General features: G+C 66.4%; 51 protein-coding genes (1 of these 51 cut by a window edge). 26 read left to right on the top strand and 25 right to left on the bottom strand.

The genetic code is table 11. The features are described 5' to 3' along the window. Nucleotides 1-698, bottom strand: the start of a protein-coding gene (locus tag ASG43_RS09140; protein ID WP_056503457.1) for an exopolysaccharide transport family protein. It extends 1,564 nt beyond the left edge of the window; 698 of the gene's 2,262 nt are visible here — the first part of the coding sequence; it begins with the start codon at nt 696-698; its stop codon lies beyond the left edge, outside the window. Nucleotides 699-1,401: 703 nt separating this feature from the next. Here ASG43_RS09140 and ASG43_RS09135 point away from each other — a divergent pair. Further along, nucleotides 1,402-2,628 (top strand): GNAT family N-acetyltransferase, encoded by a 1,227-nt coding sequence (locus ASG43_RS09135; RefSeq protein ID WP_056503455.1) that lies wholly within the window; start codon nt 1,402-1,404, stop codon nt 2,626-2,628. A 201-nt stretch (nt 2,629-2,829) separates the two neighbouring features. Here ASG43_RS09135 and ASG43_RS09130 read toward each other — a convergent pair whose 3' ends face one another. Beyond that, nucleotides 2,830-4,266, bottom strand: coding sequence for a mannose-1-phosphate guanylyltransferase/mannose-6-phosphate isomerase (locus tag ASG43_RS09130; RefSeq protein ID WP_056503452.1), 1,437 nt, complete (start codon nt 4,264-4,266; stop codon nt 2,830-2,832). A 66-nt stretch (nt 4,267-4,332) separates the two neighbouring features. Continuing rightward, complete coding sequence (locus ASG43_RS09125) at nt 4,333-5,763, bottom strand: polysaccharide biosynthesis/export family protein (protein WP_056503449.1); 1,431 nt, start codon at nt 5,761-5,763, stop codon at nt 4,333-4,335. A gap of 370 nt (nt 5,764-6,133) precedes the next feature. Between ASG43_RS09125 and ASG43_RS09120 the strand changes: the two genes are divergently transcribed. Further along, nucleotides 6,134-7,432 carry a GNAT family N-acetyltransferase gene (locus tag ASG43_RS09120; protein WP_056503446.1) on the top strand — a complete coding sequence of 433 codons (1,299 nt, stop codon included), beginning with the start codon at nt 6,134-6,136 and terminating at the stop codon, nt 7,430-7,432. A gap of 127 nt (nt 7,433-7,559) precedes the next feature. Here the strand turns inward: ASG43_RS09120 and ASG43_RS09115 are convergent, their stop codons facing one another. The 3 genes from ASG43_RS09115 to ASG43_RS09105 form a co-directional block, all read right to left on the bottom strand. After that, complete coding sequence (locus ASG43_RS09115) at nt 7,560-8,969, bottom strand: UDP-glucose/GDP-mannose dehydrogenase family protein (RefSeq protein ID WP_056503444.1); 1,410 nt, start codon at nt 8,967-8,969, stop codon at nt 7,560-7,562. Between the two features lie 64 nt (nt 8,970-9,033). After that, entirely contained in the window at nt 9,034-9,822 is a 789-nt protein-coding gene (locus ASG43_RS09110; RefSeq protein WP_244488043.1) for a sugar transferase, read from the bottom strand. Between the two features lie 130 nt (nt 9,823-9,952). Continuing rightward, nucleotides 9,953-10,963, bottom strand: a complete 1,011-nt coding sequence (locus ASG43_RS09105) for an NAD-dependent epimerase/dehydratase family protein (protein ID WP_056504399.1) — start codon at nt 10,961-10,963, stop codon at nt 9,953-9,955. 424 nt (nt 10,964-11,387) lie between these two features. On the opposite strand from ASG43_RS09105, the gene ASG43_RS09100 reads away from it, so the two are divergent. The 5 genes from ASG43_RS09100 (at nt 11,388) to ASG43_RS09080 (ending at nt 16,410) form a co-directional block, all read left to right on the top strand. After that, complete coding sequence (locus ASG43_RS09100; protein ID WP_056503438.1) at nt 11,388-12,365, top strand: UDP-glucuronic acid decarboxylase family protein; 978 nt, start codon at nt 11,388-11,390, stop codon at nt 12,363-12,365. 67 nt (nt 12,366-12,432) lie between these two features. Then, a complete protein-coding gene (locus ASG43_RS09095; RefSeq protein ID WP_244488042.1) occupies nt 12,433-13,236 on the top strand; it encodes a WecB/TagA/CpsF family glycosyltransferase in 804 nt (267 codons plus the stop codon). A 512-nt stretch (nt 13,237-13,748) separates the two neighbouring features. Further along, nucleotides 13,749-14,393 (top strand): helix-turn-helix transcriptional regulator, encoded by a 645-nt coding sequence (locus ASG43_RS23275; protein WP_244488041.1) that lies wholly within the window; start codon nt 13,749-13,751, stop codon nt 14,391-14,393. A gap of 309 nt (nt 14,394-14,702) precedes the next feature. Beyond that, nucleotides 14,703-14,960 carry a hypothetical protein gene (locus ASG43_RS23090; RefSeq protein WP_210168273.1) on the top strand — a complete coding sequence of 86 codons (258 nt, stop codon included), beginning with the start codon at nt 14,703-14,705 and terminating at the stop codon, nt 14,958-14,960. A 322-nt stretch (nt 14,961-15,282) separates the two neighbouring features. Continuing rightward, nucleotides 15,283-16,410 (top strand): GNAT family N-acetyltransferase, encoded by a 1,128-nt coding sequence (locus tag ASG43_RS09080; RefSeq protein ID WP_162244695.1) that lies wholly within the window; start codon nt 15,283-15,285, stop codon nt 16,408-16,410. Between the two features lie 91 nt (nt 16,411-16,501). Here the strand turns inward: ASG43_RS09080 and ASG43_RS09075 are convergent, their stop codons facing one another. Beyond that, the gene (locus ASG43_RS09075; RefSeq protein WP_200939498.1) at nt 16,502-18,394 is read right to left on the bottom strand and encodes a right-handed parallel beta-helix repeat-containing protein; all 1,893 of its coding nucleotides are present in this window, start codon (nt 18,392-18,394) and stop codon (nt 16,502-16,504) included. Nucleotides 18,395-18,919: 525 nt separating this feature from the next. Here ASG43_RS09075 and ASG43_RS23515 point away from each other — a divergent pair. The 4 genes from ASG43_RS23515 to ASG43_RS09060 are packed head-to-tail and all read left to right on the top strand — an operon-like array spanning nt 18,920 to nt 21,776. Then, on the top strand, nt 18,920-19,087 hold the full coding sequence (locus tag ASG43_RS23515; protein WP_244488040.1) for a hypothetical protein: 168 nt from the start codon (nt 18,920-18,922) through the stop codon (nt 19,085-19,087). Then, nucleotides 19,084-19,866: a zinc ABC transporter ATP-binding protein AztA gene (gene aztA, locus ASG43_RS09070; protein ID WP_056503423.1), complete on the top strand. Its 783-nt coding sequence runs from the start codon at nt 19,084-19,086 to the stop codon at nt 19,864-19,866. The genes ASG43_RS23515 and aztA overlap by 4 nt, the downstream gene beginning before the upstream one ends. Continuing rightward, nucleotides 19,863-20,747: a metal ABC transporter permease gene (locus ASG43_RS09065; RefSeq protein WP_056503421.1), complete on the top strand. Its 885-nt coding sequence runs from the start codon at nt 19,863-19,865 to the stop codon at nt 20,745-20,747. Before aztA ends, ASG43_RS09065 begins: the two co-directional genes overlap by 4 nt. Before the next feature lie 21 nt (nt 20,748-20,768). Continuing rightward, nucleotides 20,769-21,776 carry a metal ABC transporter substrate-binding protein gene (locus ASG43_RS09060; protein ID WP_056503418.1) on the top strand — a complete coding sequence of 336 codons (1,008 nt, stop codon included), beginning with the start codon at nt 20,769-20,771 and terminating at the stop codon, nt 21,774-21,776. Nucleotides 21,777-21,925: 149 nt separating this feature from the next. Here ASG43_RS09060 and ASG43_RS09055 read toward each other — a convergent pair whose 3' ends face one another. Together ASG43_RS09055 and ASG43_RS09050 are read right to left on the bottom strand one after the other, a co-directional pair. Continuing rightward, nucleotides 21,926-22,363 (bottom strand): YqaA family protein, encoded by a 438-nt coding sequence (locus ASG43_RS09055; RefSeq protein WP_200939497.1) that lies wholly within the window; start codon nt 22,361-22,363, stop codon nt 21,926-21,928. A 257-nt stretch (nt 22,364-22,620) separates the two neighbouring features. After that, nucleotides 22,621-23,535: a murein L,D-transpeptidase family protein gene (locus ASG43_RS09050; protein ID WP_244488039.1), complete on the bottom strand. Its 915-nt coding sequence runs from the start codon at nt 23,533-23,535 to the stop codon at nt 22,621-22,623. A 940-nt stretch (nt 23,536-24,475) separates the two neighbouring features. On the opposite strand from ASG43_RS09050, the gene ASG43_RS09045 reads away from it, so the two are divergent. Further along, the gene (locus tag ASG43_RS09045) at nt 24,476-25,126 is read left to right on the top strand and encodes a BON domain-containing protein (RefSeq protein ID WP_056503413.1); all 651 of its coding nucleotides are present in this window, start codon (nt 24,476-24,478) and stop codon (nt 25,124-25,126) included. A 372-nt stretch (nt 25,127-25,498) separates the two neighbouring features. Here ASG43_RS09045 and ASG43_RS09040 read toward each other — a convergent pair whose 3' ends face one another. After that, the gene (locus ASG43_RS09040) at nt 25,499-26,314 is read right to left on the bottom strand and encodes a universal stress protein (protein WP_056503411.1); all 816 of its coding nucleotides are present in this window, start codon (nt 26,312-26,314) and stop codon (nt 25,499-25,501) included. Between the two features lie 334 nt (nt 26,315-26,648). Further along, nucleotides 26,649-27,080, bottom strand: coding sequence for an ion channel (locus ASG43_RS09035; RefSeq protein ID WP_056503408.1), 432 nt, complete (start codon nt 27,078-27,080; stop codon nt 26,649-26,651). Between the two features lie 364 nt (nt 27,081-27,444). Here ASG43_RS09035 and ASG43_RS09030 point away from each other — a divergent pair, with 364 nt between their 5' ends. Continuing rightward, the gene (locus ASG43_RS09030) at nt 27,445-28,020 is read left to right on the top strand and encodes a hemerythrin domain-containing protein (protein ID WP_082490772.1); all 576 of its coding nucleotides are present in this window, start codon (nt 27,445-27,447) and stop codon (nt 28,018-28,020) included. 40 nt (nt 28,021-28,060) lie between these two features. On the opposite strand, the gene ASG43_RS09025 is transcribed toward ASG43_RS09030, so the two are convergent. Then, a complete protein-coding gene (locus ASG43_RS09025; protein ID WP_056503403.1) occupies nt 28,061-28,813 on the bottom strand; it encodes a Crp/Fnr family transcriptional regulator in 753 nt (250 codons plus the stop codon). A 568-nt stretch (nt 28,814-29,381) separates the two neighbouring features. Here ASG43_RS09025 and ASG43_RS09020 point away from each other — a divergent pair. Continuing rightward, nucleotides 29,382-29,672, top strand: a complete 291-nt coding sequence (locus ASG43_RS09020; protein WP_056503401.1) for a hypothetical protein — start codon at nt 29,382-29,384, stop codon at nt 29,670-29,672. A 223-nt stretch (nt 29,673-29,895) separates the two neighbouring features. On the opposite strand, the gene ASG43_RS09015 is transcribed toward ASG43_RS09020, so the two are convergent. The 3 genes from ASG43_RS09015 to ASG43_RS09005 form a co-directional block, all read right to left on the bottom strand. Next, nucleotides 29,896-32,181, bottom strand: a complete 2,286-nt coding sequence (locus ASG43_RS09015) for a bifunctional diguanylate cyclase/phosphodiesterase (RefSeq protein ID WP_244488038.1) — start codon at nt 32,179-32,181, stop codon at nt 29,896-29,898. 291 nt (nt 32,182-32,472) lie between these two features. Beyond that, nucleotides 32,473-33,189, bottom strand: coding sequence for a universal stress protein (locus ASG43_RS09010; protein ID WP_056503398.1), 717 nt, complete (start codon nt 33,187-33,189; stop codon nt 32,473-32,475). Nucleotides 33,190-33,195: 6 nt separating this feature from the next. Further along, complete coding sequence (locus ASG43_RS09005) at nt 33,196-33,387, bottom strand: hypothetical protein (RefSeq protein ID WP_156386611.1); 192 nt, start codon at nt 33,385-33,387, stop codon at nt 33,196-33,198. 239 nt (nt 33,388-33,626) lie between these two features. Between ASG43_RS09005 and ASG43_RS09000 the strand changes: the two genes are divergently transcribed. The 4 genes from ASG43_RS09000 to ASG43_RS08985 all read left to right on the top strand — a co-directional run bounded on the left by ASG43_RS09000 (nt 33,627) and on the right by ASG43_RS08985 (nt 40,076). Next, complete coding sequence (locus tag ASG43_RS09000; RefSeq protein ID WP_056503391.1) at nt 33,627-34,010, top strand: hypothetical protein; 384 nt, start codon at nt 33,627-33,629, stop codon at nt 34,008-34,010. Between the two features lie 116 nt (nt 34,011-34,126). Further along, complete coding sequence (locus tag ASG43_RS08995) at nt 34,127-36,514, top strand: phosphoketolase family protein (protein WP_056503388.1); 2,388 nt, start codon at nt 34,127-34,129, stop codon at nt 36,512-36,514. A 3-nt stretch (nt 36,515-36,517) separates the two neighbouring features. Further along, on the top strand, nt 36,518-37,723 hold the full coding sequence (locus tag ASG43_RS08990) for an acetate/propionate family kinase (protein WP_056503386.1): 1,206 nt from the start codon (nt 36,518-36,520) through the stop codon (nt 37,721-37,723). A 202-nt stretch (nt 37,724-37,925) separates the two neighbouring features. Next, nucleotides 37,926-40,076 carry a histidine kinase dimerization/phosphoacceptor domain -containing protein gene (locus ASG43_RS08985; protein WP_056503384.1) on the top strand — a complete coding sequence of 717 codons (2,151 nt, stop codon included), beginning with the start codon at nt 37,926-37,928 and terminating at the stop codon, nt 40,074-40,076. A gap of 166 nt (nt 40,077-40,242) precedes the next feature. On the opposite strand, the gene ASG43_RS08980 is transcribed toward ASG43_RS08985, so the two are convergent. The 10 genes from ASG43_RS08980 to ASG43_RS08935 form a co-directional block, all read right to left on the bottom strand. Beyond that, on the bottom strand, nt 40,243-41,547 hold the full coding sequence (locus ASG43_RS08980; protein ID WP_056503381.1) for an arsenic transporter: 1,305 nt from the start codon (nt 41,545-41,547) through the stop codon (nt 40,243-40,245). A 22-nt stretch (nt 41,548-41,569) separates the two neighbouring features. Continuing rightward, nucleotides 41,570-42,295: an arsenical resistance protein ArsH gene (gene arsH, locus ASG43_RS08975; protein ID WP_056503378.1), complete on the bottom strand. Its 726-nt coding sequence runs from the start codon at nt 42,293-42,295 to the stop codon at nt 41,570-41,572. Then, nucleotides 42,292-42,705, bottom strand: a complete 414-nt coding sequence (arsC, locus tag ASG43_RS08970; RefSeq protein ID WP_056503375.1) for an arsenate reductase (glutaredoxin) — start codon at nt 42,703-42,705, stop codon at nt 42,292-42,294. Before arsC ends, arsH begins: the two co-directional genes overlap by 4 nt. Nucleotides 42,706-42,714: 9 nt before the next feature. After that, nucleotides 42,715-43,242, bottom strand: a complete 528-nt coding sequence (locus ASG43_RS08965; RefSeq protein ID WP_056503371.1) for an arsenate reductase ArsC — start codon at nt 43,240-43,242, stop codon at nt 42,715-42,717. Next, entirely contained in the window at nt 43,239-43,586 is a 348-nt protein-coding gene (locus tag ASG43_RS08960; protein ID WP_056503370.1) for a metalloregulator ArsR/SmtB family transcription factor, read from the bottom strand. The genes ASG43_RS08965 and ASG43_RS08960 overlap by 4 nt, the downstream gene beginning before the upstream one ends. Before the next feature lie 237 nt (nt 43,587-43,823). After that, the gene (locus tag ASG43_RS08955; RefSeq protein ID WP_156386610.1) at nt 43,824-44,822 is read right to left on the bottom strand and encodes a metal-dependent hydrolase; all 999 of its coding nucleotides are present in this window, start codon (nt 44,820-44,822) and stop codon (nt 43,824-43,826) included. 127 nt (nt 44,823-44,949) lie between these two features. Then, on the bottom strand, nt 44,950-45,951 hold the full coding sequence (locus tag ASG43_RS08950; RefSeq protein ID WP_056503363.1) for a succinylglutamate desuccinylase/aspartoacylase family protein: 1,002 nt from the start codon (nt 45,949-45,951) through the stop codon (nt 44,950-44,952). 10 nt (nt 45,952-45,961) lie between these two features. Beyond that, nucleotides 45,962-46,933, bottom strand: coding sequence for a pyridoxal-phosphate dependent enzyme (locus ASG43_RS08945; RefSeq protein WP_244488037.1), 972 nt, complete (start codon nt 46,931-46,933; stop codon nt 45,962-45,964). A 26-nt stretch (nt 46,934-46,959) separates the two neighbouring features. Then, entirely contained in the window at nt 46,960-48,192 is a 1,233-nt protein-coding gene (locus ASG43_RS08940; RefSeq protein WP_200939496.1) for an MFS transporter, read from the bottom strand. A gap of 46 nt (nt 48,193-48,238) precedes the next feature. Further along, nucleotides 48,239-48,772 (bottom strand): XRE family transcriptional regulator, encoded by a 534-nt coding sequence (locus tag ASG43_RS08935; protein WP_244488036.1) that lies wholly within the window; start codon nt 48,770-48,772, stop codon nt 48,239-48,241. A 165-nt stretch (nt 48,773-48,937) separates the two neighbouring features. Between ASG43_RS08935 and ASG43_RS08930 the strand changes: the two genes are divergently transcribed. The 8 genes from ASG43_RS08930 to ASG43_RS08895 all read left to right on the top strand — a co-directional run bounded on the left by ASG43_RS08930 (nt 48,938) and on the right by ASG43_RS08895 (nt 56,691). Continuing rightward, complete coding sequence (locus tag ASG43_RS08930; protein WP_244488035.1) at nt 48,938-49,867, top strand: ornithine cyclodeaminase family protein; 930 nt, start codon at nt 48,938-48,940, stop codon at nt 49,865-49,867. Nucleotides 49,868-49,898: 31 nt separating this feature from the next. Further along, entirely contained in the window at nt 49,899-51,032 is a 1,134-nt protein-coding gene (locus ASG43_RS08925; protein WP_056503351.1) for an aminotransferase, read from the top strand. Between the two features lie 74 nt (nt 51,033-51,106). Further along, nucleotides 51,107-51,886, top strand: coding sequence for a transporter substrate-binding domain-containing protein (locus ASG43_RS08920; RefSeq protein WP_056503350.1), 780 nt, complete (start codon nt 51,107-51,109; stop codon nt 51,884-51,886). Between the two features lie 45 nt (nt 51,887-51,931). After that, nucleotides 51,932-53,317 (top strand): M20/M25/M40 family metallo-hydrolase, encoded by a 1,386-nt coding sequence (locus ASG43_RS08915; RefSeq protein WP_056503347.1) that lies wholly within the window; start codon nt 51,932-51,934, stop codon nt 53,315-53,317. Continuing rightward, nucleotides 53,314-53,985, top strand: a complete 672-nt coding sequence (locus ASG43_RS08910) for an ABC transporter permease subunit (protein WP_056503346.1) — start codon at nt 53,314-53,316, stop codon at nt 53,983-53,985. The genes ASG43_RS08915 and ASG43_RS08910 overlap by 4 nt, the downstream gene beginning before the upstream one ends. 4 nt (nt 53,986-53,989) lie before the next feature. Next, nucleotides 53,990-54,670: an ABC transporter permease subunit gene (locus ASG43_RS08905; protein WP_056503342.1), complete on the top strand. Its 681-nt coding sequence runs from the start codon at nt 53,990-53,992 to the stop codon at nt 54,668-54,670. Nucleotides 54,671-54,709: 39 nt separating this feature from the next. Further along, nucleotides 54,710-55,633, top strand: a complete 924-nt coding sequence (gene rocF, locus ASG43_RS08900) for an arginase (RefSeq protein WP_056503340.1) — start codon at nt 54,710-54,712, stop codon at nt 55,631-55,633. Continuing rightward, nucleotides 55,630-56,691: an ornithine cyclodeaminase gene (locus ASG43_RS08895; RefSeq protein WP_056503337.1), complete on the top strand. Its 1,062-nt coding sequence runs from the start codon at nt 55,630-55,632 to the stop codon at nt 56,689-56,691. Before rocF ends, ASG43_RS08895 begins: the two co-directional genes overlap by 4 nt. Nucleotides 56,692-57,127 lie beyond the last annotated feature (436 nt).

Raw genomic sequence — 57,127 nt, 5'->3', positions numbered from 1 at the left:
GCCGAGCCGACGCTCACCTCCACCCGGCTCTGCAGGTAGGTTTCGGCGAAGGCGTTGGCGATCGTGGCCGCGCGGGCGGGATCGTTCGACGTGAAGGCGATTCGGATGAGGTAGGACTTGCCCTCGTTGCGCACCGACAACCGGCTCTGCAGGTCGAGGACGCTGCGGTCGAAGGCCGGAATGGGAGCGGCGCTGACGCTGTGGCGAAGTCCGTTCGCCACGTCCCGGAAGAAGGCGAGGACCGGGTTCTTCGGCGCTTCCGCCCCGGTCGCGGCCCCGGTCGCGGCCGGGGTCGCCGGTGACGGCGCCTCGGTTCCGCTCCGGGCGAGCTCCCGCGCGGCGAGGTCGGAGGCGACGCGCCGCGCGATCGCTCTCGATCGGATGATCTCCGCTTCGCCTTCGACGATCGAGGTGGCGTCGACGCTGGTGCTGGCTGCGCCCGTGCCGGCCTGTCCCTCACCGGGCGCGCCGCCGCCGTCGAAGGTCAGCTGGATCAGCGCCTCTCCGACATAGCTCTTCGGCATCATCGAGGCCGCGCCGACCGCCCCCGCCATGACGAAGGCGAGGATCGTCGCGATCCAGACCTTGCGTCGCCAGAACAGCCGCAGGACGCTCGATATCGTCGCTTCGTACCGGGGCCGGAAGTCCTGGGCCGGCGGGGTCAGACGGGCGAATTCGCGGGGAGGTGCCGAGTTCATCTGAGGGTCCGTCTTTCGAAGCCAGCGAGTGTTTCGCGGAAGGTTTCCGGTGGGAAGACTGACGTTGCGCGGTTGTTTTCATTGCGGAATGTCGAGGTTGTTTGCCGATGCCGAGTAGAGGGTGTGCAACTGCGAATATGAAGTTTGATTCGTGGGTAATCCGAATGGCGCTCCTTCGCGGTCACCGGTACCCGGTCGGGTTCGCCGCAGCAGGGCGGGCAAAGCCTCTGCTTCCCCGCGACGACGGACGCCGATCTCCCCGTTCGCGAAGGAGAAACCGGGATGGCGCGAACCGGCTTCCGGCGGGACTCAGCCCTTCGGCCGGTCGATCGCGGCCTCGCACCCCGAAGGCGTCGTTCCGAGCTGCGCAACCATCGGCGGTAGACCGTTTGATGTCGTGGCGTTTGCAACGTCAGACGCTACCGTTCCCCGGCAGGTCGGACGTCGAGACGCTCTCGACGACAAAGGATGGGCCCGATGAACCCGCCGGGGTCGCGACGACCGCGACGGCGGCAGGCGACTTGGAAAGAAACCTCGCGCCTTCGTCGATGCGTCGTCCGTGATCATCGAGCGCGATCATCGGGCCGGATCCCCGGACGCGGAGCGTGGCGACGGCAGGTGTCCGCTGGCGTCCCGTTCGACCGCTTGCGCTGCATCGAGGGGCTGGCACCGCGTCCTGGGGCCGTAGGAACAAGGGCTGGTCATGCACGTCACGGACATCATCGAGGACGTCGCGTCCGAGCCGGATCCTTCGCCCCGGGCGCCGCCGAGCCTTTCCCCGATGCCGGCCAGGAGCGAAGCCGGGGCGCCGGGCGCGGTGGCTTCGACGCGCCGCTGCCTCGTCGAGATGAAGCCGTTCTGGTGCGAACTGGAGGGCAGGGCTTCGGGCGTTCCACTCTATCAAAGCCACGGATGGTGCAAGGCCTGGGTGGAGTCCTGCGCCGCGATCGGGAAGCCGGTCGACGTCAGGATCGTCACGGTCGTCGACGGCGACCGGATCGTGCTCCTATGGCCGCTCTGCGTGCGGCGCCTCGGGCCGATCGGAATCCTGCACGCCCTGGCCGAGCCGGCGACGCAATATTGCGGGCTCCTCGTCGAGTCGTCGCCGCTCGCCTCGCACTGGATCGCGCTTGCCTGGCAGCACATCCGGGCCGAGCCGGGTGTGGATTTCGTGCACCTTCACAACGTGCGCAGCGACAGCGATTTGGCCGATTTCGCCGCCCAGCATCTGGGATGGGCCATCCTCCATCAGGATGTCGCGCCGTTCCTCCGCTTCTCCAAAGCCGCCGCCGGTCCCGGTGTCGATCCACGGCCGAAACTGCGGAGCGGACGGAGCCTGAATGCCCTGAAGCGCCATTGGCGCAATCTCGAAAAGCGCGGCGAGGTCGCCTTCCAGATCGTTCCGCGCTGCCGCCACGTCGCCGCGATCGAGGAGGCGCTCTCCTTGAAGCGGGCCTGGCTGGTCGATCGTGGCGCGGTCAGCGCCGGCTACGATCATCCCGCCAACCACGCGGCGATCCTGGAAATGGCGCGGAACGGAAAGTTCGCGATCACCCGGCTCGCCGTCGACGGACAGACGGTCGCCATCGAGATCGGCCTTCTCGACCGCGGCCATTATTGTTCGCTGATCCAGAGCTACGATCTGGAATATGCCGCGCATGCACCGGGCCGGCTGCTTCTCTGGCGGCTCCTGACCGGCACGGACTTCGACATCGAAACCTTCGACTTCCTGCCGCCGGCGCATCCCCACAAGACGGAATGGACCTCGTGCGCCGTCGTCGTCACCGACTACGCCGTGCCGCTCAATCTGAAGGGCCGGATCGCAGCCTTCTATCTGCGTGAGGGAAAAGGGCTGCTGAAGCGCCTGTTCTCGCGTCTCCCGAGGAACGTCCGCATCCGCCTCGTCGGCTGGGCGCATCGGTTCTACTGACCCCTCCCGCCGATCGCGCCCAAACGGCGCGCGTTCCCCGGCGGGACATGCTGCGCAAGGGTCGAGAGCCCGCGGCCGGAACGTCAGACGACCCCGCAAGCGAGAGCTGGAGACCGTTCGCGGCCTGCAGCCTTCGCCTGCGAGGTCGTTGAAAGCAGGGCGGGGCCGCCCGCCGAGACGGTCGGCGGCCCCGCCCTGCGCTTACTCCGCCGCTTCCTGAACCGGAACGATCCGGTTGTAGATGTCCTCGATCCGGATGATGTCGTCTTCGCCGAGATAGCTGCCGTGCTGCACCTCGACGATTTCGAGAAGGCTGCTGCCGGTGTTCTCCAGCCGGTGCACCGCGCCGAGCGGGATCTCGGCATGCTCGTTCGGCCGAAGGATGCGGATCGTCTCGTCGATCGTCACGCGGGCCGTGCCGGTGACGACCACCCAATGCTCCGCGCGGTACCGATGCTTTTGGAGCGACAGCCGCCCGCCGGGATAGACGGCGATCCGCTTCACCTGGAAGTCGGCGCCGAGATCGCGCACCTCGTACCACCCCCAGGGGCGGTGAACCCGCGAATGGGCCGAGGCCTGGGGCACGGACCGCCGCTTCATGTCTTCGACGAGCATCTTGACCTCGCCGGAGCGATGGCGGTCGACCACCAGCACCGCATCCGGTTCCACGATCACGACGAGGTCGTTCGCTCCCACCACGGACGTCATCTGCCCCGTCGAGCGCACGAAGCACCCACGGCTGGCGAGCGTCTGGATGTCGCCGTGAAGGACGTTGTCGTCGCCATCCCGATCGGAGACGTCCCAGAGTGCGTCGAACGTTCCGACATCCGACCAGCCCCAGGCGGAGCGCACCACGGAGGCGAGCCCGGTCCGTTCCATGACGGCGTAGTCGATCGAAAGCTTCTCCGCCTGCCGATACGGCGTGCGGTCGATCAGGATCGCGCCGCGGTCCTGCGTCCGGTCGGACACGGCCTGGCGAACGGCTCCGGCATCGCCGGGTCTCATGCGCTGGTATTCCTCGACGAGGGTCGCGGCCATCGTCAGGAAGTTGCCGGAGTTCCAGAGATAGCCCTCCTCGATGTAGCGGGCAGCGGTCGCCGCATCGGGTTTCTCGACGAAACGGCGCACGGGAAGCGCGTCGCCGGCAGGTCCCGCCACCGCCTCGATATAGCCGTAGCCGGTTGCCGGATGCGTCGGAGCGATGCCGAAGGTGACGATGCGACCGGCCATCGCGGCCTCAAGTCCGCTCTGAAGGCTGCGGACGAAGGCGCCGCGATCCCGGATCGCGTGATCGGACGCGAGCACGGCGACACAGGCATCGGGTTCGTCCTCCGCCGCCAGAAGGCAGGCGGCGAGGATCGCGGGTCCGCTGTCGCGCGGTTCGGGTTCGAGCAGGAGCGTCGCATCCATCTCGATGGCCCGCAACTGCCGCTCCGCCTCGAACCGGTAGGCCTCGGAGGTGACGACGATCGGCCAGCCGAAGACGTCGCGGTCCGCGACGCGCAGCATGGTCTCCTGGAAGGACGAAAGCTCGCCCGTCAGCGGGATGAACTGCTTGGGCAGCGAATCGCGGGACATCGGCCAGAGACGCGTTCCCGCGCCGCCGCAGAGGATGAGAGGTCGGATCGTCGATGGCATGTCGTGGCTCCCGTATATCGGTTGAGAGAAAGGTCTGCGCGAGAGGAGAAAGCGGCGCCGTCGGCGTCACCGCCGGCTGAGGCGCTCGGGGCGGACGTCGCCGGGGAGGGACGGATCGGCGGAGCCGGTGGGTTCGGCGAGATCCGGGACCGGACGCGGTTCGGCGACGGGCGGGAGCCGAAGCGACGGCTCGTCGGGTGAAGGCCCGTCGCCCGCTTCACCGTCCGATCCGATCTGCAGCACGTCGCCCGGCCAGAGCGTCGTCGTCCGTTCGGCCTCGATCACGTCCATCCGCCCGCCGCGGTAGCGGGAGATGCGGATCGCAAGGGGGCCGGTCGGGGTCTGGGTCGCGAAGGGCATCTGGTCGAGCTTGATCTGTCGCGCTTCGAGAACCAGCGGCAGGCCGCCCTCCGCATCGGCGAGCTTCAGCTTGGTCTCCTGCAGGTCGGTCATCAGTCGGCTGCGATAGGTCGTGTCGAGTTCGGCGAGCTTCAGCTTCACCTCCGCCTGCGTCGACTTCGATCGGGCGAGATCGCCCAGGATGCGCGACAGGTCCGATCGGCTCTTGGACTTCTCGCGCTGGAGGTCGATGACCGACGACTTCTTGGTGAGGCCGTTCACGAGGAGGCTTTTGAAGTCTTTAATCTGCTCGTCGAGATAGGCGATCTGCTCCTTCTCGAGCGTGGCCTGTTCCTCGAAGGCGGCGACGTCGCCGGCAACCTGCCGGCTCTGCTCCTGCAGCAATTCCAGCTGGCGAGCCTGGGAGGTGGCCTGGAAGGTCAGGATCTCCTGCTCGCCTTCGATGAGGAGACGCATCGTCCCCGCGTCGAGCTTGCCGACGTCGGGAGTCTCGATGGTCCCGGTTCCCGCCAGCTGCGCCTCGATCCGGGCTTTGCGGGCGAGTTGTCCGAAATAACCGATCTTCAGCGACTTCAGCCGTTCGTCGGTCTGGAGAAAGTCCGCGCGTCGGGCGACGCTCTCGTTGGTCAGGCGCGCCGAACCGCCCGCCAGCGCCATTGCCGTCTCGACCGTCATCCCGTCCATATAGGCGTAGCGCCCCGGCGCGCGGACGCTGCCGACGACGGTGAGGGGCCGCAGCTCCAGCAGGCGGACGCTGATCACCGGATTCTGCAGGTATCCGTTTCCGAAGCGCCGGACGAGATCGGCTTGAAGGTTTTCGGGCGTGAAGCTGCGGACGTCGACCGGCCCGATCAAGGGCAGCGTGATCGTTCCCATCGGCTCGACGAGATAGCTTCCCGATATCTCCGCCTGATCGAAGACGGTGATCGCGACCCGGTCGCCGGGAGCGAGACGGAAGCGTTCGAGATCGGCCGCCTGCGCCGCCGGTTGGTCGGCGAGGATCGGACCGGCCGACGCCAGAAGGCAGACGACCGACAGGGCCGCGAACCAGGCGGCTCTCGGCTTCCCGGCCCGGCCTCGGGGCCGATGTCGTGTGGTGGCTGCGTTCGTCGATGTCTGGGATGTCAGGATCGCCATGGTACCGCCCCGCTCGGGTTGCTGGGCTGCGAGCCTAGAAGCATTCGGCGGTCGAACCCGACGGCGATTACGGCTAGACGCGATCCCGTAAGGATTACTTCGCGCCCGGCGTGCAGGCGCGGGTTCAACGAAATCTCGAGCATTTCCGGGGGTTGGCGCGGCGGGTTCGGGCTACTCCCGATGACGGGGGGCAAGCTGCCGCCGGCACCGGCTAGGCTGCCCGTGCCCGGCTGCCGGCAGGGACTTCGTCCGCAGCCGATCACCCAAATCGACATCGATCGCCGAGACGGTTCGCCGCGCCGACCAAGGCCGATCTCCACGCCCTGTCTGCGGACAGGTGACGGACCTGTCTCCAGAAGGATCGCCGCTCATGGACTTGCAGCGTGACGAGACGAGAGCGATCGGCCGGTTGCCGATGCGGGCGCTTCAGGTCCCGTCGTCGCGAAGCGCGGGCGATGCGTCGCGCTCGACGGACGAGGGGCTGCGTATGGAGACGCCAGCGATCCGGGTCCGCGTCGTCGGTCCCGATGAATTCGCCGGACATGACCGCGAATGGCGCGACCTGGCAGAGCGCGCGGCGGTCGCCAACGTGTTCATGGATCCAGCCGTCGCCACAGCCGTCGCATCCTCCTCCCGCGAGCCGCTCCGGATCCTTCTCGCCTGGCATGAAGCCGACGCCGATCACGCCGCTCCCTTCCTCGTCGGGGTCTGGCTTGCCGCCCTGCGGCCGACCCGCGCGACATGGCCGCTCCGCGGCTTCGTCAGCCCGATCACGCCGATGGCCTATCTCGGAACGCCGGTGGTCGATGCCGACCACGCCGAACTGGTGTTCCTCAAGTTCCTCGAGGCCCTGCGCTGGGATCGCGGACTGCCGCGATGGATCGAAATCGGCGACTTCAGCGCCGGGCTCCTGCCCGACCTGCGGGCGGCCGTGGCGCGCCTCGGCATGCACGAGGACGTCATCGGCGCCCGCCGCCGCGCGGAGCTGCTGCCCTGCGACGATCCGGTCCGGTTCTGGTCGGCGACCCGCTCCAAGGCGCATATCAAGCAAAGCGAGCGCCAGCGACGAAAGCTCGGCGAACTGGGGCGAGTCGAGAGAACGATCACCGGCGATGCTGAGCGGATCGCAGCGGAGATCGACGAGTTCCTGGCGCTCGAAAGCGCGGGTTGGAAGGGCGCGCGCGGCAGCGCCCTGGCCAGCCGGACCGAGACCGCCAGGATCGTGCGCTGGATGGTGTCCGGGCTCGCGGCGCGAGGGCAGGTGAAAATCCATGCGCTCCGCCTCGACGGGCGACCCGTCGCGATGAGCCTCCTTCTCACGGCGGGCCGCGAAGCCTTCACCTGGCGCATCGCCTACGACGAGGCGTTCCGGCGCTTCTCCCCCGGCATCCTGCTCCTCGAGGACGTGACACTGGATCTTCTCGGCGACCCCACGGTCCGGCGGACCGATTCCTGCAATCATCGGGATACGGGGTTCCAGGCCGAACGGTGGACCGATCGCCACGATCTCATCGACGTCCTCCTCGACGTCCGGAGCCGCAGTCCCGGCTTGCTGCGGTTGCTGGCGACGCGCGAACGCGCGCTGCGCCGGCTTCTCGACCGCCTGCGCGACGCCCGTCGGTTGGTGAAGGCGCACATTGCGGCGCGGCGGAAGGGCGCCGGTCGCTGACGCGAGCCAAACGCCCGCGCAACGGACGTCCGCACGCGGCCCTGCGGCATGGACATGGCGAGGCGCCGTCGCTCCCGCGTCGTTCGCGGGCGACGGCGCTCGTCGCTTGAACCGGACGTTTGCGGTCCTATTCCGCCGCGATGGCGGCCTTGCGCTCCGGTCGGCCGTCGAGTTCCATCTCCACCTCGACGAGGAGATCAGCCCGGCTGGCGGCATGACCGAGGCCGAGATACTCGTAGCCGAGTGCGGCGAGCGGAGCGGGATCGAGATGGTTGCGCAAATCGATGACGAGAGGTCTCGCCATGGCCGAAGAGAGCTCCGCGAAGGGTAGGGCCGCGAATTCGGGCCATTCCGTCACGATCACGACGGCGGCGGCATCCGCAAAGACGTCCTCGGCGGTCGCGGCGAGCTCGATGTCCGGAACGATCCGCCCGAAGGCCTGCATCGCGACGGGATCGAAGGCGACCACCCGCGCGCCCGCCTTGATGAGCTCGTCGATCAGCGTCACCGCCGGCGCTTCCCGCACGTCGTCCGTGCCCGCCTTGAAGCTGAGGCCGAGAACGCCGATCCGGAGATCGCGCACGTCGCCGCCGAGCCGCTCGACGACGCGGGCGACCATGGCCCGCTTCTGCCGTTCGTTGGAGGCAATCACCGCCTCCGCGATCGGCATCGCGCCGCCCGCCTCCTCGGCGATCCGCACGAGCGCGCGCAGATCCTTGGGAAAGCAGGACCCGCCGAAACCGGGTCCGGCCTTCAGGCCGGCCGGACCGATGCGCCGGTCGAGCCCGATTCCCTGGGCGAGATCCGTCACGTCGGCGCCGACCTTCTCGCACAGGAGCGCGAATTCGTTGACGAGCCCGATCTTCGTCGCGAGAAAGACGTTCGAGGCATATTTGATCATCTCGGACGTTTCGACCGTGTCGAAGGCCAGAAGGCGATAACCGCGCGTGGTGAGCGGCGCATAGACGCGGCGCATCAGCGCCAGTCCGTGCGGCGACGAGGACCCGAGGACGATCCGGTCCGGTGCCAGGAAATCTTCGATCGCGCAGCCCTCGCGGAGGAACTCGGGATTGGAGACGATCGCATAGCTCTCGCGCGGCAGCCAGCGCGCGACCTCGGCATCGAGGCGTGCGCAGGTGCCGACGGGAACGGTCGACTTGATCACGAAGACGATGAACCCGCCGTAGCCCCGTTCGGCGCGCGCGCGCGCGGCCTGGAGCACCGCGTTCCGCAGCGGGCCGACATCGGCATGGGGGCCGTCGGCGGCCGTCGGCGTGCCGATCGCGAAGAAGAGGACGAGGGTTTCCCACGCGAGAACCGACGTGATGTCGGTCGAGAAGGCGAGACGGCCCGCGGCGACGTTGTCGGCGACGATCGCGTCGAGCCCAGGTTCGTAGATCGGGATGTCGCCCTTCGACAGCCGGGCTATCTTCTCGGCATGGGTGTCGACGCAGAGCACGTCATGACCCATTTCGGCGAGGCAGGTGCCCGTGACGAGACCGACATAGCCCGTACCGACGACGCAGATCTTCAGCATGATGGTCTCCAGAGTTGAAAATGCCGGCGTCGGCACGGGCCGGCGCCAATCTCGTGGATCGGCATCATCGAGCGCCTCGCGCCGACAGGATCGCGGGCAACGTGCGCAGGAGGATCAGGAGATCCAGCCGGAAGCTGCGATGCCGGATGTAGCGGGTGTCGAGGTCTTCCTGATCGGAAAGGCTGCCGTCGCTGCGGGCCTGGATCTGCCAGAGGCCGGTCAGGCCCGGCATCACGCTGCAGCGCAGCTGCCGGAACTCATCGCTGAAGGCGGCGAGATGGTAGCTGGGAAAGGGGCGGGGGCCGACGAGGCTCATCTCGCCACACAGGACGTTCCAGAGTTGCGGAAGCTCGTCCAGGCTGCTGCGCCGGATGAGGTTGCCGATGAACGGCAGGATGCGCGGGTCGCGGGTGAGCTTGAAGCAGCGCCGCCATTCCTCGGCCGCCGCCTCGTCGCTTTCCAGGTGACGAGCGAGCCGGGCGTCGGCGTCGACATGCATGCTGCGCAGTTTCCAGACGCGGAACACGACGCCGTGGCGACCGACGCGCGGCTGCGCATAGAAGGGCGAATGGCCGTCCAGGCTCCAGATGAGCGCGGCCAGCAGCGTGATGATCGGCAGCGCGATCAACAGCAGAACGGCGGACGCGACGGCGTCGAAGGCGGCTTTCCCGGCGGCTGCGAGCCTGTCGACGGAAAGCCCGTCGAGGCCGTCCGTCGGCGACGGCGGACCGGCGAAGCCTGCCGACGCGCGGCCGGCGAGGGCGATGCCGGTTCCCGACGTCAGCCCCGACGTCAGCAATGGACGTCCGGAAGGACCGGTGACGATGTCCAGGTCGGAATTTGCCAGAGACATGACATGGCTCCACGTTGCGTCGATGCCGGGCGGCATGACGGTTCACGGTCGAGGGGAGGGAAGTGGAAGGAGAGCCGGGCGATGACCTCCGGAGCCGGAGGGGCGCGATGTCATCGCCCGGCTTGACCGATCAGCGCGGTGCCGCGACGGCCGCCAGAGGTGCGTGATGGGCGCCGGCGCCGCCCAGCTGCTTGTCGATCCAGCGATAGGTCGGCACGATGCCGGTGCGCAGGTCGATCTTCGGCTCCCAGCCCAGCACTTCGCGAAGGCGCGTGTTGTCGCTGTTGCGTCCGCGCACACCTTGGGGGCGCGACAGGTCGTGACGTTTCACGAGCCGCTTGCCCGCCGCCGCGGAGACGATGTCGACGAGCTCGTCGATCGTCACCAGCTCGTCGGTGCCCAGATTGAGCGGCAGCGCGTAATCCGACCGCATGAGCCGGACGAGGCCCTCGACGCAATCGTCGATATACATGAAGGACCGCGTCTGCAGACCGTCGCCCCAGATCTCGATCTCGTCGCCGTCGCGGGCCCTGGCGACCTTCCGGGCGATCGCGGCCGGCGCTTTCTCCCGGCCCCCGTCATAGGTGCCGAGCGGACCGTAGACGTTGTGGAAGCGGACCACGCGGGTCTCGAAGCCGTAGTCCTGCGTGAAGTATTCGCAGAGCTTCTCCGTGTAGAGCTTCTCCAGTCCGTAGCCCTCTTCCGGAGCGGCGGGAAAGGCGTCCTCCTCGCGAAGCGGCACGACGTCCGGCTCGTGCTGGAGATGGGACGGGTAGACGCAGGCGGAAGAGGAGTACAGGAAGCGCTGCACGCTGGCCCGGTGCGCCGCTTCGATCATCCCGACATCCATCCTCGTGTTGTTCAAGGTGATCTCGGCATGCGACTGGCTGATGTAGCCGATCCCGCCCATGTCGGCGGCGAGGTGATAGACTTCGTCCATCCCTTCCACCGCTGCCGCGCAATTCTCCCGATCGCGCAGGTCGATCTTCAGAAATTCGTCGGCGCTGCTCGGCGCGTATTCCGGCAGCTTGATATCCGCTCCTCGAACCCAGTGGCCCTCCTTCTTGAGGCGGCTGGTCAGGTGATGGGCGATGAAACCGCCCGCTCCCGTGACGAGGATCTTCTTGTCGCGACTGTGCATCGGCATTGCGATTCCCCTTACTGAACGATGCTTCGACGCTGCTTTGCGGAACCATCGAATGTAAGGGCGGCAAAGGGGATAGCCCGCTTTCTCTAGGGAAGGATGCCGTGGTTCTACGATGGTCGCCGAGGGACGTTCGCCCGCGTTCTCCGGCGAAAGGCGGTTCGTGGACGGTCGAACGCTAGCGTCGGCGATCTCGGCGCCGCAGGCGGGCTCGAGGCGCGTTCGCCCGAGCTCATCCCCGTTCGATGTGCTCCCTCTCACTGGGAGTGCTCACATTGCGCTGCACTCTACGCATTGACGCAACGTCGCCCACAAGAATGATGGAAGTCATTCCGGTGAACGTTGGCGGGCGGCTCCAGGTCGTCAGCCGCGGGGCCGGAACAACCTATCTCAGTGCGCGAAGATCTCGAAGGATTTTGGGATGAGCAAGATACTGGTCACGGGCGGATCCGGATTTCTCGGAACGCATCTTTGCGGATATTTGCTGCGTCGGGGGCACGAGGTGATCTGCCTCGACAACTTCTCGACGTCCTCCCGGGACAACGTCGCCGAACTTCAGCGTCATTCGCTGTTCCACCTCGTGGTCGGCGACGTGAGATCGGCGATCCGGTTGGAGGCCGATCAGATCTACCATCTGGCATGTCCCGCTTCGCCGCCGAAATACCAGGCCGATCCGGTCTTCACCATGGAGACCTCGGTTCTCGGCGCGATCAACGTCCTGGAGATGGCGCGTCGCACCGGGGCGCGGGTGCTGATGGCCTCGACCAGCGAGATCTACGGCGAGCCGACCGTCTCGCCCCAGGCCGAGACCTACCGTGGCAACGTCAATTGCTGGGGACCGCGTGCCTGCTACGACGAGGGCAAGCGAAGCGCCGAGGCGCTGTTCTTCGACTATCACCATCAATACGGCGTCGACGTCCGCGTCGCCCGCATCTTCAACACCTACGGACCTCACATGGCGCCCGGCGATGGTCGGGTGGTCTCCAATCTCATCGTGCAGGCGTTGAGGGGACAGCGAATGACGGTCTACGGCGACGGGCGTCAGACGCGCTCGCTCTGCTATGCCGACGATCTCGTTCTCGGCCTCGCCGCGCTGATGAACAGCCGGGAGGTGCCGGGGCCGATCAATCTTGGCAACGATCACGAGACGAGCGTCGGCGACGTCGCCAAGACGATCCGCCAGCTGGTCGGCGGACCCTCGCAGATCCACTTCATGCCGTTGCCGCAGGACGACCCGACGCATCGCCGGCCCGATCTGACGCTTGCGCGCCGGCATCTCGACTGGGAACCGCGAACGCCTCTCGTGGAAGGGCTGCTCAAGACGATCCGTCATTTCGAGGAGGCCCTGGACATCGCTCGCGGCGATGCGAGCGGCTTCATCGCCGAAGCCGCGGAATGACGGTTCGTTCGCAGGACCGCGACGCCGTCACCTGCCAAACCGTCCTGTCCGAGCGAGGTCAACTGCCGTGAGCGTCTTAGATCCCAGCATCAATTTCGCGCCGTCTTGGCGGCCGGCGACCTTCGACGTCCTCGACGTTCCGATCAGCGCGATCGATCCGGAACAGGCCGTGCGATCGATCGAGCAATGGGTGGAGGCGCGAGCCCGCACCTATGTCTGCATCACGGGTGTCCACGGCGTCATCGAGTGCGGTCGGGATGCGGCCCTGCGCAAGATCCACGAAGAGGCGGGGCTCGTCACGCCCGACGGCATGCCGCTCGTCTGGATGGCGCATGCCCGAGGCCTCTCCGCAGTCCGCCGCGTCTATGGCCCCGATCTCATGCGCCGGTTGAGCGCGCGCGCGCCGAGGACCGGTCATCGTCATTTCTACTACGGCGGCGCGGAGGGCGTCGCGGACGAACTCCGGCTGCGCCTCCAGGCGGAGAATCCGGGCCTCGACGTGGTCGGCGTGGTGTCGCCGCCCTTTCGCCCCATGACGGATGCCGAGGATGCGGATCTCGTCGAGACGATCAATCGGGCCAAGCCGGACATTCTCTGGGTCGGGCTCAGCACGCCCAAACAGGAGCGCTGGATGAACAGTCACCGGGGCCGGCTGGACGTTCCCGTCATGATCGGAGTCGGCGCGGCGTTCGACTTCCTCTCCGGCAGGAAACGCCAGGCACCGTATTGGATGCAACGTTGCGGACTGGAATGGTTCTTTCGCCTGATCAGCGAGCCTCGACGCCTTTATCGTCGCTACTTCACGATGATCCCACTGTTCTTGTTCAGGGTTTTGCGTGGGAACAACAAGCCGCGACGGCTCATAAAATAAAGCTTGTTTTGTTCACCTAACGGTAGGATTGTATGTCAGCAAGACTAATTAGACTTGCTCAGGGGTGTAGACTTCCTAACCGATGGTTGTGAGTTTTGCATTTCGATCCTGTCTCCGACGAGTGGTGGCATGACGTTGCATCGAAGTTCGAGCATGAATGAAAAGCGGTCTCCTGTTGTTTGGTGGGGTGCGGGTACATGGGGAAGCGTGCGGCAGTCGTGATCTGTGACGAGGGTCAACTCTTTCGAGAGGGTTTGGCGTCTCTACTGCAGCAATCGAGGTTCAAGATCCAAGCGGTCTATTCCGAATTCGAAGACATGGAACAGAAGCTTGCAGCTTCGTCGGCGGAGCTGCTCTTTCTGATCGGGTGTCAGACGGCCTCGCCTTCTGATCTTCAGAAGATCTCGGCCTTCAAACATGCGCATCCGGGTAGTCACGTCGTTCTCCTCATCAACTCCTGTTCCGAAAAGCAACGCTGGGAGGCCGCTCATTGTGGCCTCGACGGGGTCCTGTTGAAGTCGATTTCCGCCGAAGTCCTCTGCCTCAGCCTCGAACTCGTGCTGAAGAGCCAAAGCGTCTTCATCGTCGATCCGGAATCCGGCGACGACGATCCTCCGCCGGATGATCGGATCGAAGTGTCGACATCCAGCGACGTGATCGAGCTCAGCGACGCTACGACGTCGGCCGGAGATCTGCCGAACCCGCCGCGCGACGGCAACGACCTCGTGCACGAAGCCGTGCCGCCCATCCAGAACGTCATGGTCTCATCGCGTCGCGAGGGCCTGTCGGATCGGGAATTCGAAATTCTCGACTGCCTCGTCAAGGGTCACTCCAACAAGGTCATCGCTCGGCGATGCAACATCACCGAAGCGACCGTGAAGGTCCATCTGAAGGCGATCCTGCGCAAGATCAGCGTCGCCAACCGCACGCAGGCCGCCGTCTGGGCGATCAATCGGATGCATCGGATCTCCTCGCCGGCCAACGGCCTGTCGTCCGCCCTGTCCATTCCGCCACCGTTGACGGTGAATGGAGACGGCCGGGAGCATCCTGACGGCGACGATGCGGAGGAGGGCAGGTTGGCGCATGTCGATCCGCCGGCCACGCTGTCGCTGATCAAGTCCCGGTCGCTCGGAGGCCTGCCGTCCTATCATCGTTGATGGCTGGATCCGTGCAGTCGAGGCCGAATCCATTCGTGGGAAAAGCTGTCGTCGACAGCGGGTCGGGCGGTGTGTTCGAGCTTGACGGCGCCGCCTTCGACATGAATTTCGGCGCACCGACGGTGCCGCGCGCCGAGATGCGCCGGATACCGGCGCTTCACCCTCGACAGGGGCGCCGACCGGCGAGGCGTTGCCGGAACGGCTCGTCGCCATCGATCACCTGTCGTTCGAACACGCAGCGGTTGAAGCTTTCGGGTTACCACCGGAGATAGCCTCGATCGGAACAGGCGCTGGCTCCATGCTCGCGTCATGTCAAAGCCGACCCCCGGACAGCGCCAATGGTTGATGCAGCTACGCCATGCGTCGGCGAGCGATCGCACGCTCGTGCCCAGTCCGATCACACTCCTGTCCTGCGTGCGCCGGGGTTGGACGGAATACCGCGTGACGCAGGGCGGCGTGTGGGAATGGGTCGTCACGGATGCCGGCAAGGCGGCGCTCGAGACGACGCCCCCGAAGCCGAGGCGTCGCCGGCGAACCGCCGCAACGGAAACGGCGGAGCCGGACTGAAGAGGCCGACGGCTTCCGGTGCTTTTGCCGCCTTATGCTTCGGCAGGATTGGCGTCGTCGCCGTAACGGCGAGGAGGAAGCCGGGAGGAACGAACGTGGACAGGGGAGGCGAGCGCGCCATGGCGGAGACAAGTCGCGGCTTGCGTCCGGGTCGATCCCGCCCATGGTGAGCCCGGTGGCGATGGCCCGGGCCCTCGGCTCGGGACGGGCAGCTTTGGTCCGGTGCGCGACCGCTCACCCCGCCGTGTCCATCGAGTTGGCCACGTGCGAGCGCTTCGCGGCCTTGGAGTCCGAATGGCGCGACCTCGTCCGACGTGCGGCGGTGACGAACGCATTCTTGGAGCCGGCGCTCGTTTGCGCCGCTGCCGCCTGCAGCGGCCGCGCCATTCACGTCCTCCTCGCCTGGGAAGCCGCGTCCTGCTGCGCCGACGCGCGGCTCCTCGGCGCCTGGGCCTTCCTCGTCTGCCGTCCGTCTTCGGGCTTGCCGATTCCGGTCCTCACGAGCCCGGTGCACGACCATGCCGCACTCGGGACGCCGGTGATCGACGGCGCGTTCCTTCTTCCGGTTCTCGATCGTTTCCTGAAGGCCATCCGCGACGCGCCGGACTTGCCGAAGATCGTCGAACTGCACGCGGTCCATCGGGCGGGTCCGATGGGCAAGGCTTTGCAGATGGCGTGTCACGCCTTGGACATCCGTGTCTTCCATCTGGATCCGAGGCGGCGGCCTTGTCTCGATGCGGCAGCGCCCGCCGTTCCCATGAGCCGCAGTCGCGCCAAAGCGCTCCGGCAGAAGCGGCGGCGTCTGGCGGAGGAGGGAGCCGTCTGCCTGTCGCAATCCACGCGACCCGACGACGTCGCGGCCGACCTGGAGGCGTTCCTTGCCCTGGAAGCCGCCGGCTGGAAGGGTCGTGGAACGCGGCGCGGGCAGGCGATTTTGCGGACGCCGAACCTCGCCGCGTTCTTCCGTGCGGCCGTGCCGGCGCTTTCCGCGTCGGGCCTTGCGTCCATCTCGACGCTCAGCGTCGCCGGCAGACCCGTCGCCCTTCAGCTCGTCCTGACCTCGGGGCGCACGGCCTTCACCTGGAAGACGGCCTACGACGAGACGAGACGAGCCTGCGGACCGGGCCTTCTGCTCCTCGAGGACGTGACGGCCTCGTTCCAGGCGTCGCGAACCCTCGACCTGGCGGATTCATGCAATCATCGCGACGACGGATACATGGCCGAGTTCTGGAGCGGACGAGTGGACGTCGGCGACGCCGTCTTCGACGTCCGGCCCGGCCGATCCCCCGCCCTTTGTCTCGTCGCCGGCGGTGCGCTCATGCAATGGCGGTTGAAATCCCTCGCGCGGGCTCTGAAGGCCCGGTGGCTTCCCCGCCTGCGCCACATCTGGCTCCGGGCGGCGAAGATCGGCCGGGCGAAGGCGGCCGGCCGGGAGATGCCCGTGCCCTGACCCTTGCCTTTGGCCGATGGGAAACGGCAAGGGCAGGCGACGGTACGGATGTCCGGCCGGCCTCCGCTTGGGGGCCGGCCGGACAAAGACATCAGACGAAGAGGAAATCGTTCGCCTGGAGCGATGCGACGTTCGTCTCATTGATGATGACTTGGCTGCTGCCGACGAGGATCACGGCGCCGTCGGCCGTATCCACCGCCACGTCGAGCACGTCGTCGAACGAGGCGAAGAGGTCCGCGGGCAGCGAAACACGGTCGTGCTGTGCACCGTCCAGCACCATATCCTCGATCGAGTCGGTGCTGCCGTCATCCGTGAAGACGAAGAGATCGGACCCCGCTCCGCCGAAGAGAAGCTCGTTCGCCACATCGGCGTGCAGCGTGTCGTCGCCCGCCAGTCCGTAGATCTCGACGGAACCGGGCTGGCCGCGCAGAACGTCCGCACCGGCGGTGCCGACGATATCGGTGCCATCGGCCGAGACAGGCCTGCCGCTCGTGGCCGGCGTGGTCGCGGGTACATCGACGACGGGAGCCTCCCCGGACGGAACGGGCGCCGGCTCGGCGGGACGATCCGGAGTCGCGGGCGCTTCGGCCTCCGGCGCGGCGGGCTCCGGCAAAGCGGGCTCGGTGACGACGGGCTCGGTGATGACGGGCTCTGTGACTACGGGTTCGACCACGATCGATCCCGTTTCCGACAGCCAGGCCAGCGTGTCGGGCGGTGTGCCCTCGATCACGACCGATCCGTTGTCCTGGTTGGTGTCGGCCTGGTAGGCGGCCCAAGTGTCGCCGCTCGCGAAATCACCCCACCACCAGTGGTTCCCGCCGTCCATGTAGTACTGGTTGTTGCTGAAGACGTTGTTGCCGTCGAGAAGTCCGGCTTCGTTGAAATCGGCGACGCCGCCGGAGCGGCCGTCCCCGCCGGTCGAGACGAGAACGTTGTCGTGGATCGTGTTGCCCGTGGTCGTGTACGCGCCATAGGCGCCGGCGCCGCGGTCCTGCTGAATGAGCGCGATGCCGTTCAGGCCGTCCGACATGTCGATGCGGTTGCCATAGATCTCCACATTCTGGGAATTCTGGATCTGCACGGCGGCGCCCCAGAGCCAGTCGCCCTGTGCGGCCGTGCCATTTCCCGCGAAGGTGTTGTTGCGGATGACGGCGTCGTAGGAGATCTCGTGGTTGATGCCGCCGCCGTCGTTGTTGACCACGAGATTGCCCTCGTAGAGCGTCCCGATGTTGTCGATGTCGGTCCAGAGGCCAAAGCCGCGATTGTCGTGGCTGTAGTTGTCGCGCACGATGAGGGCCGTCGTTTCCGCGAACTTCGTGCCGCCGCCTTCCCAGAACGGATCGATTCCCGACCACGTGCCGTTCGAGGCGATCTCGTTGCCCTCGACGACGATGTCGGCGCCGTTGCCGCCGATGCCCATCTGGCCGTTGTCATGGACATGGTTGCCGATGATCTGGCTTCCACCCTGAGCCGTGATGCCGACGCCGTAGTTCGAGCGGACTTCGTTGTTCTGGATCGTCCAGCCTTCCCCGCCCTGAATGGCGCCGTGCTGCGTCGGCGCGTTGAACTGCTGGATGACGAGATTGGAAATGCCGACGCCGGAGGCGTCGGACTCGAAAGCGGCGCTGGCGACGCCGGCCTCAACCGTATGACCGGCCGGGTTGTCCGCCAGGAAGATCTTGTCTGCGGCATAGTCGAAGAAGAACGTTCCCGCCGTGACGTCGGCGACAGAGCCCACGGGAGTCAACGGACGGCCGTCGATGAACAGCGTCTCGGGATAGCCGCCACGCGGCGCGATCGCCTCGTCGGTCGCGATGCGGAGGCCCTCCTGCGTCTGGCCTCCCGCAACGAACAGGGAACCCTCCCGCTCGAAGCTGGTCAGCGTGCGGGACCCATCGAGGACGGCGCCCTCCTGACCGATGAAGGTCTGGCCGTTCTTCGGGACGATCGCCTGTGCCAGACGATGGACTCCGCTTTCGAACACGAAGGTCGAACCTTCGGGAGCCGCATTCACTCGGCTCTGGTAATTGTCTCCGATAGATAAGGCGATAGAATTGGCGGGTGTCTGAATGTTAACAGGGCCGCTGGTCAAAGTATTCGTTGCAGGCATGTAGCTCTCAATTTCATTTCGACGGGGTGAACTTGAGTTTAGAACAAGACCTAAATGTGAAAAAACGATTTATGCAGCTTTCAGTCGCATTGGGGATCTGGGACTTGGGATTGGCTTTGCATTTCAATGTTGACGCCATCTCGGTTGGATAGGCGATTGATCATCCTGTAGTTGAGGGGATCGCGATTTCAACACGTTTTCGCCGTCTTTGGGCGGCCTCTAGATGGGGTTCGAGAAGACGTTGATTCGCGTCTCGCAGTGCGGGACGGGGCACGCGGTGCCGTCGAAAAGAAACGCCCGCCACATCTGCGCAGCCTGCTTGTTACTTTATAACATAATTGCTAGAGCATCCCGGGGAGGACGACATGACCGATCGTCGGTCGCCGATGAAGGGAAGCCATGATCCAGCGATCCGCCAGCGCCGCGCCCGGAGGTCCGCAAGCCATGCGACGCAGGCACTCCCGGTCCGCCTTGCGCGCCTCCGCGCTTCGGCGGGCCGTCATCGTGGCGGCGCCGATCCTCGTGCTCTGGCTCTTCGTCGCCTTCGCGCTGGAGCCTTTCGCGTGAGCCCATTCCCGGAGCCAGCCGTTCGTCTGGATGACCTGACGGTCGCCTATCGGCGGCATCCCGCCGTCCACCACGTGTCCGGCGCCTTCGCGCCCGGCTCGCTCACCGCCGTCGTCGGACCGAACGGCGCGGGCAAGTCGACGCTCCTGAAGGCGATCATGGGCCTTTTGCCGGTCGCCGAAGGCCGCATCCATCTCGACGGGATCAGAAGGCGGGACATCGCCTATCTTCCCCAGGCGAGCGAACTCGATCGGTCGTTTCCGGTGACCGTCGCCGATCTCGTCTCGCTCGGCGCCTGGCGCGAGGCGGGCCCCTTCGGGCGGATCGGCGGCCGGGCTCTCGCGCGCATCGAGGAGGCGATCGAGAGCGTCGGGCTCGGCGGCTTCGAGAACCGCACCATCGGCACGTTGTCCGGCGGGCAGCTGCAGCGCGCGCTCTTCGCCCGAGTCCTCGTTCAGGATGCGCGCCTCCTGCTTCTCGACGAGCCCTTCACGGCCATCGACACCCGCACGATGATGGATCTTCTCGCCGTCATGCGCCGCTGGCACGGTGAGGGGCGCACGATCATCGTGGTGCTGCACGACATGGATCTCGTGCGCGAGCACGTCCCGCAGACGCTGCTGATCGCGCGCGAGCTCGTCGGCTGGGGCCGAACGGCTGACATTCTCTCCCCCGAGCGGCTTCGCGCGGCGCGCAGTCTCAGCGAGGCCTGGGCGGAGGATCCCCGTTTCGGCGCTCCGCACCGCCATGCGCCCTTGTCCGAGCGGAGCGCGGCATGACGCTCCTTCATGCGGCCTACGAGATCGCGCTTTCGCCCTTCCTGTCCTACGGCTTCATGCGCCGGGCGCTGGCCGGCTGCCTCGCGCTCGCCTTCGGCGCCTGTCCTCTCGGCGTCCTGCTCGTCCTCCGGCGGATGAGCCTCGTCGGCGACGCGATGAGCCATGCGATCCTGCCGGGCGCCGCCGTCGGCTTTCTTCTCGCGGGTTTCTCGCTCGTCGCCATGACGGTCGGCGGCATGGTGACGGGTCTGGCCGTCGCCGTTCTGGCGGGCCTCGTCTCGCGCTTCACGCCCTTGCGAGAGGATGCGAGCTTCGCCGCCTTCTACCTCTCCTCGCTCGGGCTCGGCGTCCTCCTCGTCTCGATCCACGGCTCGAACATCGACCTCCTTCACGTGCTCTTCGGCACCGTGCTCGCCTTGAACGATCCGGCCGTCCTCCTGATGGCGTCGATCTCGACCGTGACGCTCCTCGCCCTCGCGATCCTCTACCGCCCGCTGATCGCCGATGGTCTCGATCCCGGCTTCCTGCGCTCGGTCGGCGGGGGCGGGGGCCTCGTTCACATGCTCTTCGTGACGCTCGTCGTCCTCAACCTCGTCGGCGGGTTCCAGGCTCTGGGCACGCTGATGGTCGTCGGCATCATGATGCTGCCCGCCGCCTCGTCGCGCTTCTGGGCCGAGACGGTGCCCGGCCAGATGCTGGTCTCCGCCTCGATCGGCCTCGGCGCATCGATCGTCGGGCTTCTCGTCTCCTATCATCAGGACCTGCCGGCCTCACCCGCGATCATCCTGTCGGCGAGCGCCGCCTATGCCGTGTCGGTCCTCTTCGGCCGCTTCGACAGCGTCGCGGCGCGCAACGTGCGCCGGCCCCACTTCCACCACTGACGTCCAACCCGAGGATTTCCCATGCGCCTCTCGCAACTGGTCCGAACGCTCGCCCTGTCCGGCTCGCTCGTCGCTCTCCTCTCACCCGCCCGAGGCGAGGAGCCCATCAAGGTCGTCGCCTCCTTCTCGATCCTCGGCGACATGGTAAAGGAGATCGGCGGCGATCATGTCGCGCTGACGACGCTCGTCGGACCGGACGGCGACGCCCATGTCTACGAGCCGACGCCCTCCGACGCGCGCGCCGTCGGCGAGGCCCAGCTTCTCGTCGTCAACGGCCTGGAGTTCGAGGGCTGGCTTCCCCGCCTCGTCGAGACCGCGGGCTTCAAGGGCGCGGAGGTCGTCGCGACGACGGGTCTGACGCCGATCCCCTTCGCCGGAGAGGACGATGATCATGGTCCCGCCGCCGGCGAGACGCACGGGAACCAGGAGCACCCAGCATCGGTCGAGGGAACCACGGCCGAGGCGGAAGAGGCCGGAGATGACGGCCACGACCATGGCGCCAACGACCCCCATGCCTGGCAGGATCTCTCGAACGGTGTCGTCTATGCCGAAAACATCGTGAAGGGCCTGTCAGAAGCCGATCCCGCGAACGCCGCGGACTATAGGGCCAAGGGCAACGCCTTCATCGCCGAGATCGAGGCGCTGGACGCGCGGGTGACGTCGGAACTCGCCGCGGTTCCGGAGGCGCAGCGCAAGGTCGTCACCTCCCACGATGCCTTCGGCTACTTCGCCAAGGCCTATCATGTCGCCTTCATCGCGCCGGAAGGCGTGTCGACCGAAGCGGAGGCATCCGCCGCCGACGTCGCCAGGATCATCGACCAGATCAAGGCCGAGAAGATCACGGCCGTCTTCGTGGAGAACGTCAGCGATCCGCGCCTCGTGGAACGCATCGTCGCCGAAACCGACGCCAAGGTCGGCGGCACGCTCTACTCCGACGCCCTTTCTGGCCCGGATGGCCCGGCAGCGACCTATCTCGGCATGGTCCGGAACAATCTCGAGCAGATCGTCGCCGCGCTGAAGACGAGCTGACGCCGGGAAGGCGTCTCGGACGCCGGCTGCCTTCTCCCTGGCGTCGACCCCGGCGTTCCCTCTGCCGCATCGGCGGCGCGCATTTCAGGCTCGGTCCTCGGATCGGTCGAGCCGCCGGTCCGCATCCATGCGGCATCGTGGGACTGCGATCAGGTCCAAGCCAGCGCGCCGCCCGCGACGACGAGATAGCGGCCGAGTTTGCCGATGCCGACGATGAGAGCGAAGGGCAGGAGCGGCACGCGCAGTGTTCCCGCGATCACCGTCAGCGCATCGCCGACGATCGGCGCCCAGGCCAGGAGGAGCGACGCCATTCCATAGCGCTGGAAGAGGCTCGAAAAGCGATCGATCTGAGACGGGGACACGGGAAACCAGCGGCGTTGACGGTATCGGATGAGGAAGCGACCGAAGGCCCAGTTCGTGACCGAGCCGAGCGTGTTTCCGATCGTCGCCGATGCGAGGACGATCCAGGGCTCCCCGGTTCCCGCCACGAGAAGCGCGACGAGCAGCACCTCGGACGCGCCGGGCAGGATCGAGGCTGCGAGGAAGGCCGAGCCGAACATGCCCGCATAGGCCGAGAGGTCAGTCACTGCAGGCTCCGAAAAGACGGCTCCGCCGATCTTCGCCGCTTTGCATTATGCGTCCCGCCCTCGTCGGTCGGATCGATTCCGGGGCGTCCGCCACAAGGGTCTGCGTTGTCCGGTGGCGACGGACGAGAGGCTCGCGGCGATCGTGACGGCGGCGGCGGAGGGTTGGCCCGAACATGGCGGTCTGGTCCGTCCCGAACCCTTGTCGATCGACGAGACGGCGACGATCATCCGGGTCGCCGTGCCGCGAAAGGGTTGTCCTAGCGCTCCGATCCCGCGGCCTCGTCGATCAGCGCATCGGGTCGGCTGATCTGGACGGCCGTCAGGGAGGTCATGCTGGCGAGCTCCTTCGTGCCGAGCCGCTTCAGCACATCCCGGAACTGGGGATGCATGCCGCCGTCGACATAGCTCATCGGCGTTCCCCCACGTCCTTCCGACAGGAGCGCCTGCAGCGTTTTGGCGTCTTCGGACCGCTTGGCAGCCACCTCGGGCGCAATTCGGGTCTCCATCGGAGGACAGGCGGAGGCCGGCTCGATGGGCAGGCCGTCCTTGCGGCGTGAGTCGAAGACATAGCGCCCGCCACAGGCATCGACGTTGGGTTCCTTCCGCGTCACCTCGAAAATGTCGTAGCCGAGCTTCAGGTTGCGCCAGAATGCGATGTTCGGGTCGCTGCGATGACGCGCCATTTGGGCTGCCGTCATCCGGAACGGAAAGGACTGGACCTGGAAGTCGCCCTGTCCGAGCGCGAAGGCCTTCTCGGCCTCGCCATAGACTTCCGCGACGCCCTCGTCGGTCATGGCGAAGCAGCCGGACGAGGAGCACGCGCCGTGCACCATCAGGGAATCGCCGGTGTAGCCGAGCGATGTCTCCAGCGGGTTCGGATAGCCGAGATTGAACGAGCGATGGTACTTCGAATTCGGGTTCATCTGCGCGCGCGCGACGCGGTAGAAGCCCTCGGGCGCCTGACGGTCGCCGACAGCCGTCTTCGGCCCGAGCTTGCCCGACCAGCGACAGAGCGGATGGGTCTTCTGGAGAGCATAGCGTCCGTCGGTGCCGAGCTTCCAGACCTCGAGCTCGCTCTCCTCCTTGAAGATGCGCACGAGGATCGAGCCGACCGGCCGGATCTTCACCTCCGCATAGGCTGGAACGAGGTCCTTGTAGGCTGTTTCCGTCATGGACACGCATCCGCCGACGGCTGACAGAGCGGTCAAGGCAAACGCGAGCGCGACCGAACGCGAGCCCCGACCTCTGACGCGTGCTCGATATGTCATGGGCATCCTGTTCCGAAGCGCTGGACGTTGTCGATGTCGGGCCATCATCGACGGCGGGGCTGGCGCGGACGTGAACGGCCCGTCCGCTGCCTCGCCGGGCTCGTTCCCCTGCGTGCGACCGTCAAGAGACGCGTCGATCCGGCGGAAGTGAGGCAGGGCACGGCCGATTCGCCTGCGATCGCCCCTTTCCACAGGAGCCGAGCGGCGCCTGCGACCGACATCGACGATCGCGCGGTCCGCTCGGCATGTCCGAACACCGCCGCCGTTCTCAACCCTCCACGGGAACACTGTGGTCCTGCGAGCGCCACGTCGTCGGGTCGATGCCGGATGTGCGGATCGCTGAAGTGGAAGCGTTCGAGCCTTCGACGGGCCAAGCGTCGCTCGGGGGACGCAAAGAGAATGGACACGACCAACGCCAGACCGGGCGAGGGGAACGACGGCCGTTCCCGCTCGCATCCGGCGCCAAGGGGCCGGCCGGAATGCGGCCTTCGCCGTTCCCGCCGTCGTTTTCGTGCCGCAGTCTCCGCGCCGCATGTGAACGTCACCACGGGGCCACCGGCTGCACCGAGCGAACCATCCGAGCCCCGTTGCGGCGGTTTCGACGCGTCGCGCGGGATCAGCCGCGGGCGTCTTCGGCGCATCGGGCCGTATGCGGCTGAGCATTGGGCTTTCCAGCGCGAGATCCCACGGAGATGCCGGCCATCGAATGGCGCCGTCAGTCGAATCCTCGACCGGACCAGTTGATTCCGTCGCTGGATTGACATCGATCAAAATTGATGGCGCTCGGAGAAGTCAATCTCTTGGTGGTGGCGAGATCGCCGCCTCGTTCTGAAAGGAGATTCAGATGTTGGACATCAAGCTTCGTCAAACCGTCATGGATGCTCTCGAATTCGAACCGAGCATCGATTGCGCCGACATCGGCGTTGCCGTCGACAACGGCATCGTCACCATCACCGGTCATGTGCCGACCTATGCCCAGAAATCGACGGTCGAACGCATCGTCATGCGCGTGAAAGGCGTCAAGGGCATCGCGCAGGAGATCGAGGTCCGTCCGACGGGCTCCCATCGGACCGCGGACGACGAAATCGCCCGGCGCGCGGTCAGCACGCTGAGATGGAACACCTCGGTCCCGGTCGACGCGATCCAGGTCAAGGTCGAGAAAGGCTGGGTGACGCTGGCGGGAACGGTGGAGTGGCAATATCAGAAGACGGCCGCCTTCGACGCCGTGCGCCATCTGCCGGGCGTCGTCGGCGTGGCCAACCTCGTTCAACTCTCGCCGAGCGCGCAGGCGTCCGACATCAAGCGGCGCATCGAGGACGCACTGAAGCGGGACGCGATGATCGACGCGAGCGCGATCCGGGTCGACGTCCGTCAAGGCGAGGTCACCCTGGCCGGCCACGTGAAGGCCTGGTCCGAACGCGAGAGCGCGGAATGGGCCGCGTGGTCCGCACCGGGCGTGACGCATGTCGAAGACCACATCCGAGTGGCGTCCTGACGATCCGCAACGGGGACGGGCCATATCGTCCGTCCCGCTGCACGAGAACCAGACGGGCGAGCCCGTGAACCGTCCTGTTTCCTCGCCTTTCAAGGCATTCCCGGCATGCGCAGTGGGAGGGGCGCCGTGGAACAGGCGTGCCGGCGGCGCGCGCGAATGCGGCGACGCGTTTCGATACGCCCGAAAGCTCCTCGTGGAGCGGCGGGGCCTCCTGCGCCGTGGACGGTGTCGTTCGCACGCCTTGGCCGAAGAGTTGCACCGGCCTCTTGGAAGCGCCGCGTCGGCGGCTGGAGGACACGCGGGCAGCGACCGGGCCAAGGCCGGCGGCGACATGGAACGTCATTCCGATGCCGCCGCCTCCGCCCTCGGCGGTCAATGGGCGAGGAGAAGCGGGATGTCGCTGCTTGTCAGCAGACCGAGCGTCACGCCCCCGAGGATCCATTCGCGAAACCGCGACCGGCCGTAGGCGCCGGCAACGATCAGGTTCGAACCGGTCATGCGAGCCTCGTTGATGAGCGCGTCCGCCGCGTTGTCCCATTTCGGCAGATGACGGATCTCGGCATGGACGTCGTGCCGGGCGAGGTGGCGGGCGAGATCCGCCATCGGCTCGCGATGCCCTTCTTCGGCGGCGTCGCCTTCCGTAACGGCGACGAGGAAGACCTCCTTCGCCGACCGCAGAAGCGGCATGGCGGCGGCGATCGCATGCGTGCACTGGGCCGAGTTGCGCCAGCCGACGACGATCCTGTCGATCGGAGCGCGACCAGAGGCCGCCGGAACGACGAGGACGGCGCAGCCGCCCTGGAACAGCAGAGCTTCGAGAAGCGAGGGGTTGCGATGATTGTTCGCGTAGGGCCGCCGAATGACGGCGAGATCGCAACTCTGCGCCATCGCGGCGACGACGCGCTCCACCTCATGCGGCATCACGTCGAGCCGCCGGAGTTCGAAGGGCCTCCCGGACTCCAGAAGGCGACTGCGAAGGTGTTCTTCGCTTCGCTCTGCCCGCTCGGCGTCGAGTTTCAGGAAGTCGCGGGGTTCCGCCCAGACCTCTCCCGCGATGATCGTGGGAAGGGAATGCACGAGGATGGCCTCGATATGCGCGTCGCCGTTCGGCACGACCACCTCGCTGAAGCCGAGGATGCGGTCGTCGTGGTCGGATCCGTCGAGGCAGAGAAGCAGATCCCGGAACATCCCGGGATCCCTTCGGTTCGACCGCAGGGCGGCAGATGCGGCGTCGGCCCCGAGGACATTTTCAGCGGCACTCATCGGATCACTCCCTTGGCGTGTTCATCTCGGATCTCCCGCCGCCGGCTGCAGGCACCCTCTGCGTGGCAGGAGACGCTGCCATCGAGGTCGCGTGCCGCCGCGGATCGCCGGGCTTGCGAAGCAATGTGCGGGAATTGCTAAGCTCCGCTTTGATCCATCGCAAAGACCGGAGGCTTCCCGCTTCTGTCGCCGCGCCAGAGAAGCGGCGCGCGGATCCACACCGCGGCGGGGCGTCCGCAGGATCGCATCGCTGCGACCGTCAGAAGTGCTCGCCGATCTTGAAGGGGCCAACCCGCGTCCCCGCGGAGATCAGGTAGGCCGTCGACCAGCCGATCAGCAGGAAGCCTCCGATGCCTTCCAGCGCGGCCAGCAATCGCCATCCCGGGGCGAGCACGACATCGCCGAACCCGACGGTGGAAAAGGTCGTCGTCGAGAAATAGAGGGCGCTCTCGAAGGTCGGGATGACGCCCAGGAGAACGTAGCATCCTGCCCAGAACCAGATCTCGACCGTCAGGATGAGGAAGATGCCGAGCACCACGAACATCATGGCAGCGATGCGCCCTCCCTGTTGGTGAAGCCGGAAGGCGGAGACGAGGGTCGGAAGGAGGCGGCTGACCAGCATCAGGCCGACCGTGTGGATCGAAACGCTCGCTGCGATCATGATCGTCCCGAGAAGGAGGCTGCCCGTCATGACGAGGTCCTTGGTTGCGGCGGACGGCGTGAGCCGAAGCCGAGGGCGTTTCCATCGACCTGCGCGCCTCGACGGTGCCGCCGGCCGTGACGGCTCCATCTGGAACGGAACGCCGTCTTGGTTTCCGTCGGACAAAGGTCCCGATCCCGTCTCTTGCGGCCGATCACAGCAGTGTCGTCGCCAAGACTGTCCCTGCCGACAGATGTTCTTGGATGATGGTGTAGATCATTCGGCGACGCGGCGGCGGCGGCCTTGATCTGCGTCAAATGCGCGAAGAAGCCAGCACATATAAGACGATATCCTTTCAAAAACGGGCGCGGAGGATGAGCTCGACTGCATCGGGTCCGCGTCGTGGGTCGCCGCGATGAGCAAAGACAGGTCACAGCCGCCCCGACGATCACCGCGCCCGCGGGGTCCTCGACATCTGCCCTTCAGGCCCGCCATCGAGCGCGCCCGTCGTTTCCACGCGCGACAGGGCGTCATCTGCGAAGAACTGGAAATGATGTCGGATGGCCTGCCCGCCTTCGACATCGCGCGCAACGGCGCCTTCGTCCGGGATCTCGCACCGCATCTGCGCGTGCATCACTGCCTCGAGGAGGGCTGGCTTTTCCCGCTGCTGACGGGCCGTCTGCCGGGGCACGGCGAGACCACCGTCAACCTTCTCCGGTTGAAGCAGGAACATATGGAGGATTGCGACGCCGCGAGCGATCTCGGCGACCACATCCGGCACGTCCTGGAAGACGCAGGCGACGTGCAGGCCGAGCGTCTGGCCTATCAAACGAGAGCGCTTTTCCGAAGTCTTCGCCGCCATGTCGCCTTCGAAGTCGAAGTCATCTTCCCCCTCGCCGAAAGACTGCTGACAGCGGATGACCTGCTGTGTCTGTCACATGCCTATGACCGGAGCGAAGTGGCCGATGCAGCCTATCTTCTCCGGCATTGATACCGGGCCGCGTCGTCGCCTCGTTCGCAAGCGGCGAGGCTCAAACGAACGGGCGTCGCTCCATCGCGTCGCCGGACACCTCGTTCAGCTTGGCGGCGGACAGGAGGCGGATCGAAGACGCGTTCTGAAAGGCGACGATCCCCATCTTGCGAAGATCCGTCATCCGTCGGGACACCGTTTCGATGGTCAGCCCGAGGAAATCGGCCATCTCGCCGCGGGTCAGCGGCATGACGATTGCGCCGCTCGAAGCAGCGCCCGCCGCCGCGTTGCGCTCGACGATCATTTTCACGTAGCTCGCGACGCGTTCGAGGGCCGTCTTGCGTCCGAGCGACATCAGCATGTCGCGCGACTCGTCGAGCAAAGCGAGCGTCTGTTCCAGGACCTTGCGCTCGAAATCGGGGTTTTTCGCCAACATCGCATCGAAGCTGCGTCGCGGGATGGTGCACAGCCGAACGGGTCCGGCCGCCGCCGCTTCGATCGTGTCGTCCCGATCGAACGGCCGGCCGACCAGCATCGGTGCGAATTGAAGCCCGACGATCTGCTGCCGCCCGTCCGGCAGCCGCTTGGACAGCCTGACGGCGCCGGAGAGGATGTTGGAGAGGCTGTCGGTCTGGCCAAAGATGCGCCCGATGTTGCAGCCCGCCGCGACGACCCTCCTGCTGGAGGCGCGCGACATCTGCGCGAGTTCGCTGCCTTCGAGCGCGCCGCAGATACCCCGGTGCCGGGCTTCGCAACCGACACAGGCGGCCGGTTCGTCCTGATTCGAATGGCTGACGGCGTCTACGATCTGCATCACACGAGGCCTCCTCGACCCTTGCGAACAGCCGGGACGTCGCTCTGCGACGTCGCGGCCTTCGCGCCAGATGCTTCTGTGCAAACATACCTACGCCTTTGTATCGTCTGTTGATATGACGATCGAACCGCTGGACGACTCCTGCGGGTCGAAGATCCCTTGGCTGTCGCGCCATTTTGTCGCCAAGTGATTGTCCAGCTTGATGTTTTGGGACGGAAGGCGAGCGATGCCGATCGTCCTGACGCTGCGGTGCCTCGATGTCGATCCGCAAAGGTCAACCTGTGCGAGATCGAGGCCTGCTCCCGATTTCCACCGAGACGGGCGCGTCATCGCCTGGCACCCGCCGGATCGACGTCGCTCCCGACGAGGCGGCACCCGGAACCGTCCAGCGAAGCTCTCAGCGGAAATTCCGAAGGTCGGCGTCGGCGTCGGCGTCGTCAGGCAATTCGTCCGGTCAATCGGCAGGCGAACAGCATCTTCGGATCGAAAGCAAAAAGCCGTTGATCCACATCAAAGCAGCCTTTCGACGTGGCCGGGAAGATGGTGCCCGTCGAAAAGGAGATCGGTCATGAAGACGTCGGGCGTCAAGGACTTTGCTGTCGATGCCGTGGAGGATGCCGCGGCCCATTTCAAACATGGCATCGAGGAGGGCGGGGAACGGATGGCCCATGCCATGCACGAAGCCGCCGCTTCGCTGGACAAGGCGTCCGGCGTGCTGTCGAAGGTGTTGCGGCATACGGTGATGGATGCCTCCAAGGAGGCGAACGCTCAGACGAGGGCGCATCCGCTCCTGGTGGGCATTCTCATGCTCAGCCTCGTCAGCCTGTCCACCCTTCTTCTCATACCCCATCGCCGCTGAAGCCGCGATGTTCCAAGCGTCCGACACGCGGATCCTGAGGCCGAAAGCGTCATTCCGTCGGCTCGGTCGATCCATCGATCGAACGGACGGCGGAGCAAGGCCGGCGTGCCGGGCGGACCGTCGATCGCGCCCGGCAGCGCCGATCCGATGACCGTTCGGCGGATCGGGTCATCCGGCGTGACGTCGCCGGCGTCGGTCTCCTGACAGCCTGCGCCCTCCGTCATCAGGCCGATGCCCGTCCGCGTTCCCATTCGCCGTCCGTCCCCGCCTCGTTCATCCGCGGCTCGTTCACGCGCTCGAAGCTGAGCTCCGCGGCGGGTTTGGGCCGGCTGTAGAGATAGCCCTGGAGTTCGTGGCAGCCGGTCTCGCGGAGGTGGGTGGCCTGCTCCAGCGTCTCGACGCCCTCAGCCGTGATGGACATGCCGAGGCCTTCCGCGATGTCGCGGATGGCCTGCACGATCACCTGGGTATCGCGGCGCTCCGCGAGATCGTCGACGAAGGACTTGTCGATCTTGATCTTGTCGAAGGGAAAGGTCCGGAGGTAGCTGAGCGACGAATATCCAGTTCCAAAATCGTCGAGCGCGATCCGGACGCCGAGCGCGCGCACCTGGCGCAGGATGTCGAGCGCGCCCGACGCATCCGCGACGAGGACCGTTTCCGTCACCTCGACTTCGAGGCGCGACGGCGACAATCCGCTGCTCGCGAGGGCGGCGAGGATGGTTTTGGGCAGTTCGCGATCCCGAAACTGCAGTGGCGAGACATTGACGGAGATGCGTTGACCGTCCGGCCATGTCGCAGCTTCGCGGCAGGCTTCCTCGATCACCCAGGCGCCGATGTCGACGATCAGGCCGCTTTCTTCCGCAAGGGGAATGAACTCTGCCGGAGCGATCATGCCCCGATCGGGATGGCGCCAGCGAAGGAGCGCCTCGCAACCGGTGACCAGTCCCGTTTCGGAGCCGACATAGGGTTGGAAGTAGAGCACCAGTTCGTTGCGCGCGATCGCCAGCCGCAGGTCTTGGATGAGACGACGGCGCTCCTGGAGCGTGTGGTCCATCTCCGCGGCGAAGAAGCGATACGTGCCGCGTCCCTCCTCCTTCGCCCGGTACAGCGCCGCATCGACGTTGCGAAGGAGGCTTTCGCTGGTCTGTCCGTCGAATGGCGCGAAGGCGACGCCGATGCTGACGCCGACGGACACCTCGTCACCTTCGATGGCGAACGGCGCGCGAAGGGCTGCAATCAGGCGCTCGGCGAAGGTCTCCACCTCCAGCGTCTGTGTGAAGGCGGTGCGCAGGATCACGAACTCGTCGCCGCCGAACCGGGCGACGAGGTCGCCGCGCTCCACGATGCGCCGGAGGCGACCTGCGACCTCCGTCAGCAGCGTGTCTCCCGCGGGATGGCCGTATCGGTCGTTCACCGCCTTGAAGCCGTCGAGATCGAGGCTGAGCACGGCGATGCGCGTCGCGCTTCCCCCCTCCGCCAGCGCCTCATCGAGCTTGGCCGAGAACAGCGCCCGGTTCGGAAGGTCGGTCAGCGCGTCGTGATGGGCGAGATGGGCGATCCGGGTCTCGGCGCGCTTGGTCGCCGTGATATCCGCGCACACGCCCCGATAGCCGGAAAACGCACCCGTCTCATCGAAGAAGGAGCGGCCCGAGATCGACCACCAGCGCAGATCTCCCGTCACGTCGAAGGGAACGACGACGTCTCGAAACGTCGAATGGGCCCGGGCATGGGCCCGGAGAAGAAGCCGCGCCTCCGGATTGCCGGGAACGTCGCTGACGAGGAGGGAGCCGAAGGCGACGCGCTCGATCTCGCCCGGCGAACGCCCCAAAGCCTCCGCGAAGCGATCGGAGACGTTCTTGTAACGCAGGTCTGCGTCCGTTTCCCACAACCAGTCGCTCGCCTGTTCCTCGTAGTCCTTCAGGAGAACGCCGATCAGCTCGCTCTGATCCTCCAGATCGATCTGTTGCAACTGGCTCCCGATGAACAGCCTTGCATGACGCAGGACGCTCCGGATCACGGTCGCCCCGCCGATCAGGAAGAGGAAGCAGAGGAAGAAGTGGTAGCGGTCGGCGTTCTTCGCCAAAAGTCCGGCGATCGTCATGCCGGATACGACGCAGATATAGACGACGGCGGCCGAGGGAACGCTGTTCAACACGAGGCCGCCTGCCCAGAGCATGCCGGTGATCAGGCAGACGATGCTCGCGAACGGCAGATCCGACGTCTGCGTCAGGAGCCAGGCGGGGACGCTCATGAAACAGGCCGCCATGATGAAGGCCTGCCGCGTGCTCTTGCGAACGGCACGCGAAGACGCCCAACGTCGGTTGGATCGAGGGCTCTTGCGAACGGCCTGAAACAGCCTCCAGAGCGAGGCGAGCGCGATCAGGCCGAACCATGCCGACAGAACGACCGGCTGCACCTCGAAGAGAAGCAGCATCAATGCGCCGGAGCAGATGACGTTGGCGACCATCATGGCTGGGATGAGTTGATCGACGGCCTGCAGCTGCCGCAACCTGATCCGTCCCGCGGTCGCTTCGTTCAGCGAAGATAACATCCAGAAACACCAGCATTCGGACCGCGACGCAGCCGATGCGTAGCAGGATATCGATCGAACCAGTCACGGCTAAATACTGAAATTGTGCCGGCCGTACCCTGTAAACTACCGGGCAGATCTTAACGTCCTGCTGATGTTCCTATATCCGTCCATCCCATTGGCCCGAGCGACACGAGAAAGCCGTGATTCCCCCGTTGCTCGCTGCGGCCTTGAAGCCGTGACCCCTCGATCGTGCCGAAGACGTCGCCTTCAGCGTGCGAGAAAGACCGGGACGCGGGCCTCGGACAAAAGCTCGCGTGTCGCTCCGCCAAGGATCCACTCCCGCCAGCGGGAATGTCCGTAGGCGCCGGCGACGATCATGTCCGCGCCCACGAGGTCCGCTTCGTTCATCAGCCCTTCGCCGGCGCGATGCCAGTGCGGAAGATGTCGGACATCGACGGCGACGCCATGCCTCGAAAGGTGCCGCGCCATGTCGGCCGACGGATCCAGGCGTCGCTCCTCGTCCGACGTGCTGTCCGCGATGCAGACGAGATGAACCGTCTCCGCCGCCTTGAGAAAGGGAAGGGCGGCCTTGATGGCATTGGCGCAATCGCTCGTGTCGCGCCAGCCGACGACGATCGTCCGAGGGATGGGCGGACGCTCGACGGCCGGCGGGAGGCAAATGACCGGCGCGCATACTTCGAAAAGAAGCGCCTCGAGAATTTCGGGCCAGTGGCGTTCCCCGCCATACGGCCGGCCGCAGATGAAGAGATCGCTCGACCGCGCCAACCTCGCCGCGGTCGACGAGAGTTGGGGCAGCGCGGCATCGATCCGTCGCAGTTCCCGGATTTGACCGATCCTGTCGAGGCGTTGGCGCAGCGCGTCTTCAAGCGCGTCGCCGGTCTTCTTCGCCTGGTCCCAGATCTCGGCGATGATCCATTCCATCCCGGGATGGCCTTCGAGAGGAACCTCCACGCGGTTGCTCATGAAGGCCTAGACATGCGCGCCCGTCGCTGCACCGATCGCCTCGGCATAGGCGATCTTTGCCTCGTCCCGCGGACCGCCGTCGACATGCACCGTGATGTCGGCAAGTCCGTGCAGCCGGGGGGAGGTTTCGTCCCCGATGTCACCCCCGAGCGTCTCGTCGTTCGAAGACGCGATGTCGATCTGTCGAGCCTTGCTCATGGTCATCTTCCCAAAGACGGTCAGGTGGAACGTCCGGATCCTGTCGCGAAGGAGAAGCCGCTGCTTTGACGTCGATCAAAGCCGGAACCCGGATGCCGTCCGCGGCTCCGCGCAGCCTCCGGTCCGCTTCGGCGCTGACGTCTTGATCCGCATCAAAGTCGCAACCGCGCCCGCCGGGCAGGGTGCGGGCGAAACGAAGGGCTGGCGTTCACGGCCTCAACGCGGATGGAAGGATCGAGATGACGAGGGATACCGGCCATCGAGCGTCGCTCCGGCACGTCAAACTGGCTCTGGCGCGGGAGAAGGGGCACCCGGACGGAGATCCGTCCATCGGTTACGACATCATCATGCCACTGCGCGAAGACGGCCGGATCGATCCCGACGCATGGTCCCGCCATCGCGCAGACTGCCGGGTCCGCAGTTTCGGTCCGCACGGAGAGCGCATCGGGCATCTCTTGCGAAAGCCGGGCGGCTCCTGGGTGATGGATGACGAGGAGGGCGACGAGGAGGACCAGAAGGGTTTTCGCTTCAACGACGAGATCTTCGTGCCCGGCGAATATGTCTCCATCCGGTCGGGCGGTGCCATGCACACGTTTCGGATCGTTTCGGTCGAAAAGCCTTAATCGGGTGCGAAGGGCTCGGTGCCTTTCGCGGTCACGGCCGGCGAGCATCGGCATTCGTTCTTGTTGTGCCCCGTGGGATCGAGCGGTCAGCCGAGCCGGCTCTTGGAGACTGTCGAATGCCCTTCGAAGACCGCGATCTTCACCGTCTCGACCGCTACTGGCGGGCGGCGAACTATCTGTCCGTCGGCCAGATCTATCTCATGGACAACCCGCTGCTGCGGGAGCCGCTGAAGCCCGAGCACGTCAAGCCGCGCCTGCTCGGCCATTGGGGCACGACGCCGGGGCTGAACTTCGTCTACGCGCATCTGAACCGCGTCATCGTCGAGCGCGACGCCTCCGTCCTCTATGTCTGCGGTCCGGGTCATGGCGGGCCTGGCATGGTCGCCAACACCTGGCTGGAGGGAACCTATAGCGAGGTCTATCCCGACGTGTCCTTCGACGCGGCCGGCATGAAACGCCTGTTTCGGCAGTTCTCCTTTCCCGGCGGCATTCCGAGCCACGCGGCGCCGGAAACGCCGGGCTCGATCCACGAGGGCGGCGAACTCGGCTATGCGCTCCTGCACGCCTTCGGCGCGGCCTTCGACGCGCCGGATCTCGTGGTCGCCTGCGTCGTCGGCGACGGCGAGGCGGAAACCGGCCCGCTCGCGGCATCGTGGCACTCCAACAAGTTCCTGAACCCGCGCACGGACGGCGCGGTCCTGCCGATCCTCCACCTCAACGGCTACAAGATCGCCAATCCGACGCTTCTCGCCCGGATGGAGCCGGACGAACTGCGAAGCCTCTTCGTCGGCTACGGCTACGATCCGATCTTCGTCGAGGGCGATGACCCGATGCCGATGCATCGGGCGATGGCCGACGCGCTCGACACCGCCTTCGATCGCATCCGGTCCATTCAGGCGCTGTTCCGGACGACCATGGGCGAGCAGAAGCGGCCGCGCTGGCCGATGATCGTGCTGCGCAGCCCGAAGGGCTGGACCGGTCCGAAGGAGGTGGACGGCCAGCGTGTCGAAGGCTTCTGGCGCGCCCATCAGGTGCCGATCTCGAACGTCCGGGGCGACGCCGCCCATCGGGACCTTTTGGAAGCCTGGATGCGGTCCTATGGGCCGGGCGACCTCTTCGACGAAGCGGGGCGGCTCATGCCCGAACTCGCCTCGCTCGCGCCGAAGGGCGAGCGGCGCATGGGAGCGATCCCGCGCGCCAATGGAGGTCTTCTGAAGCGGGATCTCGTCCTGCCCGATCCCGCCGCTTTCGCCCTCGCTCTGGACCGGCCGGGCGCCGCGACGGGCGAGGCGACACGCGAGCTCGGCCGCTATCTGGCGCAAGTCTTCGTCCTGAATGCCGAGGCGCGCAACTTCCGTCTCTTCGGCCCCGACGAGACGGCATCGAACCGCCTTTCCGCGGTCTTCGACGTGACGGACCGGACGTGGCTGGAAAAGACCGAACCCTACGACGATCATCTGGCATCCGACGGCCGCGTGATGGAGGTCCTCAGCGAGCATCTCTGCCAAGGCTGGCTCGAAGCCTATCTTCTCACCGGCCGGCACGGCCTCTTTTCCTGCTACGAAGCCTTCATCCACATCGTGGATTCCATGGTGAACCAGCATGCCAAGTGGTTGAAGGTGTCCCGCGAACTGCCGTGGCGCAAACCCGTGGCGTCCTTGAACTACCTTCTCACCTCGCATGTCTGGCGGCAGGACCACAACGGCTTCAGCCACCAGGATCCCGGCTTCGTGGACCATGTCGTCAACAAGAAGAGCGACACCGTCCGCGTCTACTTCCCGCCGGACGTCAACACGCTTCTCTATGTCGCCGATCACTGTCTTCGGACCTACGACCGCATCAACGTGATCGTCGCCGGCAAGCAGCCGGCGCCGCAATGGCTCGCCTACGACGAGGCGCGCCGTCACTGCGAGGCGGGGGCCGGGATCTGGCCTTGGGCCGGCGCGCACGACGATGGGGCAGGGGAGCCGGACCTCGTCCTCGCCTGTGCGGGCGACGTGCCGACGCTGGAGGCTCTGGCCGCTGCCGATCTCCTGCGGCAGGCCTTCCCGGATCTGCGCATCCGGTTCGTGAACGTGGTCGATCTCATGTCCCTGCAGTCGCCCGACCAGCATCCGCACGGACTGACGGACGACGCCTTCGACGCCCTCTTCACACGGGACAGGCCCGTCGTCTTCGCCTATCACGGCTATCCCGCGCTCATCCATCGGCTGACCTACAGGCGCTCGAACCACCGCAACCTGCACGTTCGCGGCTTCAACGAGGAGGGCACGACGACGACCCCCTTCGACATCGTCGTTCTGAACGGGCTCGATCGCTTCAACCTCGCGCTGCTCGCCATCGAGCGGCTCGGCGGGCTCGGCAGCGCCGGCGAAGCCGCCCGGCGACGTCTCCTCGACAAGCTCGAGGAGCACAAGCGGGTCATCGTGGAAACCGGCGAGGACATGCCGGAGATCACGGGATGGTCCTGGCCCTACGGCACGGCCGCCGAAGCGGGCGACTGACCCGTGGCGGACGCGATCCTCGCCATCAATGCCGGTTCCTCCAGCATCAAGTTCGCGCTCTATCGCCACCGCGACGGCGACCTCCAGCCGGTCGGCCGGGGAGCGATCGAGGATATCGGCGCAACCGGGCGTTTCCACGCCGCGAGCCAGACCGGCGAGAGCCTCGCCGACGAGACCTGGGATGCGGACGACGGCGACATGCCGCTGCGCCTGCTCGGCTGGATCGAAGCCCATCTCGGCAGCGATCGGCTGGTGGCCGTCGGCCACCGCATCGTTCACGGCGGAACGGGCTTCACGGCTCCGGTTCGCCTGACGCGCGACACTCTCGCCGCTCTCGCCACACTGACGCCGCTCGCCCCGCTGCACCAGAAGCGCAGCCTCGGTCCGGCCGTGGCTCTGGCGGCGAGCCGGCCCGACCTCTTGCAGGTCGGCTGCTTCGACACCGCCTTCCACGCCACGATCGGGGCCCCGGCGAACCGCTATGGTCTGCCCCGTGCCCTGCACGACGAGGGCATCCGCAAGTTCGGGTTCCACGGCCTGTCCTATCAGCATGTCGCCGGCCGTCTTTCGGACCTCATGCCCGGCCGGCGGAAGGTCGTCGCGGCGCATCTGGGAAGCGGAGCGAGCCTCTGCGCCCTTCTCGACGGCCGAAGCGTCGATACGACCATGGGCTTCTCGGCTCTCGACGGGCTCGTCATGGCGACCCGCTGCGGATCGCTCGATCCGGGCATCGTGCTCTACCTCCTTCAGGAAAAGAGCATGAGCGTCGGCGAGGTGGAGACGCTGCTCTACCGCCAGTCCGGCCTCGAGGGCGTGTCCGGCCTCTCCTCCGACCTCCGCCGTCTCGTCGAGAGCCGGGACCCCCATGCCGGCGAGGCCGTCGATCTCTTCGTCTTCCGGGCCGCCCGCGAGATCGCGGCGCTCGCCGCCACGCTGCAGGGCCTCGACGGCCTCGTCTTCACCGGCGGCGTGGGGGAACACCTGCCCTGCATCCGCGCTCGCATCGCCGATCGCCTGGGATGGCTGGGCGTTCGCCTGAACACGGATGCCAACGCCGCCGCCGGCGCTGGGACCGCCGACATCGCCGATCCGTCGGCCGCCGTCGCCTGCTGCGTCGTTCCGGCCGATGAGGAGCTTGTCGTGGCGCAACAGGTGCGAATGGTTCTCAACGAGGCGCAGTCAGAGCATGCCGTCTCTCCCTCACGATGACAGGGAGAGGGAGGCACGGGCCCCTTCGCGGCCGAGTTGTCCGCCGGTGAAGGGCGTGCGGATGGCGGTCGTCGCGCCGCCGATCCGTCGCGGCGCCGCGCGCGCCTGCTCATCACGGTCTTGCGTCCGCGGCCGGGTTGATCGGGATCTCGATCCAACATAAGCCCCTTGGAACTAGCCAGATAAGACTTACGGAGTACGCTTGCTTCACCCGTCCTCCGTTACGCCGGACTTAACGCTGTGCGACCGCGAGCCGATCCACGTTCCCGCTGCGATCCAGCCCCACGGTCTTCTCCTCGTTCTCGATGCCGTGACGCTCGCCGTCGAGGGCGTTGCCGGCGATGTCGAGACGCGCCTCGCGCCTCAGTGGGCGGGGCAGTCGATCGAGCGGCTGATCGGGCAGCCGCTGGACCTCGGACGTCTCCGGGACCGCGAAGCCAGGGTGCTCCAACCCGTGATCGGCCAGCACGAGACGTTCGACGTGTCCGCGCACCGGTCGGGCGATCGCGTCCTGGTCGAGCTCGAACCGGCCGAGGCGCCCGGCGAGGGACCCCTGGCCATGCTGGCGATGCTGGAGGATTCGAGCCTGCGCTTCGAGCACGCGGTCGGTCTCGGCGATCTCTGCCAGGAAGCTGCCGACGCATACCGGCGCATCACGGGTTTCGACCGGGTCATGGTCTACCGGTTCCTCGAAGACGAGGCGGGGGTCGTCGTCGCGGAGTCGGACGCTGAGGGCGTCGCCTCCTTCATGAACCACCACTTCCCCGCGGGAGACGTGCCGCGCCAGGCGCGCGAGCTCTACATCCGCAATCGGATCCGCGTCATTCCCGATATCGGCTATGATCCTGCGCCCTTGCGTTCGCCGAGCCTCGATCTCCGCGATCTGGACCTCAGCGACGCCTCGCTGCGCAGCGTGTCCCCGATCCATCTCCAATATCTGCGCAACATGAAGGTCGCGGCCTCGGCCTCGATCTCGATCGTCCAGGACGGCATGCTCTGGGGACTGATCGCCTGCCACCATCGGACGCCCCGCGCGCTGTCGCTGCCCGTCCGCGTCGCATGCCGGGCGCTGGCCAGCGGCCTGTCGCGGCAGATCCGTGCCAAGGACGAGACCGTGCTCTACCGCGAGCGGATTCGCCTGAGGTCGAGCGAGGACGCGGTCTGCGCCAAGCTCGGTCCCGATTCCGGCCTATCCGATTTCTTCCGCGAGAGCTCGCGCGAGCTCATGTCGATGATGGGCGCCGATGGCTTTGCCGCCGTTCAGGGCAGCGAGATCGTCGCGCACGGGCGCTGTCCGGACGGGGAGGGCATCCGCCAGATCGCCGCCTTCGCCCGCCAGGGTGTCCTCCAGACGCCCGTCAGCACGGACCGCTTGCCCGAGATCATGCCCGGCGCCGCTCCCTACCGGTCTCTGGCGAGTGGTCTGCTCGCGGTCGCCATGTCGATGGAGGTTCCCACGATCCTCCTGTGGTTCCGCGCGGAAAAGCTGGAGGTCGTGAACTGGGCCGGCAATCCGCACAAGGATACGGCGGCCGACTCGGCCACGATCCTCACCCCGCGCTCGTCCTTCGCCGATTGGAGCGAGACCGTTCGCGGTCGCTCGCGTCCCTGGTCCCTCGCCGAGGTGGAGTCCGCGGGCCGTCTGGTCCGTCGGTTGCGCGAGGACGTCGCGACGATGCGGCTCCGGGCGCTGAATGAGGAACTCGCCGTCACCATCCGCGAGAACGAGGCATTGATTCGTCAGAAGGATTTTCTGCTGAAGGAGGTCAATCACCGGGTGCAGAACAGCCTCCAGCTCGTGACGACGTTCTTGCGCATGCAGGCGAAAGAGGCCGCGGGTGGGGAGGCGGTCTCGCATCTCGCCGAGGCGCAACGGCGCATCGGGGCCGTCTCCCTCGTCCATCGGCGCTTGTATAGCGATGCCAGCGTCGAGGTGATCGATCTCGGACGCTACCTCGAGGAGCTCGTCGACGAACTGGTGTCGTCCATGGGACCGGAGTGGAACGACGAGGTCCGCTTCGATCTCGTGCCGGTTCTGATCTCGGCGGATCGGGCCGTGCCGGTCGGTTTGATCCTGACCGAGCTCGTGATCAACGCCACCAAATACGCTTACGGCGGTGCGGCCGGGCCGCTCTCCGTGACGCTGGAACAGCATTTCAACCGTTTCCGTCTCGTGGTGTCCGACCGCGGAAACGGCAAGGAGGAAACGGTGAAGGGAACGGGCTTCGGCTCCCGCATGCTGGACGCGCTCGTCTCTCAGCTCGGCGGCTCGCTGGAAAACGTCGACAATCGTCCCGGCTTGCGCACCATCGTGTCCGCGCCGGTCGAAGCGCTGCGGTCGGGCGGTTCCTGACGCGTCAACCGGGGCGCTCGTCGGCGAGGCTGACGACCACCCTGGGGGAAGGCGATGCCCTTTCCACCGGGGAGGACGGGAGCCGGCGGGCCCGGACGTTGCACCGGAGACCCCGGGCCCGGGAACTCGCAAACCCCGAGCGCCGAGACGACGCGCGAATGCGGGCTCACGACACGACGGGAAGCCAGACCCACAAAGCCGCCAGCGTGGCGAGAAGGACGGGCGGCGTGAGGACCAGGCCGACCTTCATGTACTGACCCCAGGTGATGGTCTGCCCCTTGCCCGCCAGGACATGGAGCCACAGGAGCGTCGCGAGCGAGCCGATGGGCGTGAACTTCGGACCGAGATCGTTTCCGACGACGTTGGCGTAGACCATCAGCTCCTGCGTCAGCGGATCGAGCGCGGCACGGTCGATGGCGAGCGCGCCGACGAGGGTCGCGGGCATGTTGTTCATGACGGAGGCGAGCAGGGCGACGACGAAGCCCGTGCCGATCGTGGCGACGAACGTGCCCTGCTGGCCGAGCCAGACGAGCACCCCCGCGGCGATGTCCGTCAGTCCGGCGTTTCCGAGGCCATAGACCACGAGATACATGCCGATCGAGAAGAGGACGATCTGCCAGGGTGCCTCGCGCAGCACCTTGGCGAGCGGCACCACGGCGCCTTGCCCGCGGGAAAACCAGCGTCCCGCGATGGCCGTCAGCGCGAGGGCGGCGGCGCCCGTGACGAAGGCGATCGGCACGCCGAGCGGTCCCGTGACGAAATAGGCGAGGAGAAGCAGGCCGAGCAACGGAAAGGCCGCACGGAAGACCTGACGGTCGCGGATCGCATGGCTTGGCTTCTCCAGCGCCGCCGTCTCGTAGCGTTCGGGAATGTCCCGCCTGAAATAGACCCAGAGGACGCCCAGCGTCGCGGCGAGCGAGACGAGGTTCACCGGGACCATGACCGCGGCATAGCGGCCGAAGGACACGTCGAAGAAGTTCGCGGTGACGATGTTCACGAGGTTCGAGATGACGAACGGCAGGCTCGTCGTATCGGCGACGAAGCCGCAGGCGACGATGAAGGCGAGCGCTCCGGCCGGCGGGAACTTCAGCCGGAGCAATATCGCCAGCACGATCGGGGTGAGGAGCAGTGCAGCGCCGTCGTTGGCGAAGACGGCCGCGATCGCGGCGCCGAGCAGGATCACGAGCGGGAACAGCCGCTGTCCGTTGCCGCCGCCCCAACGTGCGACATGGAGGGCGGCCCAGGCGAAGAAGCCGGCCTCGTCGAGGATCAGCGAGATGACGATGAGCGCGACGAAGGTGAAGGTCGCGTCCCAGACGATGTCCCAGACGACGCCGACGTCGCTCCAGCCGACGACGCCGGCAGCCAGCGCGAGAGCCGCGCCGGCGAGAGCCGACCAGCCGATGCCGAGCCCCCGCGGCTGCCAGATGACGAGGACGAGGGTGGCGACGAAGATCGCGAAGGCGAGCATGAGATGTCCGCGGGCGGGAGGATCAGAGGGAGCGCTGGTTCACGCGCCGGGATAGCTCCTCGGCGCTTTCGACGCGTTCGGAATAGCGATCCGTCAGGTAGGCGGAACGTCCGCGCACGAGCCAGGTGAACTTCGCGAGTTCCTCGCAGACGTCCACGACGCGGCCGTAGAGGGCGGAGGGCTTCATGCGCCCGGCCTCGTCGAATTCGAGGAAGGCTTTCGGCACCGAGGACTGGTTGGGGATCGTCACCATGCGCATCCAGCGGCCGAGGATGCGCATCTGGTTGACCGCGTTGAAACTCTGCGAGCCGCCCGACACTTCCATGACCGCCAGCGTCTTGCCCTGCGTCGGCCGCTTGGCGCCGTCGCTGAGCGGGATCCAGTCGATCTGCGCCTTCATGATGCCGGTCATCGCGCCATGCCGTTCCGGGCTCACCCAGACCATGCCCTCCGACCATTCGGCGAGATCGCGCAGTTCCTGGACCTTCGGGTGGTCCGGTTCCGCACCGTCGGGCAGCGGCAGTCCTCGCGGATCGAAGGTGCGCACCTCGCAGCCCAGTGAGCGGAGCAGGCGTCCGGCCTCCTCGGACAGGAGACGGGAGAACGACCGCTCGCGGATCGAGCCGTAGAGAATGAGGATGCGCGGCGGATGCGTCGGATCGCCGGGTGCCGCCAACGCCCCGACATCGATCGGCCGAAGCTGATCGTGCGCGACGTTCGGCAGGTCGACGGAGACGAGGTCGATCACGACCCCGCGCCCGCCGACATCACCACTTCGCCATCCTCCTTGGTGAAGGCGGCGACCGGGTTCGCAAGAAGCGGGAGCACGGCTTCGGACGGCCGGCAGAGCGCAGCGCCCTTCTCCGTGACGACGATCGGACGCTCGATCAGGATCGGATGCGCCATCATCGCGTCCAGCAGTTCCTCGTCGGACAGCTTGGGATCGTCGAGGCCGAGTTCGGCATAGGGCGTGCCCTTCTTGCGCAGGAGATCACGCGGCTTCATTCCCATCATGTCGAGAAGCTCGATCAAGACCTCGCGGCTCGGCGGCGACGTCAGGTATACGATGATCTGAGGGTCCTCGCCGGACTGGCGGATCATCTCCAGCGTGTTGCGCGAGGTGCCGCAGGCGGGATTGTGATAGATCGTGACGGTCATCGGGTTCTCTCAGGCAACGTCGGATGGGCGGAACGAGGCGCCATCGAGCTGGCCGATCTCGCGAACCTTCACGGAAAGTCGCGAGCGCTCGAGGCTCTCGATGGGTAGGGCGGCAAACGCCGAGATGCGGTTCTTCAGGTAGCGAAAAGCGGTCGTGAAGGCCGCCCGGCTCCAGATCTCGCCGCGATTCTCGTGGCTCGGGTCCTCGATGCCCCAATGCGCGGTCATCGGCTGTCCCGGCCAGACGGGGCATGCCTCGCCCGCCGCCTGATCGCAGACGGTGAAGACGAAGTCCATGACGGGCGCATCGGGCGTCGCGAACTCCTCCCACGGCTTCGAGCGCAAGTCCTCGGTCGGGTAGCCGAACTCCCGAAGGACGCTCAGTGCCATCGGGTTGACCGCGCCCTTTGGACGGCTGCCGGCGGAAAAGGCGTTGAACCGTCCCGCGCCGTCCTTGCGCAGGATGCTCTCGGCCAGGATCGAACGCGCGGAATTGCCCGTGCACAGGAACAGGACGTTGAAGGGGCCGCCACTCATCCGCAGGTCTCCGGGGCGCAGGAAGCAACAAGGATCGCGAGGTTCCCGCAAATGTCCGGATTGCCGGAGCAGCAGTCCTCGGTGAGAAAGGCGAGAAGCTGGCGCATGTCGTCGTAGCTCGCCGCGTAACGCACGTAGCGGCCGTCGCGCCACGACGTCAGGAGCTTGGACCGCTCCAGCGTCGCGAGGTGAAAGCTCATGCGCGTCGGCGGGATCGCAAGCGTCTCCGCGATCTCGCCGGACGGCATGCCCTCCGGACCTGCGCGAACGAGCATGCGAAAGGCTGCCAGACGATCGGCATGGGCGAGTGCGGAAAGGGCGGATACGGCGGAATCATCGTTCACGTCCGCAACCTTGCAAATATCGTTGCAGATGCAAGCGATTGCTCAACGCAGCTCAGGTCAACTCGGGTCGGCGCGTTCAAAGATGGTGGCTTCGCCAGACCGCAACGCTGGCGACGGGTGGAGTCGATCGGAACCGGTCGCCACTTCAGCGCCGCCGTCGACGGCTTCGTCTTGCCACCGAACGCTCCGACCGCCAGCCGATTCATCCGCGCCTCGGACCGGCCGAGGCGCAGGACCTCATCTCCCGCGGGTCCGCGTCGTCAGCATGAACCCATCCTCGATCGGTTCGAGTTCGACGGAGATCTCCGCGATCCGGGACAGATCGTCGATATGCGTGCCCCCGCAGGGAATCGAGATCTCGATCCCGTCGAGCGTCGTCGACCATATCCGTCGCCCGTCCAGCCGGCCTTCGGGCGGCGAGACCCGAGCCGGTGTCGACGCACCCAGCCAGGTGCCGCGAAGATGCGAGTTCATCGCGTCCTCCACATCCGGAAGTGCCGAGAGGAAGGCTTCTCGATCGAACCCCTTCTTCCTGAGGGATTTCCCGATCCTGTACGTGTCGACAGACCGTTCTGTGTCGATGGACGATCGGGTCACCGCCGCCTTGTCGAGGTTCGCGAAGCCGAGGCCATCGCGTTCGGGTTTGTCCTTCGTCCAGAAACGGTCGGCACAGCGGTTCAGCGTCAAAGCCGCCACGTGCACACCCGTGTGTTGCAGCGACAGATCGGCTCGTCGATCCGTCGCGACGTCCAGCCGCGCTCTTTGACCGACGACGTTGCCCATGTCGACCTCGCTTCGCACGACGTGCAGCACGACCGCTTGGAGGGAGGCACCCGAGCGGGAGGCCGCTATCGCTTCGGCATCGGTCAATAGGATCCCCCGGTCCGGGTCGACCAGCCCCGTCAGGCAGTCGACGATTGCATGCGGCTCTCCGCCTGGAAACGTCAGCGTCCCGTGATCGCCTGGCTGATCCGGCCAGGAGAGGCTTTCGGGATGAAACGGCGATCTGTCGACCAGCACGAGCCAGCCTCCGTCCCGTGGAGTCGCGAAGGTGACCGTCGCCTCCTCGCAGAGGCTGCCTCCGGCAAAGGTCACGACAGTGCCTTCGCGAACGTTCGTTTCCAGTTCCAAGGTCTCACCCTTCTGTCGCATTGCATGAGTTGCAAAAATCGTTCGTCGAAGCACAATTCGTCGGCCGCTCCTGATCCGGCGCGGCCGCATCGCGATGTCGACCATGGCTTTCGCCTGCCTCCGGACGGCACGCGAGGAGCGGCAACGGACCGCGTCGCTCAACGGACATCGGCCTTAGAGCACGGCGCGTCGCGGCGGCCAGAGCCGAGGCGCCTTTTGGCCTTCGATCGCCCTAGAGGGTGCCGGGATCCTCGTGCGGTACGGCGATCAAGGCTATGACGTCGTCCCGCCGCACGAGGCCTTGTCCGTGGGTGCAGAGCAGGATGCCGTCCAGAGGAGCGCGGAGAGCCTGGGGAACGCGGTCGAACCGATCAACGAAGTGAAGTCGACCGATCACCGTTCCGGCCGTGACCGAACTGCCGATCTCGACGAGCGGCTCGTAGGTGCCGAGGTCGTCGGCATGAAGGTACGCCGCCGGTCCGGGGACCACCAGTCGACGCCCGACCCGTGCCGGCGGAATGTCGGGTGAAGCGAGGTGGCCGAGATGCGCGAGCAGCCGGAGAAGCCCGTCCCGTGTCAGTTCCATCGTGCCGGGGCTGATCGCGGCGCCGCCCCCCAGCTCGCTGGACAGCATGAGCTTGCCCGACCGTTCGACGACGTCGTCGATCATCTGCCCGGCATGCGGCTCTTGGATCACGACGGTGAACGGCGCGCCGAAGGCGTCGGCCGCGGCGAGACATCGACGTGTCAGGTCCGCGTCGTCCTGCTCGTGCACGAGCGTGCAAGGGGCGAAGCGGAGAGAACGACCGCCGGAGTGGATGTCATAGACGGCGTCCGCCCGGGGAATGAGGTCCGACACCACGAGCGCGGCGAGCCGCTGCGTCAGCGATCCCCTGGGATCGCCGGGGAACTCGCGGTTGAGGTTCCGGCCGTCGACTGGGGACAGACGCGCGCCCGCGGTGACCGCCGGCAGGTTCAAGGCCGGAACGATGATGATCGATCCCGTGACCACGGCCGGATCGAGGGAGTGGGCGAGCGCCGATAGCGCCGTGATGCCTTCGTACTCGTCGCCGTGGCTGCCGCCGAGCAGAAGCGTGCACGGCCCCTCCGCGTTGCGGAACAGGTAGATCGGAACGCGCAGGTCCTGCCACGCGCTGGTGTTCGTGGAACTCGGCAGATGGATGTAGCCGGCCTGTCGCCCGTCGCGACCCCAGTCGATGTCGATCGCGCTCATGTCGTCCCTCTCACGCCTCGTTCCAGATGAGGGGCATGATGCGTTCGGCGGCGAAGTTGCTTCCGCACAGGACGACGACGCTGCGCTGTCCCGCGAGACGGTGGGCGACCTGGCGGTAGCCGGCCATCGCGAGGGCCGCTGCGCCTTCGACGATCTGGCGCTCGTTCACGGCCAGCGAGGCAATCTCTGCGACGATGGCGTCCTCCTCGCAGACCACCACCTCGTCGATGGTCGCCATCGCAAGCGGCAAGGTGATGCTGTCCTCGTCGAGGCCGCCGGCAACGCCGTCGGCGATCGTGTCGAAATGATCCGTCTCGACGATCCGGCCCGCCTGCATCGACGCGGCCAGCGTCATGGATGCCGCGGCGCTGACGCCGATGACGCGGGTCCAGGGGCTGAACGCCTTCAGCACGGAACCGATGCCCCCGATCAGTCCGCCGCCGCCCATCGAAACGAACACGTTGTCGATCCGCTCCGCCTGTTCGAGGATCTCCAGTGCGATGGTGCCCTGTCCGGCGATGATGTCCCGGTCGTTGTAGGGCGAGACGTAGACGAGGCCTCTGTCGCGGGCCAGTTCCTGTGCGTGCCGCTCCGCTTCTCCGGCTTCGTCGCCATGCAGGACGACGTCGACGGCGAACGATCGGATCTTGGCGAGCTTGCCGGGAGAAACCGATCGCGGCAGCACGACGGTCAGCCGTTGGCCGACCGAGGCCGCCGCTTGCGCGGCGCCGATGCCATGGTTGCCCGACGAGGCGGTGATGAGCGCCTGGTCGCGATCCACGGCCGTCATCTTCGCGGCGGCTCCGCGGATTTTGAAGGATCCGGTGATCTGGAAGTTCTCGGCCTTGAACGCGAGATCCTCACCGCCCCTCACCCGTGAGGGCAGAAGGGGTGTCTGGTAGATGAAGGGTCGGATCCGGGACCGGGCTTGGACCGCGTCGGCGGCCGTGGCGGTGACGATCGGGTTCATGTCGTAGCTCATGCGTTGGACTGGAAGGGGTTCGGCTCTCAAGGAGACGACAGCGATGGATCGCGCGTCTGTGTGGCCGACGGGCTCGAAAGCCGCTTCGAACCTCGCAGGTGCGCGAACGCCACTGTCGAAGCCGCGGCGACCATGAGGCCGGTGACGATCGTCAACGTGGAGGACAGCGACAGCGCGGTCAGGATCGCACTGGCGCAGATGACGCCGACCGCGTTTGCGGTCCGCAGGAGTGCGAAGACCTCCGCCCTGCGTCCGGCCGGTGCAAGGCCGTCGAGCACGAGCGAGTAGTGGGTCCCCAGGGGGGCGAGGACGAAGCCGATCAGGATCGCCCCGGCGACGGTCGACGCGACGGACAGTCCCAAGGCCGCAAGGCCCGATCCGAGGGCCATGACGGACAGATAGCCCACGACCGTTCCTCGCGCGGCCATGCGGTTGCGGACGCTGACCCAGACGCCGCCGGTCACCGAGGCGAGGCACAGCGGAACCGTGAAGAGGATGGCGAGCGTCGGCTCGTAGCCGTAATCCAATGCCAGCGCGACAGCGCCGATCTCGATGGCGGCGACGACGGCGCCGCCTGCGGTCGCGCAGGCCAGCCAAAGCAGAATGGAAGGGCTCAGAACCGATGTGTCGGAGCGCCCGACCTCTTCGGCAGGGACGGCATCGACATGCGGAACGCAAAACGCCGGAGCCGCACCGAGCGCCGCGATGACGAGGATCCCGAGCAAGGGCGAGATCGCGCCCAATCCGGACGCCGCCACCGGAGCCAGCACGAACGTCGTTTCGTTGAGCGTGGCCGAGATGCCCAACGCACGGGGCAAACCCGAGGCGGGTACGAGGTGGTTGAGGACCGAGCGCAGACAGCCGTGAGCGGCGCCATTGACCGATCCGGCGACCGTGGCGCAGGCGATCAGCCAGGCAAACGACGCTCCGCAAGCCGCCAGCAGGACGATGGACATCAGGGCGAGGGTGCGCAGGACCACCAACCATCGGAGAAGGCGCGCCGGAGGAAGGCGGTTTCCCATTCGCGTGATCGGGATGGCGCCCGCAACCTGGGAGAGCGTCATGGCGAGGATCATTGCAGCGCCGCCCCTCGTGTCGCCCGTGACGCTCAAGGCGAGAAGGGAGAACGCGACCGGTCCCGCCGCCTGCGGCACGCTCAAGGACGCGGCCGATACGAACCAGCGATACAAAGGCCACCGGGCGGCAGTCCCCTCGCGGGCGCTGACGGCTGCGGCGCCCAAGAGGGGATGGCCGATCATCGTGGATCCATCCCGTGGGCAGCTTCGGACCGCACAAGCGAATCGATCACGAGACCACGTTCCTCACGAAGCGGACGGGAACCGACCCCGTGTTCGCGTAGGAATAGGTCTGAGCCGTGGCGTAGACCGCATAGGAGCCGGCCGGATGCTGCTGGACGCCATCGACGAGTCGCAGGTCGAGCACGCCCTCGGTCACGAAGACCATCTCGTGCCATCCCTGCGGATCGGGCTCGGCGTCGTATCGGTCTCCGGGGCCGAGCGACCAGAGCCACATCTGCGTTTCGGTCGTCGCCGGGGCGGAACACAGCAGCACCGCGGCGCTCTCCGAAGCTTTGCCCCGCCACGTGACCTCGTTGATATCGGCCCGCGACTCCCGTGCGGGATCGCGGACGAGATCGACGAAGCCAACGCCCATCGCGGCGGCCAACTTGTCCAAGCTCGAAAGGCTGATGTTCGCTTCTCCGCCCTCGACCGACACGATCATGCGCCGGCTGATGCCGGACGCCTTGGCCAGCGCCGTCTGGCTCAGACCCGCCGCCTGGCGGAGCCGGCGCAGGTTGTCGGAAACGTGGCTTAACACGTCGCCTCCCTCTTGACTGCGCAATATAGTGCTCATAGGGTTCCTCTAGCTCAGACGCATCTGCACTTCAACAGTTTTTCTCTCAAGCCAATAAGAAGTTGATGTCGGGGAGTCTGCCTGAGAGCCAATGATGAAGCGAGTTGAAAGATGAAGATCCAGGCTCCCATGGTATTCGACGACGGTTCCATTGAGGAGATGCTTGGAAAGATCGACATGCGCTCCGCGCTGGAGCGCATGTTTCGTGCCCTTGCTGACGGATCTGCGACGCAGCCTGCCCAGACGCTCAGCCTTTTCCCCGACAATGCGGGCGACTTCATCACGTATCTCGGGGTGCTGGCCAGCGAGAAGGTGTTCGGCGCCAAGCTGTCCCCCTACATCCCCGGCGACGGCGCAGCCCTGGTGACCGCCTGGACCCTCCTGATGTCGATGGAGACGGGAGCGCCGCTGCTCCTCTGCGACTCGAAGCGCTTGACGACGGAACGCACGGCCGCGACGAGCGCGCTTGCCGTCGACCTTCTCGCACGCGAGGACGCCACGATCCTGACGGTCGTCGGCACCGGGGCCGTCGGTCTGGCGCATCTTCGCCATGTCGAAAGCCTGCGGTCCTGGCGAGAGGTGCGCCTGTGTTCACCGTCGGCAAGGTCGAAGGTCGGCCTTCCCGACACGCTCGCGAACGGCACGTCCGTCGTCACGTTCACGGACGCCGACGAAGCCGCGCTCGGTGCCGACGTGGTCATGCTCTGCACCTCGTCAGGAAGCCCCGTGATCGACGTCGCCCGGCTGCAAGGCGACGCTCTCGTCACCTCCGTCAGCACCAACGTCGCGAACGCTCACGAGGTGGACCCGGCGGCCCTGTCCGGCCTCGACGTGTATTGCGACTATCGCGCCACCACGCCCGCATCGGCCGGAGAGATGAAGCTGGCGTCGGCCGCTGGAACCTGGACCTCCGATCGCTTGCTCGGCGACCTGCCCGAACTCCTCTCCGGAAGAGCGACGCTGCCCAGCCGGACCCGCCCCGCCTTCTTCCGCTCGATCGGCCTCGGTCTCGAGGACATCGCGGCCGCGGTCGCCGTGCTCGCGGCCGCCCGCGCCTGATCCCCATCCCATCCATCGAAGGAGAAGCCCCATGAAGATCCGCGACTTTGGCGTCGAGATCTGGATGAACCGCTATGAGACGCAGTGCGAGTGGAACCTCGCCGAGACCTGCGTCGAGTCGCTGACGGTCGAAGAGCTGCTCGAGATGGCGGGCAAGGCCGACACCATCCTTGGCGAGCTCCTGCCGATGAAGCTGACCTATGGGGCGATCGAGGGAAGCGACAGGCTTCGCCGACTGGTTGCGGGGCTCTACGAGAAGCAGGAGCCGGGCAACGTCACCATCACCCATGGCGCGATCGGTGCGAACGCCCTTGTCCACGAGACCCTGGTGGAGCCGGGCGACCGCGTGATCTCGGTGCTTCCAACCTATCAGCAGCACTACTCCATTCCGGAGAGCTACGGCGCCGACGTCCAGATCCTGAAGCTGCGGGAGGAGAACGGCTTCCTCCCCGACCTCGAGGAACTGCGCCGGCTGGCGACGCCGGGCACGAAGCTCATCGCGATCAACAATCCGAACAACCCGACCGGATCGCTGATGGACCGGGCCTTCCTGGAACGGATCGTCGATATCGCTCGCGCTTCGGGCGCCTGGGTGCTCTGCGACGAGGTCTATCGCGGCATCGACCAGGACGGCGATGGTTCGACGGCGTCCCTGGCCGACCTTTACGAGCGGGGCATCAGCACCGGAAGCATGTCGAAGGCCTATTCGCTGGCCGGCCTCCGGCTCGGCTGGATCGTGGCGCCGAAGGAACTGATCCACGCCGTTTCGGTCCATCGCGACTACAACACGATCAGCGTGGGCATGCTGGACGACCACTTCGCGGCGATCGCGCTGGAGAACCGGGACAAGATCCTCGCCCGCAACAAGATTATCACCAGGACCAACCTCGCCATCCTGTCCGACTGGGTCGATGCCGAGCCGCTGATCGTCTGGACGAAGCCGAGGTCCGGCACGACGGCGCTCCTGAAATACGATCTGCCGATGTCGTCGGAAGCGTTCTGCGTGAAGCTTCTGGAGGAGACCGGGGTGATGCTGACGCCGGGAAGCGCGATGGACATGGAAGGGTACCTGCGGATCGGCTACGCGAACAGCGAGCACGTGCTGCGCGAAGGCTTGTCCCGCATGTCACGATTCCTGCGCGAGCGCCGCGCCGCAGCCGCCTGATCCCGCCTGTCCGTGCCGGTGGCGCGCCAGCGCCGCACGCCCTGAACGATCCAATCCCAACAAGGAATTGCACCATGAAACTGCTTTTGACCGCACTGACGCTCGCCCTGATGGCGGGAACCGCCGGGGCACAGGAACTGCGCATCGGCAGCAGCGCCGACTATCCGCCATGGGAGTCCGTCGATGCGTCCGGGGCGATCGTGGGCTTCGACAAGGACGTGGGCGACGAGATCTGCAAGCGGATCGCGGCGACCTGTTCCTGGCAGAATCAGGCCTTCGACGGCTTGCTCCCCGGCTTGCAGGTCGGCAAGTTCGATCTCGTCATCTCCGGCATCTCGATCAACGAGGAGCGCGCCCAGAAAGTGGATCTGTCGGTCGCTTACGCCGACGCTCCGAACACGGTCGTCGTGCCGGCGGGAAGCGAGGCGGCTTCCGCGAAGACGGCGGCGGACCTGACGGAAAAGCTGGCCAGCGCTGCGATCGGGGTCCAGACGGGGTCCACGCACGAGCAGGTGATCCGCGCGCATTTCCCCGGTGCGGACGTCCGTGTCTACGACCGTCCCGATCAGATCGCCGACGACCTGACCGCAGGTCGCATCGAAGCCGGCCTCATGGAGCGCTCCGCCTGGGATCCCCTGGTCAAGGCGCGCGGGGTCGACAAGCTCGTCTATGCAGGTCCGCTCCTGACGAGCGCCGATTTTCCCGAGTTCGGGAAGGGACAGGGCGTCGCCCTGGGCAAAGGTAAGACCGAACTGAAGGGGAAGGTCGACGGCGCCGTATCCGCGATGCTGGCGGACGGCACCATCAAGACGATCTCCGAAAAGTGGTTCGGATACGACATCTCCAAGAAATGATGGCGGGGGGCGGCACCAGCCGCCCCATCCATCGAGGACAAGTCCATGGCGCCTCACGCCCAATTCATTTCGCACGCCCGCCGGGATCTTGCCGATCTCGTCGCCATTCCCTCCGTCAGCGCCCGGGGCGAGGGCCTGGAAGCGTGCGCGGCGAAGGTCGAGGCGCTCCTTCGAGATGCCGGGTTCGCGACCGACATCCAGCCGGGCGATGTCGCGCCGTTCGTCGTCGGTGAAACGGGGCAGGGGCCTTTCACCCTCGTGATCTACAATCATTACGACGTCCAGCCGGAGGACCCAGCCGGGCTCTGGACGGCGCCTCCGTTCGAGCTGACCGAGCGAGACGGCAAGCTCTTCGGGCGCGGGGCTGCCGACGACAAGGGCGAATTCATGAGCCGCCTCGCCGGCTGGCGCGCGTTCCGTGCCGCCGATCCAGGGCCCTTGCCGTTCCGCTTGATCTGGATCGTCGACGGCGAGGAGGAAATCGGCAGCCCGACGCTCGCAAGGTTCCTCGCCTCTCGCTTTCCCGGAACCAAGGCCGACCTCTGCTGGTGGGAATACGGCGAGATCGATGCGGGCGGCCGTCCGATCGTCCTCATGGGTTTCAAGGGCTGCCTCGCGATCGAGTTGGAATGCAGGACCGCACGCGCCGACCTGCATTCGAGTCTCGGCGCGATCTTCGACAATCCCCTCTGGCGCATCGCCTCGGCCGTTGCCTCCATGCGCGACGCTTCGGGACGCGTTCTCATCGAGGGCTTCCATGACGGTGTCGAAGAGCCAGACCCACGCACTCGTGCGCTTGCGGGCAGCCCGCCCTTCTCCCTCGAGAGCATCATGGACGCGACGGGCGCCGAAAAGCTTCTGGACGGGGTGACCTGCGAGACCTTCTACGAGCGCCTCAATCTTGCCCCGTGCCTGAACGTCAACGGCATCCACGGTGGATACGACGGCGAGGGCGCCAAGACCGTCCTTCCCGGCGCCGCCACTGCAAAGCTCGACTTCCGGCTCGTCCCGGGGCAGGAGCCCAAGGACGTGGCGAAGCTCGTCAGACGCCACCTCGATTCGACCGGCTTTCCCGACGTTCTCATGACCGTGCTCGACGACGAGATGCTCGGCGTGCGCAGCAACCCCTCGCACTGGGCGGTCGAACTGGGCTCGGAACTGCTGGGCAAGTGGTTCGGACAAGCGCCCGTTCTCCAGCCGAGCTCACCGGCCTCCGGTCCGGCCTACGCGTTCGTCAAGGACATGGGCGCCACCCTGTTCGGAGCCGGCATCACCCATCATGGCGCCATGCTGCATGCGCCCGACGAGAACATATGGATCGAGCAGTTCGAGAGGATGGTCGGTTTCTCGGCAGACTTCTTCGAGGCGCTGGCCGACCGCTGCCGATCGCCCGGAGAGCCTCGTTCTCCGATCGCCGAGATCGCTTCATGATCGACGCGGTGTTGCAGTACGGGCCGCAGCTGTTGCAGGGGCTGGGGGTGACCTTGGTCGTGGCTCTCGGCAGCTTCGTCCTCGGGTTCCTCGTCGCCGTGGTGCTGGCGCCGGCGGCGGTCTACGGCCGCCCGGCGGTGCAGAAGGTCATCGCGGGATATGTCGGGCTGATCCGCGGCCTGCCCGAGCTTCTCGTCATCTTCCTCGTCTTCTACGGAGGCACGGTGTTCCTGACATGGCTGGTCGGGAATTATGTCGAGGTGAACGCGCTCACCGCCGGCATCGTCGCCCTTTCGGCGGTCTCCTCCGCCTACCTGACGGAGATCCTGCGCGGTGCGTTGCTCAGCGTGTCGGAGGGCCAGTGGGAGGCGGCTCTCGCGCTCGGTCTGCGCAGGTGGCGGGCGTTTCGTCTGGTGGTCCTGCCCCAGATGATGGCGCGCGCTCTGCCGGGCCTCGGGAACCAGTGGCTCGTGATCCTGAAGGAGAGCGCGCTCGTCTCCGTCGTCGGCCTCGAAGAGCTGATGCGCAAATCGGTCGTCGCGGCGGGCGCCACCCACCAGCCGCTCGCCTTCTATCTGACCGCCGCCGCCCTCTACGTCGCGGTCACGGGCGTCTCGACGCTGCTGATCAACGCGTACCGCCTGCGCCTCACTCCCCCAACGCGGTGACGCCATGTCCATCGAGCTCTTCCTCCCGGCTCTCCTCGCGATCAAGAGCGGCTTCCTTCTCACGCTGGCGATCACCCTGGCGAGCTTCGTGCTGGGTCAGGTGGTGGCGTTGCCCCTCGCGCTGGCGCTCGTGTCCGGAAAGCGCTGGATCCGACATCCCGCGGCGACCTACACGTTTCTCGTCCGTGGCAGCCCTCTGCTCGTCCAGCTCTTCCTCGTCTATTACGGGCTCGGCCAGTTGGAGGCCGTGCGGGATAGCTTTCTGTGGCCCGTCCTTCGAAGCGCCGTCTCCTGCGCGATCCTGACGATCGGGCTGAACTCGGCGGCCTACATGGCCGAACTCCTGGCCGGGGCGATCCGCCAGCTGCCCCAGGGCCAGACGGAGGCCGGACAGGCCCTCGGCCTGCGCAGGTCGGCCATGCTGCTCCGGATCGTCCTGCCCCAGGTCTACCGCGCCGTCTTGCCAGGTATCGGCAACGAGCTCATTCTCGTCATGAAGGGCTCGACGCTCGCCAGTGCCGTGACGGTCCTGGAGATGACGGCCGCCGCTAAGACCTTCGTCACCCGCACCTACGCGCCCTTCGAGACCTTCCTGGTTGCGGGCGCCGCATACCTCTTGCTGGGCGCTCTGTTCGGCCGCGTCTTCCGCTCCATCGAGGCGCGCGTCGCGATACCCGGCCGCTGACAACGGCAATGTCGACCTCCTCCTACCGGATCACCGTCCATGCATTGCAAGCTGATCGGCATACCCCTCCAAAACGGGGCGTCCCAAAAGGGGTGCGAGATGGGGCCGAGCGCCCTCAGGGTCGCGGGCCTGGCGGAAGCCCTGCGCGACCTCGGGCACGAGGTGACCGACCTCGGCAACATCGCACCGCCCGAGCCTCTGGAACTGTCGCACCCGAACGGCATCCTCCGGCATCTCGGCGAGGTGTCCGAATGGACGCGCGTCGTCTGCGAGGCGGCGCACCGGGAGTCCGCGGACGGTATGCCGATCTTTCTCGGTGGCGACCACGCGATCGCCGCCGGCACCGTGACGGGCATCGCGCGGCGGGCGGCCGACTTGGGCCGACCGTTGTTCGTCCTCTGGCTCGACGCCCATTCCGACTTCCACACGCTGGAGACCACGCAGAGCGGGAACCTGCATGGCACGCCGGTCGCCTACTTCACCGGACGGTCCGGCTTCCGGCCCCATTTTCCGGAGTTGACGGTTCCGGTTGATCCCGCGAACGTCTGCATGATCGGCATCCGGAGCGTGGATGCGGCGGAGCGAGCGGCGCTGCGGGAGACGGCGATCGTCGTCCACGACATGCGCAAGGTCGACGAGCATGGGATCAAGTCCTTGTTGCAGGACTTCCTCGACAGGGTCGAGGCCGCCGGCGGCCTGTTGCATGTCAGTTTCGACGTCGACTTCCTCGACCCGGCGATCGGGCCTGCCGTGGGCACGACCGTCCCCGGGGGCGCCACCTTCCGCGAGGCACATCTGGTGATGGAGTTGCTCCACGACAGCGGACTCGTGACCAGCCTCGACCTCGTGGAGCTGAATCCCTTTCTGGACGAACGCGGCCGCACCGCGACGATGCTCGTGGACCTCACCGCGAGCCTGATGGGCCGCACGGTCCTCGACCGTCCCACAAGGAGCTACACATGACCCCGACGCCCAACCTCAACATCGTTCCCTTCGTCAGTGTCGAGAACATGATGGACCTCGTGCTTGCCGTGGGTGTCGAGACCTTCCTGGTCGAACTTGCGGCCTATGTCGAAGAGGACTTCCGGCGCTGGGAGTCTTTCGACAAGACGGCCCGCATCGCATCGCATTCACCGGACGGGGTCATCGAGCTGATGCCGACGAGCGACGGGAAGCTCTATGGATTCAAGTACGTCAACGGGCACCCGAAGAACACGAGGACCGGCCGCCAGACGGTGACGGCGTTCGGTGTTCTGGCGGACGTCGACAGCGGCTATCCGTTGCTGTTCTCGGAGATGACGATCCTGACGGCACTGAGAACCGCGGCCACCTCGGCCGTGGCGGCCAAGTATCTCGCGCCGAAGGGAGCACGGACCATGGCGCTCATCGGCAACGGCGCCCAGAGCGAGTTTCAGGCGATCGCCTTCAAGGCGCTCCTCGGGATCGACCGCCTGCGGCTCTACGACATCGACCGGCAGGCGACCGAACGGTGCCGCCGCAACCTTGAAGGCATGGGGTTCTCGGTCCTGTCCTGTTCGTCGCCGGAGGAGGCGGTCGAGGGCGCGGACATCGTGACCACGGCGACGGCCGACAAGCAGAACGCCACGATCCTGACCGACAACATGATCGGCTCGAGCGTTCATATCAACGCGGTGGGTGGCGACTGCCCGGGCAAGACAGAACTGCACCGGGACATCCTGCTGCGCTCCGACATCTTCGTCGAGTATCCGCCCCAGACACGCATCGAGGGAGAGATCCAGCAGCTCGACGCGGACCATCCCATCACGGAGCTCTGGCAGGTCGTGACGGGAGCCGCCACCGGACGGAGTTCAGCGGCTCAGGTGACCCTGTTCGACAGCGTCGGCTTCGCGACGGAGGATTTCTCGGCCCTTCGCTATGTCCGCGATCAGCTCGTCGGGTCGGACCGTTTCCAGTCGCTGGATCTCGTTGCCGATCCCGACGAGCCCCGCGACCTCTTCGGCATGCTCTTGCGCCGCGCGAGGCTGACGGCGACAGCCTGAAGGCCGGAGGACCCGGCAGCCGGCACGCACTCGTCGTCCGACACCCGTTCCGCCAGACGGACAGTCGCCCTGCATTGCGGGTGGTGGAACCCGGACATTGTTCGAACGGGACCCTTGATGAAGTGAGAAACCGCCTCGGGATCGTCGAACGGCAAAGACGTGGCGTTTCCCGTCCCGGCCTTCGACGGGCAGGTCGGAGCGTCTCGACGATCCTGACCATCCTGGCCGAGCACAAGCGCGGGGGCAGCGACACGCCCGCCAAGATACCGTCGTTTGCCGTCCCGGTCGCGTCGGGGTCGTCATCCTCTCCAGCGTTTCCTTCATCTCCCGAAGTGTTGATTTCCACTGAGAGCTGACCCAGGATTTCCATCAAGAACTGACCCGGCTTTGACGATGTTGGGCTGGTCAGGCCTTGGTCAAGTTCCGAGTTTTCTCC

The organism is Aureimonas sp. Leaf454 (assembly GCF_001424685.1).
GTDB lineage: Bacteria > Pseudomonadota > Alphaproteobacteria > Rhizobiales > Rhizobiaceae > Plantimonas.
Note: the sequence above shows the minus strand (reverse complement) of the source record. Positions and strands in the feature narration are given on the sequence as shown.

What these genes read in the sequence shown, in the direction of transcription:
- ASG43_RS09135 (WP_056503455.1), top strand. Translation starts at nt 1,402, where the DNA reads ATGCACGTCACGGACATCATCGAGGACGTCGCGTCCGAGCCGGATCCT.
- ASG43_RS09130 (WP_056503452.1), bottom strand. Translation starts at nt 4,266, where the DNA reads ATGCCATCGACGATCCGACCTCTCATCCTCTGCGGCGGCGCGGGAACG.
- ASG43_RS09125 (WP_056503449.1), bottom strand. Translation starts at nt 5,763, where the DNA reads ATGGCGATCCTGACATCCCAGACATCGACGAACGCAGCCACCACACGA.
- ASG43_RS09120 (WP_056503446.1), top strand. Translation starts at nt 6,134, where the DNA reads ATGGACTTGCAGCGTGACGAGACGAGAGCGATCGGCCGGTTGCCGATG.
- ASG43_RS09115 (WP_056503444.1), bottom strand. Translation starts at nt 8,969, where the DNA reads ATGCTGAAGATCTGCGTCGTCGGTACGGGCTATGTCGGTCTCGTCACG.
- ASG43_RS09110 (WP_244488043.1), bottom strand. Translation starts at nt 9,822, where the DNA reads ATGTCTCTGGCAAATTCCGACCTGGACATCGTCACCGGTCCTTCCGGA.
- ASG43_RS09105 (WP_056504399.1), bottom strand. Translation starts at nt 10,963, where the DNA reads ATGCACAGTCGCGACAAGAAGATCCTCGTCACGGGAGCGGGCGGTTTC.
- ASG43_RS09100 (WP_056503438.1), top strand. Translation starts at nt 11,388, where the DNA reads ATGAGCAAGATACTGGTCACGGGCGGATCCGGATTTCTCGGAACGCAT.
- ASG43_RS23090 (WP_210168273.1), top strand. Translation starts at nt 14,703, where the DNA reads ATGTCAAAGCCGACCCCCGGACAGCGCCAATGGTTGATGCAGCTACGC.
- ASG43_RS23515 (WP_244488040.1), top strand. Translation starts at nt 18,920, where the DNA reads ATGATCCAGCGATCCGCCAGCGCCGCGCCCGGAGGTCCGCAAGCCATG.
- ASG43_RS09065 (WP_056503421.1), top strand. Translation starts at nt 19,863, where the DNA reads ATGACGCTCCTTCATGCGGCCTACGAGATCGCGCTTTCGCCCTTCCTG.
- ASG43_RS09060 (WP_056503418.1), top strand. Translation starts at nt 20,769, where the DNA reads ATGCGCCTCTCGCAACTGGTCCGAACGCTCGCCCTGTCCGGCTCGCTC.
- ASG43_RS09050 (WP_244488039.1), bottom strand. Translation starts at nt 23,535, where the DNA reads ATGACGGAAACAGCCTACAAGGACCTCGTTCCAGCCTATGCGGAGGTG.
- ASG43_RS09045 (WP_056503413.1), top strand. Translation starts at nt 24,476, where the DNA reads ATGTTGGACATCAAGCTTCGTCAAACCGTCATGGATGCTCTCGAATTC.
- ASG43_RS09040 (WP_056503411.1), bottom strand. Translation starts at nt 26,314, where the DNA reads ATGTTCCGGGATCTGCTTCTCTGCCTCGACGGATCCGACCACGACGAC.
- ASG43_RS09035 (WP_056503408.1), bottom strand. Translation starts at nt 27,080, where the DNA reads ATGACGGGCAGCCTCCTTCTCGGGACGATCATGATCGCAGCGAGCGTT.
- ASG43_RS09030 (WP_082490772.1), top strand. Translation starts at nt 27,445, where the DNA reads ATGAGCAAAGACAGGTCACAGCCGCCCCGACGATCACCGCGCCCGCGG.
- ASG43_RS09025 (WP_056503403.1), bottom strand. Translation starts at nt 28,813, where the DNA reads ATGCAGATCGTAGACGCCGTCAGCCATTCGAATCAGGACGAACCGGCC.
- ASG43_RS09020 (WP_056503401.1), top strand. Translation starts at nt 29,382, where the DNA reads ATGAAGACGTCGGGCGTCAAGGACTTTGCTGTCGATGCCGTGGAGGAT.
- ASG43_RS09010 (WP_056503398.1), bottom strand. Translation starts at nt 33,189, where the DNA reads ATGAGCAACCGCGTGGAGGTTCCTCTCGAAGGCCATCCCGGGATGGAA.
- ASG43_RS09005 (WP_156386611.1), bottom strand. Translation starts at nt 33,387, where the DNA reads ATGAGCAAGGCTCGACAGATCGACATCGCGTCTTCGAACGACGAGACG.
- ASG43_RS09000 (WP_056503391.1), top strand. Translation starts at nt 33,627, where the DNA reads ATGACGAGGGATACCGGCCATCGAGCGTCGCTCCGGCACGTCAAACTG.
- ASG43_RS08995 (WP_056503388.1), top strand. Translation starts at nt 34,127, where the DNA reads ATGCCCTTCGAAGACCGCGATCTTCACCGTCTCGACCGCTACTGGCGG.
- ASG43_RS08980 (WP_056503381.1), bottom strand. Translation starts at nt 41,547, where the DNA reads ATGCTCGCCTTCGCGATCTTCGTCGCCACCCTCGTCCTCGTCATCTGG.
- arsC (WP_056503375.1), bottom strand. Translation starts at nt 42,705, where the DNA reads ATGACCGTCACGATCTATCACAATCCCGCCTGCGGCACCTCGCGCAAC.
- ASG43_RS08965 (WP_056503371.1), bottom strand. Translation starts at nt 43,242, where the DNA reads ATGAGTGGCGGCCCCTTCAACGTCCTGTTCCTGTGCACGGGCAATTCC.
- ASG43_RS08955 (WP_156386610.1), bottom strand. Translation starts at nt 44,822, where the DNA reads ATGGTCGACATCGCGATGCGGCCGCGCCGGATCAGGAGCGGCCGACGA.
- ASG43_RS08950 (WP_056503363.1), bottom strand. Translation starts at nt 45,951, where the DNA reads ATGAGCGCGATCGACATCGACTGGGGTCGCGACGGGCGACAGGCCGGC.
- ASG43_RS08945 (WP_244488037.1), bottom strand. Translation starts at nt 46,933, where the DNA reads ATGAGCTACGACATGAACCCGATCGTCACCGCCACGGCCGCCGACGCG.
- ASG43_RS08940 (WP_200939496.1), bottom strand. Translation starts at nt 48,192, where the DNA reads ATGATCGGCCATCCCCTCTTGGGCGCCGCAGCCGTCAGCGCCCGCGAG.
- ASG43_RS08930 (WP_244488035.1), top strand. Translation starts at nt 48,938, where the DNA reads ATGGTATTCGACGACGGTTCCATTGAGGAGATGCTTGGAAAGATCGAC.
- ASG43_RS08925 (WP_056503351.1), top strand. Translation starts at nt 49,899, where the DNA reads ATGAAGATCCGCGACTTTGGCGTCGAGATCTGGATGAACCGCTATGAG.
- ASG43_RS08920 (WP_056503350.1), top strand. Translation starts at nt 51,107, where the DNA reads ATGAAACTGCTTTTGACCGCACTGACGCTCGCCCTGATGGCGGGAACC.
- ASG43_RS08915 (WP_056503347.1), top strand. Translation starts at nt 51,932, where the DNA reads ATGGCGCCTCACGCCCAATTCATTTCGCACGCCCGCCGGGATCTTGCC.
- ASG43_RS08910 (WP_056503346.1), top strand. Translation starts at nt 53,314, where the DNA reads ATGATCGACGCGGTGTTGCAGTACGGGCCGCAGCTGTTGCAGGGGCTG.
- ASG43_RS08905 (WP_056503342.1), top strand. Translation starts at nt 53,990, where the DNA reads ATGTCCATCGAGCTCTTCCTCCCGGCTCTCCTCGCGATCAAGAGCGGC.
- rocF (WP_056503340.1), top strand. Translation starts at nt 54,710, where the DNA reads ATGCATTGCAAGCTGATCGGCATACCCCTCCAAAACGGGGCGTCCCAA.
- ASG43_RS08895 (WP_056503337.1), top strand. Translation starts at nt 55,630, where the DNA reads ATGACCCCGACGCCCAACCTCAACATCGTTCCCTTCGTCAGTGTCGAG.